The following is a 57,671-nucleotide window of genomic DNA, read 5'->3' as shown; positions in this document are numbered from 1 at the left end:
TAACGTGCGTTATGGGACAACGGAAAGAGAGAAGAAGATTCTTTATACAGCGATTTCTCGTGGGATGAAACAGGTGTTTCTGCCTTATGTTGGAGAGCTTTCTGAGTTGTTGAAGACTAAGTAATCTCTTTTTAATCTTCACGTACAAAGAAATTAACATAACAAAATTAATTCACTTTATTTAACAAATTCTTAAAAACATCAGGCTAAAAAACCGACTTTAGCCTGATGTTTTTTCCCTATTCAGCAGTAAACTTAATTCCAGTCCGATTTTCAATTTGATAGGAGTGAGTGCTTTTTGAAAAATTTCTTCGAAGAATCCGACTTTCTAAAATCTACGATCAAAAAGAACGTAACGATTCAAAGAAAACCGCAAGTCAATACGATTTGGCATTGGGTATTGCTGATTCTCTTTGGCCTGTTGGCTTACGGCTCTATGACACAGCAGTTTCTTTTGATAGCGATTTTTATAGCTATCGCAGCAATTGTCAAAGGCCCATTAATGCTCTTATGGGGAGCTATTTACTCGTTTCTGATTGCTTTTTTCCCTCCACTTGGGATTGCTTTGTCGATTCTTTTTTTCTTGATAAACCTTGGAACCATAGCAAAAAGTTGGCGAATTTCATTAACTAGTGCTTACTTTTATCTCGTCCCTTTAGTCGGCAGTATTATTAGAGCTGTCATAAAAAATGAACCCACCTATGTTGTTTTGATTTTTGTTGCTCTCAGTATATTGGGCTTATATTTCTTACTTAATTGGTTGTACAAAAACAACAGTTTGAGCCGAACGTTGGCTTGGTCGATCGTTAGTGTGCCTTATGCGCTATTGATCATGCTTTTACCGACTCGTTTCCGTAGACTTAAATCAAATAAAAAGTTGAAGTTCTGACAACAAGCTGCGGTTGGGTCAGAAGTGTTTACCCCCGAGAAATAAGAAAGGGTTGCTTCTGATCCCACCGTTTATTCGGATTTAGAGCCCGAAACAAAATGATTGAAAGGAGTACGACCATGAATAAAAAACTGTGGCGATAGCTGGATAAAATCAAGCCATCATTATTTAAATAGCAACAATGTTTCCATCGGTGAATTGGCTCAAATGGTCGGATATACTGATCCATCTTATTTTAACCGTGCTTTTAAAAAATATACTGGATTTACACCTAATGCTTTTCGTATATCAAAAAAAGAGTAACAAAAGGATATCATTATTGATCCTCTTTTACTCTAGAATTTTCTATAGTTTCCAACTCAATCCAATATCGCTGGATCATGTTTCCTTCAATGAGATACTCATCAGACAATATACCACCGTTATTCTGAATCGTTTTTTTAGATCCTAGATTCGTCTTATCACAGGTCAGCATTACTTTAGAGAAACCACGTTTTTGAAAAATAAGTAGCGTTTGCCCGAGTAGCCAATTGGCATAGCCTTTTCCTCTTTCAGAAGGGACAATACCATAACCAATGTTCCCGCCAATTTGGATAAGCTTATCGGTTAATGCATATCTCAATTGGACAGCACCAATCAATTTTTCTTCAACTTCAAGAAATAATGTATCTGCTGGAACAAAATCATTATTCCTGACTTTTTTATCTTCTTGTAGCTTGTTTAGCCATTCTGGAAAAGCCAATCCATTTAAATTAGCCGATGTTGGAGTTATTTTAGCTCTCCTAAAGAACGCCACTCTTTTACAAACGCTTGATAGTTTTGCTCATCTGCTCTAGTTAATTCTCTTAACATCATTAGTCTCACCACTTTTCTTTAGTATTGTTGTTTGGAGGGAATCACGCCTCGTACTCCGCCTTTTGGATTTGTCATATCATCGATGTACCTAGGAATTAAATGTATATGACAGTGCATAATGCTTTGACCAGCATTTACGCCACAATTTGTTCCAATATTAAAGCCATCCGGTCGATATTTCTCTTCAAGCAGTTTTTCCCCCACCTGAAGTAATTCCTCAATCGCTTGTTTTTCTGCAGTGGATAAGTCAAAATAATCGGTTCTATGGCTTTTCGGTATGATCAATAGGTGCCCTGGGTTAACAGGAAATCTATCATAAAAAGCGCCAGCCAATTCATTTTCTACAACGAAGTCAGTTATTTTACAAAATACGCACATCGTAATCCTCCTTTACCATAAGAATTCTTATTAACAATTATAGCCTAATCTAGACTGTCAGAACATACGCAAAAAACAATGTTCTCTGCCTTAGTTACAGAAAACATTGTTTTTCATCATTTTTTAAACTGTACTAGCTTTCAACGCTTTATCCAAAGCATCGTTGAGCTTTTTCATTTGTTTGTCATTAAGATATTCTTTCGCCTCTTCACGAGCTTCTTTGGCTTTTTCTTCAGTTACAGCTTCTGGGTTTGCTTCAATTTGCTTGATCATCTCATCTAATTGAGCATCCATCAATTCTTGAATTTCTGGATCATCCTTTAAGTCACTATAGTCGATTGAATCATCATCTAAATCATAATCCTCTGTATCTGCTCCAGTGATATTTTCTAAAATATCCTCTAACTCATCTTGACTAATGATTTCTTTTTTACTTGGCATTTTAATGTTTCCATTATTTTTTTTCGGTGTTGTTGAAATTGTCATAACGATGTTCATTTTAGCATCATCTTCATCCGTTGCAGCTAATGCCATTTCCATATCAACAGCTTTCGTCTTTTCGTTGATGCTGACTTTCATATCCATCTTGTCTAAATCATTTTTTAACGACTTGATGGCATCTTTCATCTCTTTTTCATTATCTGACTTTTTGTACTCTTTGTCTTCTTTCGCCACTTCATCGATTTTTTCCATGATCTTGATAATTTCTTTTTTAGTAAACGTATGTGTTACAACATCTTTGTCTTTTGTAAATGATTTTTTGTCAAACCTTTCAATCAATTTTTTGACTTCTCTACCCATTTTAGAATTTTCAGCATTCGTAAACGTGTTTTTCTTCAAAGTATTTGCTTTCTTATCCAGCTCACCTGAAGTAAGTGTGTCGCCTGCTTGAGCTATATCGATATATTTACCCTTTAGTTCTTTCAAATCGCTTTTACTAAGTTCAAGTGGATAACCAAATGAATTGGCTAAATCCAATAACCCTGAGACAAAGCTAGTGGACATATAGTAGTTGTCTTTACTGCCGACAAACTGAAAGGGTAATTTTTCCCCAAATAGATTCGCAGTGATTTCCATTTCTATGGTATCTTCTTTATCATCAATCGCGTAATTTCCTTCAATGCTCATGTCTTTTAATTGACTGGCCATCATTTTTACATACGCGCCGCCTTCGTCACCATCATAAGATAAGTCTTTAATTTTCATCTCAAAGCTTGCCGCATTGTAGTCTTTACTTTTAGAGCTGAACAGCTCATTTGTAAACTCTTTTCTTGGATCTGCGCCACATGCTGCTAATAAAAAAATCGCAACTCCTGCAATGATCCCCATCATATACTTTTTCATTCTCATTTTACATTCTCCTTGTGTGTTACTCTATTTTTTTTATGTCTCTAAACAATAGTACAATAAAATCATCATTTTTGATATATTTGTTTATAATATTTCTCGAATTATTGGTTATTTCAACTTTTTTATACTAAAAAGGGTGTGAAGCTAAAGTGAATTTCACTTTAGCTTCACACCTTAAATCCGAATAAATAGTGAGATCGGACATACCTTCTTTTGAACGCTTGACGCTCACTAAGCTTATGCTAAGCAATAATTGCTCCATTTGGCATTTCTTTTGGTGCATCGATAATTTGTAGTTTGCCCTCTGGAGATTCAGCAGAAAGAATCATTCCTTGGCTGATTTGTCCACGCATTTTTCTTGGTTTCAAGTTTGCTACGATAACAACTTTTTTACCGATTAACGCACTTGGATCTGGATAATATTCTGCAACGCCTGAAAGAATTTGACGATCTTGCTCGTCTCCTGCATCTAAGCGGAATTGGAGTAATTTATCCGCCCCTTTGACCTTTTTACAATCAATAACTTCTGCTACTTTTAATTCTACTTTATCGAAATCTTCATACTTGATTTCTTTTTCTTTCGTCGAAACAAGGCCCGTTTCTTCTGGGTCCCATTTGATTTCCTCTGTTGTTGTTTGAGCATTTTGAGTCATTTTCTTTTGAATATAAAGTACTTCTGCCTCAATCTCTAAACGAGGGAAAATAGGCGTTCCTTTCGCAACGACTTTGACCTCTGTTGGAAACTCACCAAAGTGGATTTCTTCCATATTCATCGTCTCAGGATCCAACCCTAGTTGTTCAAAGATTTTGGTTGGTGTCTCAGTCATCACAGGTTGTAACAGAATCGCTACGATACGTAGACTTTCCGCTAAGTGGACCATTACACTATCTAACTCATTTTTCTTCTCTTCATCTTTGGCTAAAACCCAAGGTTGTGTTTCGTCAATATATTTATTCGCACGAGAAACCAAGGTCCAAACTTCGGCGATTGCCGTGTTGAATTCCATTTTCTCCATTGCTTCATGATATTTACCAATCACATTTGCAGCTGTTGTGGACAACTCGCTATCAAATGGTGTGACTTTTGAGGCATATGTTGGAACTTGTCCATCACAGTATTTATTGATCATCGCAATCGTACGATTTAATAAATTCCCTAAGTCATTCGCCAAATCATAATTTAAACGAGAAACGAAATCTTCTGGTGTGAAGACACCGTCACTACCAAATGGAATCGCCCGCAATAAGTAATAACGTAGCGCATCTAAGCCATAACGATCCACTAAAATTTCTGGGTAAACGACATTGCCTTTAGATTTAGACATTTTACCGTCTTTCATCAATAACCAGCCATGACCGAAAATTTTCTTCGGTAATGGTAAGTCTAAAGCCATCAGCATGATCGGCCAATAAATCGTATGGAAACGAACGATTTCTTTTCCAACCATATGAACATCTGCCGGCCAATACTTTTTAAATAAGCTATCATCATCTGAACCATAGCCTAAAGCGGTGATATAGTTTGATAAAGCGTCGATCCATACGTAAACCACATGTTTTGGATCATTCGACAATGGAATCCCCCATGAGAATGTTGTACGTGACACAGCCAAATCTTCTAAGCCTGGTTTGATGAAGTTATTGATCATTTCGTTTTTGCGTGATTCTGGTTGAATGAATTCTGGATGTTCATTGTAATAATCTAATAAACGATCCGCGTATTTACTCATACGGAAGAAATAAGATTCTTCTTTCACTAACTCCACTTCATGACCACTTGGTGCTTTCCCACCAATTACTTTGCCTTCGTCATCACGGTAGACTTCTGCTAATTGTGTTTCAGTAAAGTATTCTTCATCTGAAACAGAATACCAACCTTCATACTCACCTAAGTAGATATCCCCTTGTTCTAATAAACGATCAAAGATTTGCTGAACTGCTTTTTTATGGTAATCATCCGTTGTACGGATGAATTTATCGTAACTGATATCCAGCGTTTTCCATAATTTTTGAACATCTGCTGCCATTTTATCCACATATTCTTTTGGTGTAACGCCTAATTCTGACGCTTTATTTTCAATTTTTTGTCCGTGCTCATCCACACCTGTTAAGTAAAATACGTCAAAGCCCATCAAACGTTTGTAACGGGCCATCGCATCACAGGCAATCGTTGTATAAGAATTGCCGATATGTAGTTGTCCGCTTGGATAATAAATCGGGGTGGTAATATAAAATGTTTCTTTTTCTGACATGTAGAAACATCCTCCTTCTAGCATTCTCTTGAATTTACTCCTAAATAGTATACCACACTTGGCTTTATTGAACTAGAAATCCTGATATTTTCTCTAGATAAAAAAGAGGTTGTACCAAAGGTCGCTTAGGTTCGAGCAATTGGAGTAAAAAGATGATGGGACAGAAGGCATTGCTTCTGCTCCCATCATTTATTACGTTTTAGGGTGCGGAAAAAAACTGCTTTTTAGTTTTGTCTTGCACTCTTTTAGCTATTTTTAGATCACTCTCTAATAACGCCATCTTGAACAGCGGCTTCAGCAACTTCGCGTATGATGACATCCACCAATTCTTGATTAAAAGGAGAGGGAATAATATACTCACTCGTAAGCTCAGATTCTGGAATGATTTCTGCAATGGCTTTTGCAGCAGCTAATTTCATATTTTCAGTGATTTTCGTTGCACCTGCGACAAACGCGCCTTTAAACAACCCTGGAAACGCTAGGACATTATTGATTTGATTGGGGTGATCTGAACGACCCGTTCCAACAACCGCCGCACCTGCATCGATTGCCTCTTGATAATCGATCTCTGATTCTGGATTCGCCATTGGAAATACAATAGCTCCTGGATTCATTGAAGCGACCATTTCTTTTGAGACTAATTTAGACGCAGAGACACCGATAAAAACATCCGCTCCTACCATCGCTTCTCCTAAAGAGCCGCTAAAGTTTGCAGGATTCGTGATTTCAACAATTTCTTTTTCTAAAAAATTCAGCGGTCTATCCATCGTTCTAGATAATGCACCATCGATATTGAATGCAATGATCTTCTTCACGCCAAAATGATGCAACATCTTGATGATCGCACTGCCGGCTGCACCAGTTCCAGATACAACGACGTTGATGTCAGCAACTTTTTTATCGACAATTTTCAGCGCATTGATCAAGGCTGCAATGGTTACAATAGCTGTTCCATGCTGATCATCATGAAATACAGGAATATCTAGCTCTTCCATTAGTGTACGCTCGATTTCTACACAGCGCGGAGCAGAGATATCTTCTAAATTGATACCGCCAAATGTTGGAGCCATTGCCTTGATAATACGAATGATCTCTTTGGGATCTTTCGTATCTAAGCAAATCGGGATTGCGTCGATTCCAGCAAATTCTTTAAACAGCAATGCTTTTCCTTCCATAACTGGCAATGCTGCTTTCGGACCAATATCGCCTAAACCAAGAACGGCTGTGCCATCGGTTACGACTGCTACAGTATTGCCTTTCCATGTATAATCATAAACTTTATTTGGATTTTCATGGATTTTTCTACATGGTTCAGCGACACCTGGAGTGTAAGCTAATGATAAATCCTTTTTTGTTTTTACTGCTGCTTTTGAATGAATGTCGATTTTTCCACGCCATTGTTCGTGCGCTTTTAATGCTTCTTCATAAATATCTGTCATGTTTTTCTTTCCTTTCCAATACTGCTCTGTTATTTGCCTAACATTCGTTCTGGTTTGACCCAGCTTTCGTATTCTGCTTCTGTCACTAGACCTGAAGTCAACGCAGCTTCTTTAAGCGTTGTATTTTCTACAAAAGCTTTTTTAGCGATTTTGGCTCCGTTATCATAACCGATATGCGGATTTAAGGCTGTCACAAGCATCAATGATTGTTCTACATACTGATTCATTTTTTCCTGATCTGCCTTGATGCCAACTAAACAGTTTTGATCAAACGAGCGCAATCCATCAGCCAATAATTCAATACTCTGGATCAAATTAAACGCCATTACCGGCATGTAGACATTCAATTCAAAATTCCCTTGTGAAGCACCGATTCCGATCGTCGTGTCATTTCCCATGACCTGAATGGCAATCATGGTCAACGCTTCACATTGCGTTGGGTTGATTTTCCCAGGCATGATCGAACTGCCTGGCTCATTAGCTGGAATCGTGATCTCTCCCAATCCACTTCGAGGACCACTTGCCATCCAACGAATATCATTGGCCATCTTCATGACATTGCCAGCTAACGCTTTTAAGGCACCAGAAGTAAAAACAACAGCGTCTTTGCTAGCCAATCCATGAAATTTATTTGGATCTTCTAAAAATTGATTATTGGTCTCCTTATTTAAGCAGGTAAAAAAAGAGTCGATATATTCTTTAGACGCATTCAATCCAGTTCCGACAGCTGTACCGCCAAGCGCCAATTGTTTGAGCTCATTCAACGTCAGCTCTAGCATCTGATAATTGTGCTCAAGACCTGAGCGCCAGCCACTGATTTCTTGTGCAAAAGTCACTGGTGTTGCATCTTGCAAATGTGTCCGGCCGATTTTTATGATTTTTTCATTCTCAGCTTCAAGCTTTTTCAGCGTTTGGATCATTTGCTTCATCACAGGGAATAACTGCTGTTCGATCAATTGTACACCTGCTATATGGATCGCTGTTGGAAAAACGTCATTTGAACTTTGAGACATATTGACATGATCATTGGGATGAACCGTCACACCCATTTTAGCCGCTAAATGAGCGATGACTTCGTTAACGTTCATATTCGTTTGAGTCCCACTACCAGTCTGCCACAAAGATAACGGAAACTGGCCATCTACCTCGCCTTTAATAATCTTATCTGCCGCTTGTTGAATAGCTTGACTGATTGTAGTATCTAGCTTTCCAATTGTTTCATTGGCTCTAGCTGCATTCTTTTTTACCAATGCTAAAGCTTGGATAAGAGCTATCGGCATTTTTTCTATACCAATATTAAAATTTTGGCGACTACGCTCAGTTTGTGCTCCCCAAAGTGCCGTTTCAGGAACTTGAATTTCTCCCATAGAATCCCGTTCAATACGATAGGACATGCTTTTGATCCTCTCCTTTTTTCACCATTTACTATCACTATACTGTAAACGAATCACGATTTACAGTAAAATTCCTTTATTCAAGAAAAAGACAGAAAAAATCAGCAACCTTTCGATCACTGATTTCTACGTTTAGTTTTTCATTTTACCTTCATTACTATGTTTGTAGCCATAAGCAAAGTAAATAACAAAGCCTAAAACTAATGCTATTGCGAAAGCTTTCCAAGTTGCCGCTTGTAGTTGTAGCATCAAGCCAATACTAACGATCACTAATAAAATCGGGACAAACGGGACAAAAGGAATTTTAAATTCCCCCGGTTTAGGATCGCCCGCTACTTTTCTTAAACGAATAATCCCGATCGCCATAACGATCAAATACATCAACGTCACGATATTCGTCAACTCAGCTAACAGTTCCATTGGTACGAACCCTGCAAAAATCATGGTGCAAAGGCCTGCCACGTATGTCGCATTTTTCGGCGTGCGATTTTTTTCATCGATCTTGCTCATAAATTTAGGTAACAAACCATCTTTACTGATAGCATAAATGATTCTAGCCAGACTGTACATCATCGAAATCGTTACGGTCAAAAGCGTTAAAATCGCCCCAACAGAAATCACACCCGCCACACCATCACGCTGCACAAAACGCATCGCAAAGGCTACTGGATCTTTCACACCAAGTGCATCAAACGGTACGATTCCAGTTAAAATCAAAGTAACGATCACGTATAAAACAGTGGCAATAATGATCGAACCAATAATACCTTTTGGAATATCTTTTTGCGGATTTTTCACTTCTTCCGCTGTCATACTCACGGCGTCAAATCCCAAAAAGGCAAAGAAAACAACCGCAGCACCACTTACTACACCAGAAAAACCAAAAGGCATAAATGGCTGCCATTTATCTGGTTTCACATAAAAAATACCAACCACTAAAAAGAGTGCAATGATTCCAAATTTAACAAATACCATCACATTATTCAAGCGCAAAGCCGTTTTGGTCTCTAACGATACCCAAAAAGTAACTGCTAAAAGTACCAGCATTGCAATCAAATCAACATAGGTCCCATTTGCTGGATTATAAGCACCACTTAAGGCTTTAGGTAGATCCACACCAAGGCTATTTAAAAAACCATGAACATAACCTGACCAGCCTGACGCGACAGATGAAACTGCTAGAAAGAACTCACAAATCACTAACCAGCCCGTCATCCAGGCAACAAGTTCGCCAAACACAACATACATATAGGCGTACGGTCCACCAATCGCTGGAATTCTTGATGCAAATTCTGCATAACATAACCCAGCTAAAATAATCGCTCCGGCCGCAACTAAAAATGAAAGCGACAATGCAGGTCCTGCATATTGTTCAGCCGCAACGCCAGTCACGACAAAAATTCCTGTCCCAACAATTGCTCCGATCCCTAGCATGATCAAATCCATTGTTTTTAAATCCTTTTTCATAGAACTTGGCTCACTTGAGACCGCAGTCAGCTCTTTTTTCCGAAACATCGACATTACTTTTCCTCCAATAAATCCATCCATTTTCTAGTATAATAATTGCAAATAACCTCATAAAAATAAGCGTAAATATGACATTTACGCTTTCATATACCCTAAAAGAATACCACCTAAAATAACGAATAAGCAACCAATAATGACATATCTCATTTCTTTTTTAGACTTGTGCTCCCCAAGTAGATAGATTCCGCCTAAGGTTGAGATAATAATCCCCATTTGAGACAATGAAAAGCTGATTGCCAAACCAAGTTGACGCATCGTCAACAACATACAGATATTCCCTAAGCCCCATAAAAGACCACAACTCATATTCCGCCAAACATAGCGATCCAGCTTGACCTTTTTAAAGGCAAAGAAGCTGGCACCGATCAACATCCCCATACTTTGCGGTAAAATGATCCCCATCGGATCAAGTCCTGCCGCATTGATAATAATCGTATATGCACCATAACCGATCGTTGAAAAAATCAATGCCCGCAAGCCTTTATTAAAATCCAACATCGAATTCGTTGTTTTTACCCCACTATCATCATCTTGCCTAGCCGTTAAATAAGCACCTAATACCAATAAGCCCAGTGCAATAAAGCCTAAAAGAAAATCTCGACTACCCTTCCATTCATGAAAAAAGACCGCTCCGGCAATCGTATTGACGATCAACTGCATCCCAGTTGAAACAGGTAAACCAACCGATACACCCAAATACTTCATCCCGTGAAATTGCTGATTTTGTCCAACACTCCAGAATAGACCAGATAAAATACCGATCACAATCATTTGTACAGTGATCACCGGCTGAATAACGAAAAAGACAATCGTTGAAAAGAACAACGCACCAATCGTCATCCCAAGCGTCTGCTGATTGGCACTACCACCGATTTTACCGCTGACAAGACCAATACTGCCCCAAGCAAACATTGGGATCAACGCTACTAATATCTCCATAATATGCTCCTATCAAGTGTGATGTGTTAAGTCTAACAATAAAAACGTTTGCTATACAACTATAAGATAGAAAAAAGTTCAATAGAATTTCTCTCATTTTCCGGAAAAAGTAGCAAAAAGCCCTGAGAAATCAGCCACTACTTCTCAGAGCTTTTCTATTATCTTCTCTCATTAAAATAACTTAAAAACGGAAACAACAGCTTCATCGTTGTCCCTTCACCTTCAACAGATTCCATCATCAGTTGATGTCCTAGTTTATCAGCAAGACTTTTCGCTAAGTATAATCCCAAGCCTGTTGAATGCTGCTCACTCGTCCGGCCATTTTCGCCCGTAAATCCTTTGTCAAAAATACGATGCTGATCTTCTTTTGGGATACCAATGCCAGTATCTTTCAAAAATAACCAAGCACCTTCTTTCGTTCTTGAAAAAGTAACTGTGAGCTCACCGCCAGCAGGCGTATACTTGATTGCATTACTGACTAATTGCTTAAAAATAAACGCTACCCATTTAGCATCTGTTAAAACCATTTGATCATTTCCTTCAATCGAAAAATGCAGGTTCTTTTGAATAAAATAATTCCCCTGCGTTCGAATCACTGATTGAACGATCTCTTTCAATGAGTATTCCTGAATCAAATAATCTCTGGAAAAACTATCTAGTCTAGCATAATAAAGGACTTGCTCTACATACTCATCAATTTTGCTCAATTCATTTTCAACTAGATAATATTTCTTTTCAGGAATATCATCTTCAATCGATTGTAAGATCAAATTGACTGCCGCCAGCGGTACTTTGATTTCATGGACCCAAGAATCGATGTAATCTTTTTGATCCTGTTGATTGTTGATTGCCTGCTGCATGACTTGCTGGTGCTCCACTAACAAGCCATTAATATAGTCTTGAGCCAGTTTTTCTTCTGCTTTTGATGCTTCACCTAGATAGTGTTGTAAAGACGGCGGATGTTCTGAAATATCTAAAGAACGCCACCAGCTTTTTTTCAATGAATAATCGATGGTTAAAAATAAAAGTAAAAACAACCCTTGTAATAAGACCAAATACCCAATAATCGATGGATTCACTACCATATCTGGAGAAAGCCACAAAATAAAACAAGTCACTCCAATAAAAAATAACCAGCCGATCAATAACAACCAATGATCTTTTAAATACTTACCAATTGTCATTTTCTGCTCCTATTCTATGGCACGATATAGCCTTGTCCCACTTTGGTCTCAATATATCCTTCAAGACCGGCTTGTTCAATTTTTTTTCTTAAACGATTGATGTTGACGGTCAATGTATTGTCATCCACAAAGCGTTCATCTTCCCATAAAGCGCGCAACAATTTTTCTCGTGTTAAAATCTTGCCGTGTTTCTTGATCAAAATATAGAGCAGTCGATATTCATTTTTGCTTAAATCGATCACTTCACCATTGATTTCCATACTGCCATTATCCACATTTAGGGTAATACCATTATGGGACATGATCTCACTGCCAACTTCTGAGTAGTTATATGAACGACGTAAGAGTGCATTGATTTTTGCTATCAGTACATCGATTTGAAATGGTTTTGTGACAAAATCATCAGCCCCCATATTCATCGCCATGATCATATCCATATTTGTATTTCGACTGGAAATAAAAATAATCGGAATTTTAGAAATCTCACGGATTTTCTGACACCAATAATACCCGTCAAATACTGGAAGATTGATATCTAGCAATACCAATTGTGGATCTTCTCTTTGGAAATCTTCTAAAACATGATTGAAATCAGTTGTTCCAAATGTATCAAATTGCCATTTTTGCAGCTCTTCGCTGATTAGTTCACGAATTGTTGTCTCATCTTCTATGATCATGATTTTTGCCATTTTTTGACCTCCTGTTGTTTCCTTCTATTGTACCTTATCAGAAAATCTACGTCATTCATATAGGACTTTTAGCCGAAATCTTATAAAAAAAGAATGAAGCAAAACTAGAAATAGTTTCACCTCATTCTAAAATCTAATAGCTTTTCATTCATTTCTACTCGAAATTAAATACACTCGCCCAATCAAAATCACCTGAAGATTCAATATTTTTAGGCCATTTTTCACACCATACAGGAACTGTGGGTGCCTCCACTCGATCCATACTTGGTGTATAAGGTTTTAAATCCAAAATGGGACTGCCATCTTCTGCATCTAAATACCCCACTTGGATCAGTCCCTGTTCTTCATCGATCGCTAAAATTTCTACTACCGAAAAGGCGATTGGATTGGGGCGGATCGGTCCTCTGATTGCAAATGTTCCCATGGTTTTGGGTGATTCTTTATACGGTTGCTCTGTCTCTAATATTTCACGCATTTCAGGTGAATCAAGCTGATCAAACCAATAGAGCACATTTAGATGACTAAACCCTTGTAGGCCTTTCAGCCCCACTTTATACTCTGAGAATAATTGAACAAAAAATCCTTCCTCATTACTGATTGACTGACCGATTGCTTTTACACTGTATTTTTGCATATTTATCCCTCCTGTATACACAGAATAGACCCTCACATGGTGTGAGAGTCAAGGATAATTTTTTTTATAGGGATTTGTATTTCAGTTAGATAGTTTTCAGGATTTTCTTCTTCATATGGACCACGATGGGAAATTTGCTTTGTCGGCTCTAGCATCTCATATTCATCATGTTCATCCAACCACTTAGCAAAATAAGCATATGCTTCTTTTAGTTTCTGATAAGGTCCAGAGACAAATATTGATGCTACCAAAGGAATTGGCTCTGTTTGGTAGCAGTTCAATGGCTTAGAAACAGCAATTAATTGCTTTACTTTTAAACAAACTTCCAAATCCACATTTTCTTCTTGATATCCTTCATCATGAAAAATAGTGAAATTAGTCGGCGTGCTGCTCACCAATTCAAGTGCTAACGGCTTTAAGTATGCTCCTAACTCATGCCATAATGCTCCTTCTTGAAAATAATCAGGTATTATTTTACGCAAACTAATTACTTTCTCACTAGGCGTACTCGTAAAAGTAACTGGATAATAAACTGGCTGCGGATACTCTATTTGTTTGATCGTTTGCCGAATTTTTTCCAATCGCTTTTTTTCAGTTGCTATCTCAGATTCTATTTGCACGTATTTTTTATCCAAACATTCTCGAAAATACCCAGTGTCTTCATTTTCATGAACCAACTCTTTTATTTCCGCCAAAGAAAATTTAAGATCCCTTAATAAAACGATTTTCTGCAGAACAGACAGTTGTTTGACATGATACAATCGATAGCCCGTTTGCTGATCGACTTTTGCTGGTTTTAACAATCCTTGATCATCATAATAACGAAGCATCCGAATCGACACTTGTGATAATTTTGAAAACTCTCCAATTCTAAACATACTTCCCCCAAAAACAATTCATTTAAGCTTGCGATTTCACTATTCTAAAACTGCAACCCCACTATCGGCTATCGCTTTTCCAATAAACAAAAAAACACCGTCTAAAAGTAATATTGTCATATTTACACCAAAAAAAATCGATAATTTTTCGATTCCTTGGATTTTTTCTTTTGTTCTAAGAATCAAATATAAAATAAAATTACTGCCATAGGTAAAAACCGTCAGCACTATAATCAGTTCTATCAGCATTTTTTACTCCTCATTAATCCATTCATTTTTGTATCCACTTTCATTTTACGCCAATAAATGCTTTTTTTAAAGTAGGGATGATCAATCACTGATCAAAAAAGATTACTTTCACAAAATAAAGTGCAGCTTTACCCTATCGTCCCTTACTATTTTCCTGATGATTTCTATCGGATAATGTGAACGATTACTTTATTTCACTCTTTTAGGCAGATATGATTTTTGCGAATCTTCCTATTGATCGAATAAATAAAGTAAGTTTTTTCCAACACTTTATTGACCCTAAAAGGGTTTTCCTATAAAATGGAACATAGATAGAAACGAATAGGATAAAAAAAAGCACTTCACAATTTAGCTACCAACTAAATCATGAAGCCCTGAACAGTCAGTGAACACCTGACCAATCAAGTTGCTTAAGCCAATATTTATACATTGACATCTTCCATTTTACTCAATTTTGACGGAAATTTCTAGAGGTTTATACTAGTTTTTTCTGACTTGAAGATGTTTATGCTTATTTATTGAACTTACAATGGCGTTGGATGTGTGTCCAACGCCATTTTTTGTTTATTCGTTTCTATCTTAAGAGGTACATGCTTACATTTTTAAATCATAATATATAACTGTCAACCAACCATTGACTATATAAAACGCTGATCCCAACCAGCCTTTTACCCATTCTCCTGGATGATTTAATTTGTAAGCATGCCTTTTTCAAAATAATAGTCAAGTACTACTCCCAAGTATTCTTTAAGAAAACACAATGATTAAAAACAACATAACCTTTTTCGATACTTCCTTTTATACGAATTCATTGTTTGTATTTTCTTTATTGATGACTATTAGGACTGGAGATAAGCAATCAGGCTTATTTCCAGTCTATTTTTATTTAACCTCTTCATTTGCTTGATCAAAATACAGCTTTTTTAATTTCTCAACATCAGGTTTAGCCGTCAAATCAATAAAAAAAGGTGCTTGCCACCTTTGAGTAGCTGACGCTGTACGATTTAATTCGTCAAGCCAAGTAGGATAAACGCGCAAGGCCATCTTTCCGACTACTTTTTCATGACTTAAGATTCCTTTTTTTATTAGAAGTTCTTTAGGAAAGATAAATTGCCCTTTTTTTTCTTGATCGAACACAGTAATCACTAATTTGTCTGGTGCTGTTCGTCCATCATACGGCTGATTTTTATTTTGATCGTCTTTCTCCCAAAAAACAACAAAATACCCCGCTTTTTTCGGTGTTCGTTTTGCTTTTCTGCTTCTAAATGTTTGTTTCCCTATTGAAAACGTTACACCCTCATATTCTTTGTTTTGTTCCTCAATTTGCACCTTTTCCAATGGTGACTGACTGATTCCTGCAAGAACCTTTATCAAATAATTTAATGATTCCACTAGCATGTTCCTTTCAGTTCAACTCATTACGAACGACTAACAAATACTTTTAAGCAGCACTCGGTAGTCATTGGTCTGAGCTTTACTCCACTTATTCTACCCTTTTTTATGAAATTTTATTATATCATGGTCGTTCATGCTAAAAAAGCGTTCGGACATTTCTCAAACGCTTTTTATAACTATTCTTTTTACATGCTCTTGATTTAACTCCGCTTTATTTCTATTCTTCATACTCCTCTTCTTCATCAAATTCAGGAAGCTCAATTTTTTCTACAGCATTCTTACCTATCCCGCATAGATAATCTGCTAACGCATCGATTTCTTCTATTGGCGACACCGCAGCTTCGATTACCATAGCCAGGTTTAAACCAGATAACACGCGTAATTTCGGCCGTTCACTCATTTGCATCATGCCTACATTACAAGGTGTACCGCCTTTTAGATCCGCTAAGATCAACACTGGTACGTCTCCTAAAACATCAAGTATTTGTGTTAATTTTTCTACTGTACCAGACATACCGTCTGTATCCGTCATCGAAACAACTTGAGCTGATATCAAGTCTCCAACAATCATTTTGGCTGATCGTAGTGTTTCAGCCGCCATATTACCATGGCTCATCAAAATCAATTTAGGCTTCATTTTAACTCCTCCACTCAAACTACTTATTCTGTTTCTATTCTTTTGTTAGTTCACCAAGAACGTCTGAGATACGTCGATTATGGCGCTTCAACAGTTCTTGCGCTTCAGTTAAATCGATTTGCCCTTTGATCATGACGATTGCTTCAGCTACATGATTTTGTGCCTTTTCCAAATATTTTTGTGCGGTGGTCAAATCAACGCCAGTTGCATCATGAATAATATGAACGGAGCGTTGAACTAGTTTCTCATTTGTTGGTTGGACATTCACCATTAGATTTTGATAGACATTTCCTACTTTGACCATGATTCCGGTTGAAAACATATTTAAAACCATTTTTTGAGCAGTACCTGCTTTCATACGAGTTGAACCAGTGATTACTTCTGGTCCAACAACGGGTGCAATACCGATTGCGGCGATTCTATTCATTTCACTGGCTTCATTACAAGTCACAGCAATCGTCAAAGCATTGACTTTTTTAGCATATTCTATTGCACCAATAGCATAAGGTGTTCTACCACTAGCAGCAACCGCAATAACCACATCCTCAGACGTCAGCTCATGTTTTTTTAAATCCGCTTCAGCTAATACTTTTGAATCTTCTGCTCCTTCAACTGCTTGAAACATCGCTTCTTTTCCACCAGCAATTAGACCGAATGCCTTATCTGGCGAAACACTATATGTTGGCGTTAACTCAATCGCATCAAGGGTTCCCAAGCGACCCGATGTTCCTGCACCACAATAAATCAGTCGGCCGCCTTTTTGGTAACGTGCTGCTGCTTGGTCAATTGCTTCAGCCAATTCAGGTAAAACTTTTTCCACTGCTAAGGCGACTTTTTGATCCTCCTGATTGATCAGTTTTACCATCTCGATCGTTGATAATTGATCGATATTCATACTTGCTGCATTCCGTGATTCAGTGGTCAATTCATCCAGCTTCATCCTTCATCCCTACTTTTCTTTCAATTTCTCTACAAGTTTTCTTGTGTCCATCATATTTTTTTCGATCGTTGTCTCTAAATCATCTTGAATCGAGCCTAAATAGAGGACATCGCCTACTGCCATCGTTGAAGCAATGGATGCCACGGCCCCAACTCTTAGTAAATGTTCATTCGCTGGAACAAGCAGAACTTCATCGCTCACTTTTACGATTCGCTCACTTTCATTTCTAGTGATAAAAATAATTTTACTTTTATTTTGCCGAGCAATCTCACAGGCAATCAAGACTTCTTTTGACAGCCCGCTATATGAAATAGCAATCAGAACATCCTCAGGTTTAGAATAATTTAGAAATTCAAATTGCATATGCACATCATAGTTGAACACAGCCTTTTTTCCTGCCCGATTGAATTTATGATACAAATCATAAGCTGTTAATGATGAAGAGCCTATTCCGATCAAGTAAACAGTTTCTGCTTGTTTGATTGCATCGATCGATCGTTTCAGTGCTTGTTTGTCGATCAAATCAAATAAATCTTCAATTGTTGTATTTAGCAAAGATTCGACCTTTGCACAGAGTGTTTCGATAGAATCAGTTGCCGCGACAATCGGATCGATTGCTTTTGGCGTGTGTTCAGCGCCTTGTTTTGTGGCGATTGCAAGCTTTAGTTCTTCCCAACTATCAAATGTCAGTGATTTAGAAAAACGCGTCACTGAAGCAGGGGAGGTCCCGCTATTGGATGCGATCTCATTGGCGGTCAATGAAAGAACCAATGTTGGATCTTTTAATATATAATCTGCGATCTTTCGGTTGACCTTAGAAAAATCCTTGTATTTTTGTCGTATGATTTTGATAGCATCCATATAGCTTCAGCTCCTGCTTTTTATTTAATAAAATTTAAAATCGTTTCATCAGATTCAGATGGAATCATTTGTGCCGTAATTTTTATGCCTTGTCCGTCCAAACGCCTAATTGTTTGGATATCCGTTTCAGTTACTGCCACCGACTTCTTGATAGGCTTGCTTCCTTCTTTTTGCGAGATATTCCCTACATTAAATGCTTTTAATGGAACCCCGCCATCAATCAAATCAGCCATATCTTGAATATCTTTGGTAATCAAAAAGACCCTTTCATCATCGTAATTACCAGCTAAGATTTTTTCAATTGCTTTTCGTTTTGATAAAATAGATAGTTTTACGCCAGCAGGTTTTGCCATTTTTAGTGCGCCGATCTGCAGTTGATCTTTAACTGCTAAATCGTTGACCACCATGATTCTTTGAGCTCCTAGAGTATTTGTCCAAACAGTTGCCACTTGTCCATGGATCAAGCGTTCATCCACACGTGCATTTTCTATTGTCATCCTTATCATCCTTTTCTTTTAAAATAGATTTCCGATCCAAGATGTGATTCCTTGTAAATTACCTAAAACCATTCCGAGTAAAATCAAGACAAAAATCAAACGGGTCGAATTCATTTTTTTCTTTCCTAATAACCAATAAGACATCATAACGATCGACAACGGAATCAAGGCTGGTAAAATTTTATCCAGCATCTCTTGAATAGACAAAGTGACTTCTCCCATTTTATAGGTCAACTCTAGTTTATAAGTTATCACAGAAGGAATCAATCCTCCAACAACAGTTAATCCGAGAATTGCTGCTGCTTGTGTCAAAAGTTTCATCTTATCAGCAAATTCTGTGGCAATTTTTTTCCCTTGGTTGTACCCGATCCAAGTAAATTTATAACGTACCCATAAAACTGCTGCTCCAGCAATGATCGGAATCGCTAACCCAAAAGCTTGTCCACCTTGGGCCATATAAGCAGCGATCGAAAAAACAATTGCTCGATAGATCGCAATGAAAAGTGTATCCCCTACGCCAGCAAACGGACCCATCAAACCTGTTTTTAAGCCTGTGATCGCCTGATCATCTTCGATCCCGATTTTCTCTTCTAATGCCATATCTGCTCCGATGATCAAATGCGACATGGCTGGTGTTGTATTGAAAAAGCCCATTTGTGTTTTAAGTGCTTTTTTCATTTTTTCAGGATCGTTGCCATATAAGCGTTTCAACGCTGGCATAATCACATAGGCATACCCAATACCTTGCATTTTTTCATAATTCCAACCCCATTGTAAGCTGAAGAGATTTCTCAAATATACTTTATTAATATCTTTTTTGGTTAATTTGTTAGTCATCGATTTCTACCTCCTCATCGTCTTCATAAACAACTGTGCCAGCTGGTGTTGCACTCCCTTTATTGTTTTGATTCATCACATAAATCGCCGCTAACGCTAGACCAACTAGTGCTACACCTAATACAGAGAAAAAGGCCGCCCCATACGCAAGTAATACAAAACCAATAATAAAATACGGCCAGTAGGTTTTGATGGGTAAGTAGCGCATCAAAATAGCGATCCCCATTGCTGGCAAAATTGCACCTGCTGCTTTTAGACCATTCATGACCCACATTGGAATCCATTCATTGATCACCGTTACAACTTGTTCACCAAAGGCTAATCCAATGAAAACTGGGATCACACGAGACAAGGTCCAAGGAAAAATACCTAGCACATTACAACGTTCCACGCCTTTATAATTTCCCTCAGCTGCATATTTATCTGCTTTATGTTGGAAAAAAGTATTCGTCATGCGTCCTAGAATATCTAATTGTGTCAACAGTAATCCTATTGGTACTGCAACCCCGATCCCATACTCAGCACCTTTACCTGAAATAATCGCATAGGCTGTTCCCATTACCGCGCCAGAAAGAAAATCCGGCACCGTTGCTCCGCCATAAGTCGCCACACCAAGTGTCATCAATTGTAAAGTTGCCCCAATCATCAAACCTGTTTGAACATCTCCTAAGACCAAACCAGTAAATGTTGCAGCAAATAACGGTGTATATGGACCAATTTGGATAGAAATTTGGTCTAATACACCTATTACAGTGTAAATACATAAAATCAGAATAATGCCGATAGAAATTTCCATTTTGCTTCCTCCTTCAATTAAAAGCTTCACTAACCCAAAAAAGAATGCGCTTTCTTCCTGTGCACAAATCATATCATTTATGAAACTTAATTTCAAGTTAAATATATTTTAAAAATAAAAGAAATTAAATTTCTTTCCGAGCGTAAAAAAATATGGAGGTCAAGACATAACTTTATGCGTCATGTCTTGACCTCCACGTTTTTAGTAGTAGTCCTTTACGAACTTATCGATTTCTCGCAATTGCGTTGATTCAATATGTTGTCTCTTAATGAAATAAAAACTTCTTTGGTACTCTTGACCTAAAGAATGCCAGTTTACGTTTTTAGGTAATGCTTTCTTCGATATGATCGATTGACCTATTCCTTCTTCCAAACATCTGACGATCATTTCATTATTTTTGATGATCATCTTCTGAGGATTCAAGTTATGTGCCAAAAAGTAACGTTCCGTATAATGAAATACACCAGAGTTTTCTTCTCGAACTAACCACAGATTCTGAGAAAAATCACCTGCATGAACTAATTCATCCGACAAAATCTCTTGCCGAATAATTAAATCGGTTATTAGCGGTTTTTCGATAAAACCAAAATGCGCTTGATGTTTTTCGATTTTATCCAACACTTGTTCAGAATTATCCATATCTAGAATAAACGCTACTTCTGGAAATTGCCGCATCAGTTGCTTCATCAATTCTGGCAGATAATAAACAGCAAACGTATTTGAAGCAACGATTCTGCAGGTCTCTTTAGGCATTGCTTGTATGCGCAAAGCTTGTAGCGTATCTTCCCAGTCATCTGATAAGTTAAGCAAATGATTATACAAAATATCTGCTTGTTTGGTCGTGATGACCTCTTGCCGTCCATTACGAACAAATAACTGGATGGCTAGCTCTTCTTCCAACTGTTTGATTTGGTTAGAAACTGCTGGCTGTGAAATAAATAATCGTTCAGCTGCTTTTGAAAAATTCTTCGTTTCGTATACACTACGAAACGTTTTCAGTAATCTAAACATAGAGACCCCTTCCATTCGTTTTAGTTATAGATATTATTCTAACTATTTATTTCTCAAATGCAAATTATTTCGTTATACTAGGTTTATAGATAAACAAGGAAAGAAGATGAATGATTTAGTGAAAAACAAAGATACCAAACACTCTTACTTAACAAAATCGATGGTGATTTTGCCTGGGCTGCTCACCGCTTTTATTGTCGCTATCATCAGTAAAATAGCAGCAATCTGGTTGCCGACTTTAGGCGCTGCAACGATCGCTATCTTACTAGGTATTTTATTAGGTAATACTATTTTAAAAAATCCTATTCTGGAAAAAGGCACAAAAATAGCTGAGAGCAAACTATTAGAATTTTCAGTTGTGCTCTTAGGCGCGACCGTTACCTTTCAAACTATTGCACAAATCGGACTCAAAGGCGGGATTTTTGTTCTTTTACAAATGAGCTTAACCATTCTAGCTTCCTATGTACTTGGCAAAAAAATGCAGTTTTCAGATAATATGTCTTTATTGATGGCTGGTGGGAATGCCGTTTGTGGTTCTTCTGCAATTGCTTCGATTGCTCCAGCTATTCACGCAAAAGAAGAAGAAAAAGGCCAGATCATCACATTAGTCAATTTATTAGGGACTATTTTAATGCTGCTATTGCCAATCGTCGGCTCTATTATTTATGGAAGTGATATTCTTACAAAAAGTGCTTTGATCGGCGGAACCCTGCAATCTGTTGGACAGGTTGTAGCAAGCGCAAGTATGATCAATGGACAAGTTGTCGAGCTGGCTATGTTGTTTAAAATCATGCGAATTATGTTGTTGGTCGTTGTTGTTTATCTTTTCAGTCAGTTTAAACAACAGATATCGACCACCCCTACACAAGCTGAAGCAACTACTAAGAAAACAGGTTCGGCCTTGCCATGGTACGTTGTTGGTTTCGTTTTATTTTGTATTCTTAACAGCCTGATCCATTTACCCCAAGCATTAAGTCAAACTGCCCACTTCTTTAGCGGCTGGTTTGAAATCACTGCTTTGGCTGCGATTGGTTTACGTTTAGACTTTCAGAAATTCTTTAAAGAAGGCAAACGCTTTTTGATTTATGGCTTATCCGTCGGTCTCATTCAAGTTCTCTTGGCCATCGGACTGATTGCTTTGTTATCTATTTAATTTTACTAAAAAGGATGACTTAAAAGCATGTATTCATATAAAAATCCCGAAACAAAACTAAAAGACAGTTTTGTTTCGGGATCTAAATACGAATAAACGGTTGGATCAGAAGCAACTCCTTCTGACCCAACCTCTTTTATATCATTGTTTTTCTTTTTCATCTAAGTGGGGTTTAAAACCTGCATAAGATTTATTGCCGCTTAGGTTTAATACAAATAGTACAATAACGAGTGATAAAATCGATACAGATAATAACAAGGTTTGTACAGCATCACCATGAAGAACCATCAATTGTCTTAAGATAGCCGTAATACAAATCAGAATCAAATACCTGATCGGAATATGATGACCTTCTTGAATATAGCGGATCACCATCATAATAAACTCAAATAACATAAAAAATGCCACTACTTCTTGCATTACGATCGATAAGTTTTTAGGTGTCATTGGTTTTGTGATAAATGTGCTGATATCAAATAATTGCCGTATCATAAAAATCAAAATCAGTAGGGCAAGTACGCCTAAAACAATATCTAAAACCCAATTGACATATTTTTTCATTATCCCAAATCTTTGCTCTTCTTTCATCGTTGTCCTCCTTTTGTTTCTAGGGCTAGCGATATGCTAGATAAAAAAAAATTTAATTACAGTAATCTACTTTAAGACGACCACAACACTTTCTTTATAAGAATAATATAACATTTTTTTTAGATGATGTAAAAATCTAAATCTGAAAGAACGCCCTCTCTATGCCAAACGCTTAGGAATTTTTTTAACAAACCTAAAATAAACAAGCTTTTTTACCTAAAAAAAGTAAATAGCACATATTGATTTCAATACATTTCTAATATAGAATAAATTTGTACATATTTTTATTTCAAAGAATGAAAAGGATTTCATGGATGTCTTCTCTTTTATAAAAAAATGAACACAAGGAGGAATACTATGAATTTGTTTTAATAATAGCATTAGAGCAAAAAAAATACCCACTCAAACCGAGTGAGTATAAACGTTGATAAATCAACAAAAATTTAATTATTTAGCTAAAGCACCTTTAGCTTGGTCATATGATATAGCATGTGTCACTTACTAAGAACACGAATTAAAAATCAAGAATTGCTTAGCAAATATAATCATACTCACTTCAATTGATATCAACAAATTTCATATTAATCTGGGTCATTTTCTGGGTCAATCTACAAACTCATCATATAAAAATCTGGGTCAATAATGTGGGACCTATAGGATGAGCATTTAAATATCTAAACAAAAATAGAAACTATTAAGCTAATAGCTGTTTTATCCTTTACCATCAACTGAATTTTTAACTGTCAAATTACTTCACACATCTAAAACCTAAATTATTTGCAGCAGACATTCCAGTATTTCCATTCCGGCAGAAAGCCGATATCTTTTACAATAGGACGCGTGGCACAAAAAGGACCCTCCGCGTGTGGCATAAGTTTTATCTTTAGTTATTTGATGGTGTGACCAGTAATAAGCACTGTCCTTTTCCTTAAATTCTGTTAAATCAATTCGTGCAGGGTTACTACACCATTCCCAAACGTTACCGATAGGTTGATACATTCCATATGCATTAGCTTCATACCATTTGGCGGGCGCCGTGTTGGTAAAACCATCTGCCAATGTATTTGTTCTCGGAAAATCACCTTGCCAAATGTTACATTGGTAAGTACCATCTTTTAAAAATTCTTCTCCCCAGTAATATTTTTCAAACTCAGTTCCCCCTTTAGCAGCAATTTCCCACTCTGCCTCAGTAGGTAGTCGTTTGCCAGCCCATTGACAATAAGCAACAGCGTCATTTCGAGAGACTTGAACTACTGGATGATCCCACCTGGCTTCAATTGAAGAATCTGCTCCTTCGGGATGAGACCAATCAGCCCCAGCTACTGCGTACCACCAGCCCATATTAGGAACTAATTCACTTTTCATTTTTGTCTCTTCACTCAAAAAATAATGAAAAACAAAGGACCAACCAAACTTCTCTGCTTCGGTAATATAGCCAGTTTCCTTAATGAATGAAGCAAATTCTTTATTGGTTACCGTTGTTTCATCAATCATAAATGCAGGGTGTTGGATAGTTATTTTCGGACCTTCATTATCTGTAGGAAATCCATCTGGTTGATCTGTCCCAATTTGAAACGTTCCTTCTGGAATAGCAATCATCCCGTTCCCTTCTTTCTATAATATTTGATAAGCATTATAAAGATTTATAAATAGCACAAGAAGAATGACACTCTGAAAAACAATAGTAACCTTTTCTGGTGATAAAACATTACTGAGTTTTGCCCCCAGTAATCCCCCAATAACTGCTGCTGGAATCACAAACCACAATATTGTTAAATCATACCGACTAAATCCTGTCGTAAGAGCAACTGTAAGCAATTTGGCAAACTGTGAAAAGAAAATTGTACATATAGAATAAACAGTTGCATCCTTAATAGGTAATGAGAACAGTAGCATAAGTAACGAAACATTTATTGGACCACCACCAATACCTAATAAACTAGCTAAGAATCCTAGGATTAAACCACAGCTAAAATACCAAATAACATGTGTAAATTGAAAATTTTTCCAGTTATATTTTGTATACATGAAAGCAAAAATCAAGGTAATTATTGTTAGTGTAATTTGAATCAATTGCACGGTATTATTATTTCCAAACCAGTTCAAAAAAGCCTCAAATGCTAGATTTCCAAAAATCCCACCTAACACTGCTCCAACAGATACCCAACTGACAATTTTCCAATTAAACTTGCGACCACTAGTCAATTGACGCGTAGTAGAAACGACGGACATCGTAAAAACCGCAGTGGCAGAATAAAAGGATATTGCTGCCACATCATGCGCACCAATGAAGTCAAAAATAGGCTTAATGATTACGCCACCGCCCATTCCAGAAACTGCTCCAACAGTATTGGCTAAGACAATTACAATAAAGTAAAGAATTCCTATCACATATTCACCTCCCGCAACAAAATCAATATTTCTTCTATTTTTGGTATAAATTCTTGAAGGAGTTTCTGATAGCCACAATAACCGTATTCGTCAATGTATACCGCGTCCTTCATTCTTTTACATCCACCGCCGCACATTTGCTGAAAAGGACAACTTTGACACTTTTCTGGAGTCACTGGTCGTTCACAAATAAATTTATGGGAAACATCCTGTTCAAACAATTCTCGTAAAGTATTCTCTTGAATATAGCCAATTCTATACTCATCTAAAACATAAAAATCACAAGGATACACACTGCCATCTGCTTCAATGACGTATTGAACTTGGCAATTTCCCAGAATGCCACAAGCAGTTACTTGCTGCCTAACTAACAAATTAATCAAATCATCAAATAACTTGATACTTATATATCGTCCTGTCCGTAATTCATCCAGCCAAAGTTTAAAAATTCTTTGATAAAACTTGGCAAAACCTCTTGGTGTCAAAGGATAGCTGCTTTCTCCTCTTGCATCCAGGTCTTCTAAACAAGGAATAAACTGGACATAATCAATTCGTTGCTCCTTTAAGAAATGAAAGATTTTTTCTCCTTCATCTGCTAACGGACTCATTAATACACATAAAATATTGTAGTCAATAGCATAATGATCAAAGAGTTTTTTGGTTTCTAAAACGAGATGAAAAGTGCCTTTCCCTCTTGAATCTATACGATTCAGGTCGTGAAACAACGGATGACCATCAATGGACAATCCTACAAGAAAATTATGTTTTTTTAGAAATTTACACCACTGATCATTAATAATGACGCCATTAGTTTGAATCGCGTAGTTTACATGTACTTGTTTGTTTTGTTGAGCTACAAAATCAGTAATGTGCTCAAAATAACTTAACCCTGCCATAGTCGGTTCACCGCCTTGAAAAGCTAGAGTTAATTCATCACCATCTTCTAAATCGAGGTAAATATTTTCTAGCATTGCTGTCGCAATCTCATGTTTCATTTTTCCATACGAACGAACCTCTCTGAGTGAGCTAACATTGGCATAAAAACAATACTTACAGCGAAGGTTACACAGCGAAGATGCCGGTTTGATTAAAACCGATAAATGTTTCATTCCATCACCTTTTTTCTGAACTCCTTACTTATTAGCTTTTTATCGAAAAAGGAACGAAGCCTTAGAAATTTTTACCAAAGATTGGCTAATTTCTTCTCTATTTTTCGAGACCTAATCGTTCATATTCACTATCTGGCACTTCAATTCGATCCATAATTTCCACTAATTTTCGAATCATTTTGTTTTCGATTTTTTTATCTTTAATTGGGTGTTCTTGCTTAGGATCATTTATTAAATCAAATAACAAATGTCCAATAGAATATGAATCAATATATGTTGATACTGGTACTTCGGTATAAGGATATTGGTTTGTAAAGCGATTTCCTGGCTTAAGTGCTAATTGATCTAAAACATCTTTTTTTAGAAAACCTCGAATCATGGAATAATTTAAAGTCTGGATAGTAATTGGACCATTATCAGGGTAAACAGATGCTCGCATATACACATAACGTCCATCATAAATATTCACATGTCCGCCATTCGTACCAAAAATAATTTCTGGATGAAGCAGTATTTCTTCATTTTTTAATGCAGGTAGTAAAGATTTCCCATCCATGTCTAGCTCATTCTCAATTCCAAAATAATCAAGTAAAGTGGCTGGAATATCAATTGTTTGACTCAAAGTTTGACAATGATTGCCCACTTTACTATCTGGGGTACTAATGAAAAATGGAAGGTGGATAATTTCTTCATACATAGGTGCTACATTTTTTCCTAACCAATCATGTTCACCTAACAAAAAACCATGATCGGTATTAATTATGATTAATGTGTCCTCCCACATATTATTTTCATCTAAGTAATCCAATAGTTTTCCTAGATGTTTATCACACATACTTATTAATGACGCATATTCTTTTTGTAGTCCCGTTAAGTCATTTTCAGTAATATCTTCCGTAATTCGTCCATATTTAGGCCAGAAATAAGGTTGATCTGTCGGTTGCTCTTGATAAAGTTCTCGATACTTTTCTGGAACGAAAAAAGGTTCATGAGGATCAAAACATTCAATTTGTAAGAACCAATCATCTTCTGTTCGGTATGCTTCCAAAAACTCTAGTCCTGCTTGAATTGTTTGTATGCTAGACATTGTTTCTTCAGTGCGTTGCTTGGTTCGATTTGCAAAATGTTGATCGACAGAAATTCCTGTCTTATTTAAAGAGTTCTGTTGAGGATGGTTCTCTCCTGCTTTTCTGGGAATCCAACGATCTCCTTCTTGCCCACGGAATCCTTCCCAAGTTGAATAACGATTATGATAGGTCGCCCCACCATCTTCAAAATAATGAGAATGATCTGTCACTAAATGACAATAAATCCCATTATTTTGCATAACTTCAAAGATAGAGTGATCAAAAGGTTCCAATTGCCCCCACATACGATGCATAAAATTATAGCGTCCTGTATGCAACTCACGACGGGCTGGCATACAAGGCATGCTACCTCCATAGAATTGATCAAAAGTTGTTGTTTGTTCCCTCAATCTTTGAAAATTTGGAGTTTTCATCCATTCATTTCCGTAATTAGATAAATATTCTCGTGACAAAGTATCGAACATAATCATTATTGCTCTCATGATCTCACTCCTTTATTTGATAATAATCAATTCTTTTTCTTCGACTTTTTCTAACACATCCAAATATTCTTTCGTATTTGTAACAACAATTGGTGTATCAATAGAATAGCCTGCTTCTTGAATTGTTTTTCCATCAAACTCCAACAATAGTTGTCCCTTCTTGATCGTATCTTCTTGTTTTACCTTAGATACAAAATATTTTCCCTCTAAATTCACGGTATCCATTCCAATGTGGATCAATATCTCAATCCCATCTACTGATTTCAAGCCAATTGCATGATTTGTTGGAAACAATGTTTCAACCGTACCGTCAAAAGGAGCATATACTTTTCCCTCGTTTGGTCGAACAGCAAGCCCTTTTCCTAATAATCCTGTAGAAAATGCTGCATCATCGATTGCTGATAACGGAAGAACTTCGCCAGCAATAGGTAATGGAACCACTACTTCTGTCATCAAATCATTTTTCTTAGACTCTACTTTATTTTTTTCATTGTCTTTTCTACTCTGTGCTTCTCGGTCTTCTTTAGGATCATATAGGAAAGTTAGAGTTAAGATGAACGACAGTACAAAAGCAACTACAATTGCAATAACATAGCCATAAAATCCATTTCCTATCCCACTTTCAGGACTAATATAATTTGGTAAGCTAAAAATCCCCATTCCTCCCATAATGAAAGATTTGGTTCCGAAGATACCCATTATTAATCCACCAACAGAAGCTGAAATCAAAGTAGCAATGAATGGTTTTTTCGTGGTAAAGTAACTCCATACAGTGATGGCTCAGAAACACCAAACAAACTAGAAATAAAAGCCGGAATACCAATTGCTCGAACAGAGACATTACGAGATTTGATAATTACTGCTAAGACAGCTCCAGCAGTTGCAAACGGCGTTGCTTGTCCTAAAACCATCACAGGATCATAACCTAGTACACTGATATTATTGATTGCAATCGGAATAATCCCCCAATGTAAACCAAACATTACTAAAACTTGCCAAATAGCTCCTACAGCAATTCCTGCTACAATTGGACTAAAATTATAAATTGTTAAAACGAACTCACCTAGCAAATCTCCAGCCCAAGTTGCTATAGGTCCAATAATAATAAAAGTTAAAGGAACCATAATTATTACTGTTAGAAAGGGAACTAAGAAACTTTTTAGTATGCTAGGAATAATGCGAGCTAAGGATTTTTCAAGTTTACTACCAAAAAAAGTTGAAATAACGATTGGAATAACGCTTGAACCATAACTCATCAAAATAACTGGAATTCCTAGAAAAGTAATATAGATCGGCGACTCAAAAATTGTTCCTGAAAACAATGTATATAAGGGCTCTGCATTAGTTGTTAGACCAGCAATAGTCGGATAAACTAATGCTGCCCCCAAAGCCATCCCGACAAATTGATTCAGTCCAAATTTTTTGGCTGCTGTGTATCCTAAAAAGATAGGGAAAAAATAAAAGAAACAATCTCCTGCAGCTTGTAAGATGGCATAGGTCCCAGAAGTATTTGTAATCCAACCTAATGATACAAATAGAACATTCAGTCCTTTAATCATCCCTGTAGCAGCTAACAGACCCAAGACAGGTGTGAAAATTCCTGAAATAATGTCAATAAAGCTATCCAATAATCCTTTCTTTTCCTTAACTACTTCTGTTTCTGTTGACAACCCTGAAAGTTCAATAAATTCCTTGTAAACATCTGGAACGTGATTACCAATAACAACTTGGTACTGTCCCCCACTTTGAACTACGGTCACAACTCCAGGTAGTTCTTTTAATTCTTCTGTATTTGCTTTTTCTTCATCTTTCAAGTTGAAACGTAAACGAGTAACACAATGAGTCAGTCCATTGATATTCTCTTTTCCACCAACATCTTTTAAAATTTCTTTTACTAATTTTTCGTAGGCCATTTTTTTCTTCCTTTCTATTTTTAACTAAAAAAGGCAAGACAAACAAAAACCTTCAACTAAGAAAGCTTCTGTCAGTCTTGCCTGCTTTACCAGTAACAACCCTAATCGTTCTCTATTAATTTTTGAATATGCAAGGTTAAATATAACTGCTCATCATCATTTAAAGTTGATTCTAAATATTCTTCAACTAGCTTCATTGTACGAAATGCTTGATTGTATTGCTCTTTTACATGTGCTAACAACGGATTCGGCTTCGATTTATCTTCTGATCCATTCAAACGTTGAAAGAAAAAACGTAGATGAGTAACGAAGCGATCGTAAGCTAATGAATTTTCGTTAATTGTTAACTTGTTTGATAAACGAATAATTGCAATAATATCTCGGATTTTTTTAGCAATGATTCTGGCATCGATCATTTGATCTCCGTTTTCATTTATCTGAGCATTGATCAGGTGCATTGCAATATTGCCTGCTTCTTCATCCGCTAATGTTACTTTCATTTTTTTTTCGATTAGGTACAGTGCTTGTTTTCCTATTTCAAACTCTTTGGGATAACTTTTTTTAATTTCCCAAGACAGACGGTTATGAAGAGAAATTCCTTGTTTATAAAGCTTAATTAAATTGAATAGATGATCTGTCAAAGACATATAGAGCATTTCACTCAACTCGTAGTCTAATTTCTCCTTTGCCAATTGAATAATATCATCTGTCAATGAAAAGTACTCAATTGGTATAGAAGAAATTAATTTTTCAAATCGTTGATACGAATTCTTTTCTTTCAAGACAAAGATTTTTTCTATTTTACTTTCATCAGCTTCTAAACCAGGCTTCATTTGAAATCCTAATCCCGTTCCAATCCATATAGAATCTTTTCCATCTTTTCCGACCAAAACTGCATTGTTATTGAGTATCTTTTTGATCTTCAAGACTTGTTTCACCTCCTTAATTACAAGAAAAAGCTAAAAACAGGCATACCTTAATACGGGTATAAGAATTACACCTGTAATAAGGTATAGCCTGCTTTACCAGTAACTACCCATTCAATTAATGTAAGTATAATTGATTCTAAATCATATTGCAAGCGTTTTTCTTTTCGATAATATTTATATTCCACAAAAAAAAATAACTTTAATAACCATTTTCTCAGAAATTATTAAAGTTTTGAAATCAAAGAGAGTGGGACAATTGTCCTCTCTCTTTTCATAACAGACAAAAAAATCCCCACTCAAATGAGTAGGGATAAACGTTGCTATATCAAGGTTTGTAAAACTATTTATTTAACGCTGTTTTAGCTTGGTCAGTTGAGATGTAGTGTGTCATTATTAATAATATGATTTAAAAATCGCGTTCTAACAAGAAAAATAACTATACTCACTTCAACTAATATCAATAAATTTCATATTAAACTGGGTCATTTTCTGGGTCAATCTATGAATTCATCAAATAAATATCTGGGTCAAAAAATTGTGGGGCATATAGGAAAGAAAAGTCTTTGATGTTACGGATGATTTTTATTAATTCACAAACTTAATTAATACTTCAAAATATGATTGTGGTTCTTGAATCATTGGGTTGTAACCACTTCTATCAAACTTCACTATCTCGATGTCATTTTCTTTCGCTATTTCATCCCACTTATTTGTTGGAACCACTAAGTAATCGTAATCACTTAATAGTAAGATAACTATTTTTTCCCAGTTGCGGAAGAGAAATTCTGTATCGAACAAGGCAAAAGCTACATCTCATAAACATACTCAATTAAATTGATAGTCATAAAAACTATGGGCTTACAAGCGAATATATATATGACTGAAACGGTTATTTGTATCTGCTTCATTGTCACTTGCTAACTTAGCATTCTCTTCATAGTAGTTATTGATAAATACTATCTTTCTCTATAAGATCAGTTATACTACCAGTAATCAACTCATTATCCAATGCCTTGTTACTAATAACACGTAGATGCTTAGTATACCTCTTATTATTAGATTGAACCCCATTTACTTCAATAGTATTCCCATCCTTTGTGAAGAATTTTATAGGAATATTTTTTTGTTTTATTTTTTCATATATCTTATCAATCTGTTCTTTTCCATAAGTTGACACAGGATTTCCAGTTGCTAATATCAAATCAGTGCAGTTAAAGTCTAATTTTTCTAATTTGGCAATAATTGCATCCGTATTGATTTCTATAATATCTTTATTAGGTTTTTCTTCAATAACCTTTTTCACTGCACCACTGTCTGTTTCATAAACTGGCAAAGTGTTATATAAATATACTCTTCTATACTTATCTTTAGCATAATTTAATACTCTATTAATAGTCCTATCCGATTTTTTTGATGTCGCTTTACTGGGGTTCATTAATATTATCATTAAGTCTTTTTTCAACTTCTCTTGAATGATCATTATCATTGAAAATCTGTAATTATAATAATTTTTAGAGTCTTTAATATCGCTATCAATTTTCAAAATTTCCTCATTTTCAAAATCAAACCATTTAGGGTAATCCATTTCATTATTTTTGTTACTCACTTTATCAACTCCTAACAAATTAGGTTTCACTAAATTCGATTAAAAAAAATAATAAACTTTTTACCTATTATGCTTTCTACATTGTATCAAAAAACTACCACACATGCCACTATTATTAGTACGCTTCTTCCAGACACAAACACAATCCATCACAGAGCCCCTATAATCCAATACGTCTATCAGTCCACCATCTTTTGTATTAAATTACATTTTAAGAGATGGAGTTTACTAGCCTATAATACTCCTTTTGATTTTCAATCATATCGACATGTGTTCCATTTTCAACTACCATTCCATCTTGGATTATACATATATAATCACAATTACGAATCAATTCCATTCTATGAGCAATAATTATTACGGTTTTTTCAGCAAGCCACGGTTGAATATTTTTCCAAATTTTATCTTGAGAAATATTATCTAATGCTGAAGTTGATTCATCTAAAATAATTATTGGAGTATTTTTCATTATTGCTCTAGCAATTGCAATTCTCTGTTTTTGTCCTCCTGATAGTTTCCTTCCATTTTCACCAATATCTGTACCTTTTGCAATTTCCTTCAGTTCCAATGCTTCTAATAAATCAATAGGGATATCAGATAAATTTGAATCCCAAAGAATATTCATTTTTACGGAATCATCAATTATCAACGATTCTTGGCTAACAATACAAATTTGCTTCCTCAAACAATCTAATTCCCATTCTTCAATCTTTATATTATCAATTTCTATTGATCCTTTTTCTGGCTTCCACAATTTATACATAAGATATGTTAGTGTAGACTTTCCACATCCACTTTCTCCTGCAATTCCCACAACAGTTCCCTTAGATACCTTTAAAGTAAAATTCTCTAAAATTTTACTTTCATTATACGAAAAAGTTACATTATTAAAGAATATGTCTCCATAAATTTTATCTTGATAAGATTCTTTCGATTCATCATATTTTTGTTTGTCTAGTTCTTCAAAAATTCGGTCTAATGAAATTGTTGTTTGCTTCAATGAAATGATCGCTTTTAATAAATAGTTAATCGAACCGATAAACAATCCCATGTATTGAGTAAACGAAATTAAATCACCCAAAGAAGTGTTATAATTGATAATAAACCAACCACCTAAAACGTAAATGGTTATTACAGAAAGATGTGTTGATAATGCAGATACTAAATCTGATTTTGATAATTTTTTGTTAATTGATTTTGCCATATCAATGAACCTATCCTGATATTTCGATATTTTTCGCAAAAAATATTGTGCAGAATTTGATAGAATAACCTCTCGTATTTTAGATATATATTGTTCTTGTACATTAGATTGATTACCTGCATTTTTTCTAATTAGCTTTGTTTCCTTTTCAATTTTAATAGAGTAGCTTTTTTGGACAAAAATCACAACCACTTCAATTGATAAAATAATTAAGAACAAAGCTACATTTATTTTCACAAGAAATACTACAGCCCCAAGAGCAGTTAATAAATTTATAACACACTTAAACCATACTTCAATTCCGAAATTTTCAATTCTAAATATATCATTATTAATAATATATATAAATTCTCCTGTTTGATTTTTAGATAGTTGGTCGCCATTTGCATTCGATATATTTATTAACAATCTCTCTTTAATTTTTTTTGATCCTTCAAGTTTTATAGCATTAAAAAAATTATACAAAACATAGTCGACTACCTCGCTAAAAATATACAACAGCAAATAAATGCAACCTAATGTCCAAACAACTTGAAAGTTTTGTTTTATAATCCCATTATCTATTATTTCCCCTAAGTATTTTGGGGCTAAAAAGGTAGTAAGTAGAGATAGAACCATTAAAATAAATGATGAGAATATTTTTACACTTTTATTTTCACAACATATTCTTAAATACTTAATTACATTTTTATTCATAGGCTTCACCCACCTTTAAAGATATTGATTTACCAGAGCCAATAAACTACTAAAAGAATAGAAATCTTTTCTAGAAATTTCAGAATAGTCTCTGATTGACAATTCAAAATAGCTTTCTAGCTGCAATAATAAATCAAAGCATTGATCATATCTCAATCCATTTTCCTGAGAAAATAAGCTATGATAATACAATGATTTTTCATCCGTTAATCTCAAATAATCTAGTAAGATTTTTACAATGGGATATGCTATTTCTTGATTACCTTGTTTTTTTTCAAAAATTTCAAACTCAGGAAATCTGTAACTATGTCTATGATGGTACTTTGTCCACCACTTTTTACTAGCACCTTTTTTTAATATTTCATATATTTGCTTTATATCATGTGTATCATTTTTCTCAATAACTTTAGAAACCATTCCTGTAAATTTTGCTGCTGCATAACTATTACTTTTTCCAAACATACAATAATTTCCATCTAATGTTGCATGAAAAAAAGGTTCTGAATCAACAACAACTTGAACACCTTTATATGGATTAAACCAATACGAAGAGTCGCTTTCCAAGATATGCCCCCTAACACCTATACAACTTTTAAAATAAGCAGGGTAACTTTTTTGATTCGAATTTGACTGTGAGGAAATTATTATCTTTCCTTCACTTCTTAACTTTTGACATATTTTTTCTAAATCTGACGATTTAAATTTATCAATGATTGATAAGCTTAGATTTACAATGTCTACATCTAGGTCCCTAGCAACCATGAGCGCTTTTTCTAAAACCAATAATGAAGTTTGACCACTACTATCAAAGATCCTAATTGGATAAATCTCAACATTTTGATTTTCTTTTGTTATTACTGAAACTACATTAGTACCATGACCTTCTATATCTTTATATTTTCCTTCTATTACTTCCAAATCTGGTTGAATTGTACATCCCCAACTGATTTTCTCATTTAAAAAACTATGGGAAGAATCCACACCAGAATCAATAATTGCAATTTTTAATTTTCTTACCATGTGCTTTCCTCCAAAAAAAAGAATTAACAACCGTAACTATACAGTTGCTAATTCCTTTAGACTAATGGGTTTTAGACGCGTAATATCTAGGTTTGTCCCATTGAACACAGTCGTTAAGACAATCTCCTTGACCTTCATACTTGTAACTGTGTCCTGCTGCTGTACAGTTTTTTTGAGCTTGCACTTTTACTAAAGTTTTATCCTCAATTTTTTTGAATTTTAACATATACCTCACCTCCTTAATTTTTTTACTATTTATATTAGTATTCACTAATAACAAAGATAAATAATTAAACAATGCCATTTAATTGATAGAATAAACTGGTGATCCGACATTGAATGGCTGCTGGTTGTAGATAATTTCCAGTAACTAGCTTATTAATAATTTTACATCGTGATCCTTCACAATAATTTATCAAACTGCACCCACTACATGTTGGATTTTCTTTATCTGCAGTTTCTAATATTTCGGATAATTTTAATTCATTAATTCCAGTATTTATATCACCTACCTCAAAATTATCCTCATTACCTGCCATTAAACATGGATATATTTTCCCATCACAAAAGATATGCTTGCTAGAAATACCTCCACTACAGTTTCCCGTACAGGGAGATAATTTTTCACAGAGACTAACACTTTTAGTAGGATTTTTTTCAAGATACGCCTTAATTAATTTAATTTGTTCTTCTAGAATCTCCAAATGAATTTCATCCCACTCTGTATCAAAATCATCTTCTATAGGAACAATCGTTTGAAACCCTTGCTCACATAGGAAAATTACATTGGATGCTAAACAGTCTGTAGTTTTAGAATTAAATGTCATTCTCAATCTTAAATTTGGGAACTTTTGATTAAGAATTAAAGCATTATTCAGAACTACATCAAAAGATTTATTTCCATTTTTAAATGGACGCAGATAATTTTGAGTCTCCTCATTCCCATCAATACTTATAGTGATTTCAAATGAGTTATCCAACATAAAATTTAATATGCTTGCAGAAAGAACTGTTCCATTTGTTGTGACAGAGTAGATAACTTCTGTTGCTGGATTAATATCTGTATTGATTTTTTTCACCAAATATTCTATAATCTTCATGTTTAGTAAAGGTTCCCCTCCATGAAAGTTAATTAATAAACTTTCATCGTCATCATAATCACTAAGAATATATTTGACCACTTGATCAGCTGTTACATTATTCATATACACTCTAGGTTTGTCATTTCCTTCATAACAATATTTACATTGCAAATTACAATCTGCTGTTACCCATATTGAATATCCCATATTTTTAGTTCCTTTCAACTTATATATTAATTATAGCCAACTATTCTTTCCAAATAATGTCAGAAATCTATCACTATCATCATTTTTTATGCCTGTATTCAGAAAAATTCTGATTACTATTTTCATAATAATCAGAACCTTGTTTAATTTTTAGTTATTACTTCGTAGTCTTACACTGATAGATTCTTTCTTCTTTCTAAAAAATAGAATTGGAATAAGAATACCTATTGCCCCAATAATCACTATCATTCCAGCAAGAGCCTTCCAAGGGATAGTAAACTGCATATAGCTTTCTTCTTTAAAAAGATTAAACAACAAGTAGGATATGGGAATCCCAATAATTAAAGTCACCCCAACTGAAAGTACGAGATATTCTATGCTTTCTAACATCACCATTTTTCTTATTTGTTTTCTGGTCATACCAATACTTTCTAAAATTGAAAATTCCTTATTCCGTTCCACAATTCCCGCTGTTATAACATTTACAAAATTAATCATAGCTATTAAAGCAAATAGAGTAATCAAAGCATTAGATATCATCGAAATTTCTTTAATACTATTTTTCATTTCATCTCGAATATCTATTTTACTAACGATACCTATTCTATTATCTTTTTTTACCATAGCCTTTATTTGTTCATTTACATCTCCAGCATTTTCAGAATCAAAATTCAAACGGATTTTTTCATAGATATAGGAGATACCCATTTGATTCACTACATCTTCATATAAATAGATATTGGGTGCTATCCCTGCTTTATCTGAAAGACTCTGATTTGTAACAGCCGCTATTTCAACATTTAAATTTTTTCCGGATACTTCACAATTCAACTCTTTATTTACAAACTCGGATGTTTCATCGATATCTGTATTTAGTATCCCTATCCTCCCCTCATAAAAGTCAGCTTCGTCTACCTTACTAGTTAGCTTTTCTTGAATCTTTTTAAAATCCTCTTTACCAATTCCAACAACAAAGCCGTAAAATTGGTTTGGATCATTTTTTATATTTTCTTCTCCTTCACTTGCTGAAATTCTCATATACTTTTTATAGTACTTATCCAGATAATTATAATATTTTTTGTGCTCATACTTAATTACCATTGGTGTAAAAGAAATTTTACTAATGTTTTTTATTTCAGACTGAGAAAATATTTTATTCATAATTTCATCTGTAAAAACCTGTTTTGGCTGTTCATCTTCTCCTGATCCAGTTTGGTTTTCTAAAATAAGATCATCTTCCATATGAGCATTTACAAAATCTTCATCATTTCTGCTATAAATTAAGGTGTTAATCGTAATAAAAGTAGTAAACGCTAAAAATAACGATGTAATAACTAAGAAGGCTCTCCTTTTGTCTCTAAAAATGTTTTTATTTGACATTGACAATAAACTAGTTCCTTTTAACCGTTTATGTCTCTGTTTATTTTTTTGAAAGCTCATGCCTTTAGCTTCAACTACCGTACGTTTCATCGCTATTTTTATAGGAAAACTCAATGAAACATATGTTGTTACGGAAACAAATAGACAGGAACAAATTAATGTTGCCCCATTAAAACCGATTTCACTCACGCTAAAAGAGTCAACTCCACCAGGGATAACGAAATGATTAAAAGTCATACCTAAAATTACACCGATTGGTACACCAATGATTAACAAGAAGAATAACTGATACATAAACATTTTTTTGATTTGAGCATATGTCATACCAATTGCCCTATACAATCCAAAGACGTTGATATCCTTTACAAGTGAAATGTACATGACATTAAATATGACTAAATACGTCGCTAATAATACTAATACTATTAACAATAAACATCCTATTAAGATAATTAAAGTAGATTTAGCCAGTTCATTATCGTATAAAAAAACTTGATTACTTGACACATCTAACTTTTTTTTCAACATTTCAACTTTTTCGTTTCTGATAAATAACGAACTAAAACTTACATATGCTTTACTTGATTCTTCTTTACTATCATTATAACCACTTTTTTTYATTTTTTTTCAAAAAGGGTTTGGACACAAGAACCGATGGTGTACTATTTCCATTTAGTTCAGTCATATCTTTATAAATACCTGATAGAATGAACTCGTTCTCCTCAATACCATTCTTATCAATATATTTCATTGAAATTTTCATACCTAATCTAACATCTTTTATTGCTGCATCGCTAAGTGCGGCACTTGACATCATAATTTCGTTAATTTCTTTCGGATATCTTCCTTCCCACTCAACTAAAGCTGGGATTGTTTGTTTTTGCCAATTAATTGGGTCTTTCCACTTCAAAATAATTTTAACCGTCGTTTTGTCATCAATGGAAATACCAGTTCCACATGCTATTTGTTGCCCAGTAAATTTAATGTTAGACTGATTTTCTAAAATGTTAAGTTGTTTTTCTGTTGGAGAAGTGAGAACTGCTTGATAATCCATACCATCTACACTTAATTTTTGTTTTTGAATAGCAGAACTATAATTAGTACTAGCATTTATTAGAATTATCAATATCATTTGACATAAGATGATTGATGCTAACAGTAGTATATTTCTTTTTATATTTTTCTTAAAATCTTTTATAGCAAGTTTTCTCATTATCCTTTTATTTCTAGTTTCAAACATAAGATTACTCCTCACTCTCTTAAACTTCCATCTTCTATTCGAAGAACTCTATCAGCCATTTGAGCAATTGTTTCATCATGAGTAATCATCATAATTGTTTGCTTATATTTTTTTCCAGTCATTTTTAATAGGCCTAGAACATCTTGACTTGTTTTTGAGTCTAAGTTCCCTGTTGGTTCATCTGCTAAAATAATGGCTGGTTTCGTAGCAATTGCGCGTGCTATCGCTACTCTTTGTTGCTGTCCTCCAGATAATTGACTCGGATAGAATTCAAGTTTATCCTGTATGCCAATTTGTCTAGTAATTTGATCAATAAATTCGCAATCGATTTTTTTTCCATCCAGTTGAATAGGTAATACAATATTTTCATAAACATTCAACAACGGTAATAAATTGAAATCTTGAAAAATAAAACCGATATTTCTTCTTCTAAAAATAGTTAACTCTTCTTCATTCATATCTTTAAAATTTACATCATCGACAAAAACATCTCCACTTGAAGGATAATCTAATCCTCCAATTAAATTTAAAAGAGTTGATTTTCCACTACCTGAAGTGCCTACTATTGATACAAATTCACTAGATTGAATAGTTAAATTAATGTTTCTCAAAGCATTTACCTTCAAAATTCCATTATCATACTTTTTAAATACATCTACTACTTTTACCGAGTTCATATTTCCCACTCCTATCTAAAACAATTATATTAAATAATTCTTTCGAGCTTATGTTAGAATTCTATCAAAATTGACATAAAGAGGAATAATAAGTCCCAAAAATCGAACTCATTATTCCTCCTTTGGTAAAAATAATTTAACCTTTGTTCCGTTATCAATTTTAGACTCAATTATCATATACCCTTCTTGCTTTTCAATAATTTCTCTGGCTAAACTCAAACCTATACCAACACCTTGAATGTGTTTTACTTTTTGACTTCGGTAAAACCTTTGAAAAATGTGTGCCATATCTATTTCATCAATACCAATCCCAGTATCTGAAACGATAATACAAACAAATAAATCTTGTACTTCTACTTCTACTAGAACACTTCCTTCGACAGTGTATTTCACACTGTTTTCAATGATATTTGATAAAGCTTCTTGAGTCCATTTGAGATCTGCAAATATTGATGTAGATGTATTTTTTAACTGATCATAGATTAAATCTAAATTTTTATTATCAGATGCTACTCTATATTGCTCTAAACACGGCACAATTATATCGTTAATCATGTAAACTTCTTTTCTACATTGTATAATCCCATTTTCTAATCTTGAAAGATGTAGTAAATTCTGTATCAGCCATTGCAATTTCTCAGCTTGATTAGTAATAGTTTGAACGTATTTTTTTTCTTTTAGCTCTTTTTCTAATAACAATTCACTATATAAAATAATATTAGCAATCGGGGTTTTAGTTTGATGTGAAATATCTGAAATTAATTTTTCGATCTGTTTTTTGATTGTTCATTCTCAACACGCTTTAACTCTTCGATTTTTGTATACTTAATCAATCTGTTCTTTAACGAAGAAAATTCAGTTTCTGTTTCTATTTCTAATTGGCTAAGATTTGGAGTAGACAGTAACTCATGTAAATCTCCTAATAAATTATATACACTTCTTGAAAAAAAATAATAAGATACTAGTTGAATAGCTACTAAAATAAATAATTCTAAAAAGATAATTGCTTTTGTAGTTTCATAATAGATGCTTATTCCTAGTGTTAAAACTATGCCAACATTCAACAAAATGAGAAACTTTTTTTTCATACTCATTCAAAATTCTCCCATTTATAGCCAATGCCATAAATGCTCTTAATATTTTTTGAGCCAGAATCCATTTCCAATTTTTTTCGAAGCCGTTTAATTACAACCGCCAAAGCGTTCTCTTCAACATAATCTCCATCTATTCCCCAGACAAACTCAATTATCTTTTCTTTTTGCACTATTTGCCCTCTATTACTAACTAATACTTTTAATAATTTTTGCTCTGCATTACTTAAAAATACAGCCTGTCCTTTGCAAGTATAATTCATTGTCTCAAAATCAAAACAATAATTTTGATCACTATAATTTTCATCAGTAATAGGAGTATGGTATCTTTTAATTACCGTTTCCACTCTTGCTCTGAGCACCATTAAATTAAAGGGTTTTATGATATAGTCATCTCCTCCTAATTCTAATCCACGAATAACATCTATATCAGTATCATTTGCACTAATAAAAATAACTGGACTATTACTTGAACGAAGTTTGACTATTTTACAAAATTCAATACCATTTCCATCTGGTAAGTTGATATCAAGTAGTATCAAATCGAATGTTTGATTAATTTGTTTTTTTGCTTCTGTCAGAGAATACGCTTGAAAAATCTCAGTTGTATCATTTTCTAGAACAAACTTTATTCCTTCATTTAAGTCTATATCATCTTCCACAACAAGAATTTTTCTAACCAACAAATAATCACCTCTTTTTTAAGAATTCCAAACCCGTTTCATTAACACTGGTTTAATTCGCCGACAATTATCATCCAAAGCTTCTTTTGACTTAAAATCATCTATAGAAGCTGGGCATGTCCAACAAAAAAGTTTCACTTCACACTCAGAACAATTTTCTGAATTCTTAGGATCTATTTTATCTAATGTTAAGGATATTTTTCTACTTCCATTTTCGGTTAAATCTGTCAATTTGTCAATTTTAAAAATATTTCCCATTTTGAGTTCACTACGAATATAACTAGGGCAGGGATAAACGTTCCCTTGATAATCTATGAATATTTCCTTTTTCCCTGCGGTACAAGAACAAATAGACAAAGGCTTATCCGAGTGCTCAACCATATAATCAGAGGGAATATACGTTTCAAATTCTGTTTTATCTGTAAATAATTGCTTATTTTCTTCTCCTCTTCCAGTTGGCGAGAAGAGCCGACAAATAGGGTTTGTTTCCAATTTTTCATTTAACTGGTAAAATGGTTCTAATAAATGTTCGGTTTTATCTGAGAAAATCATAGATAAATTAATGACAGTAGCGTTATAATTTTTCAATATTTCAATACTTCTAATCACTTTTTTGAAAACTCCTCGTCCTCTTACTACCGAACACGTTTCTTCATCTATTCCATCTATACTTATCTCAAATTGATCTACCATTTAACGAGTTGACTAGCATTTTTGGAATTTATAAACGTACCATTCGTGGATAAAATAATCGTTCCGTTATATCTACTCCGTAAATAAGAAAGAATCAAGAAAAAATCTTTTCTAAGCATTGGTTCTCCACCACTAAGCATAATTCTTTTAGGTTTCCATTCAATTATCTTATTTAACATTTCTTTCATTTGCTCTAAAGACAAATCAGATTCTTCTTTCATATTATTTGACGCATTCATACAGCAGTGGGCACAGTGTAAATTACATCGATGGGTTGTTTCTATCGATACCGTTTCATTAACAACTCCATACTTCTCGCCTGAACGACTAATTAAATTCATTTTTTCAAGTTCTTCAATTGTATTTTTTATAAATTGAAAATCTTCTAAGGATTGAAAAAATTTGATTCTAAATCATCTACTAAATCTGCTTCGAGTAACTGCTTTAGAATATCAAATGTTTCTTTCGATATTCTTATCCACTGATCATTTACAGTATTAGCCAATAATACATATCCGTTTGCTTTACTAGATACAATTTCAACATGGTTGCCTATTTCTTTTTTCATAAATAAAATTCCTCCATTTAACATAAGAATATCAAAAAAAGTTGACACAATTCTTTCGGAATCCTGTCAAAGTTGACATTTTTTTAATGTTTTATATTTAGAAACTAGTAAAAGAAGATAATATTTTTTATCAAATAAAAAAAGCAGATGACCATACAATCATCTGCTAAATTTTATTTCCCTATTTCAATCAATTGAATTTTATCTGCTTTAAAATACATCGGATTTCCAATCATAGAAGGCTCCAAATTCACAAATTTGCATTTCACACTCTCTCGTTTCAAAATTTCTTTGTTCGTAATCGGATTGTCTAAACTATTCACTGTCACTTGAGTCGCTTTCTTTCTGTAATTGCTTTCTGTAATTGCTTTCTGTAATTGCTTTCTGTAATTGCCTTCTGTGATCGTCACTGAGTATTTATATCCAACGATTTCATCCGTATTGAATTTTCTTGGTTGCCCATCTTGTCCCATAATTGTTTTTCCTTGATCATTTGTTCGTTCTTCTGTCGCAAACTTTGGTGTCACCTCATCTAATTCAAAAATAGTGCCAATTGCTGTAAAATCAAAGTCTCTCATATTCAACATTTTTGCCATGTATAATCATTTCCTTTCATATTTGCTATAATTAGTTTAGTTTATTTTGGTGATCGTTCCATCTTTTTGATGGAGCGATTTTTTGTTTTGTTCTGAATCAATGGGATTAAGTCCATTCGTTGATGCTGTGTGACAAAATCAATTAACTTCTCAGCCAATTCTGGAGACCAAACATAATGTTCTTTTTTGCCTATAAGTTTTGGTTGGATAGGTAATCCATGATTAATCAAAAAGTAAATGGCTTGTATCACCGCGAATCCTCTCTGATATTGATATCAGTTTAAGCTAGAGTCAAACGATGATTCCTCTCAATAAAAAAATATACTAAAAAAAATGGTACTACTGCATACATGTTAAAAAAATATTTAGGAATAGATCTATTAACTGGTAAACAAAAAGAAACCACTCGTCGTGGCTTCAAAACAATAAAGGAAGCAAAAATTGCGCTCTCACGCTTAGAAGTTGAAATACAAGAAAATGGAATACAATCAAAACCTAAAAAAAGAAAATACAAAAAGGAAGATGAAGAGGAAACAGCTGACATCTTTGCAGCTTTTATGGAGCAAGGTAAATCTCTGGGTCAAAATCTGGGTCAAAAAAAATCCCCACTCAAATGAGTAGGGATAAACGTTGCTATATCAAGGTTTGTAAGACTATTTATTTAACGCTGTTTTAGCTTGGTCAGCTAATGCAGTAAATGCTGCTGCATCGTTAACAGCTAATTCTGCTAGCATTTTGCGGTTGATATCAATCTCTGCCAATTTCAAACCGTGCATTAATTTAGAATAGCTCAAGCCATTCATACGAGCTGCTGCGTTGATACGTGCAATCCATAATTTACGGAAATCACGTTTCTTTTGACGACGATCTCTGTATGCATAACTGTATGATTTCATTACTTGTTCTTGTGCTGTTTTAAATAATGTATGTTTTGATCCATAATAGCCTTTCGCTAACTTAAGAATCTTTTTACGACGTTTACGGCTACTACGCCACCTTTAACACGTGCCATGGTTAATTCCTCCTAAATATCTATTGTCTCTATGAGTTATTTTAATTGCTAAGTTATTGCATGAATTATTTCATTCTCAAATTCAGCAAGCTTTGTTACTAAACGCTTAAGGAAATCATCCTAAAAGCTTTTTTACTTCATTCTTGCTAATTGTTGACGAATACGTTTGAAATCGCCTGATGAAACCATGCTTGCTTTACGCAATTGACGGCGTTGTTTTTTTGTTTTGCCGTGGAAACGGTGACTTGTAAACGCACGGAATCTTTTTAACCCGCCGTTACCAGTACGTTTGAAACGTTTTGCTGATCCGCGGTGTGTTTTTTGTTTTGGCATGACTAATTTTCCTCCTACATTTTCATTTCGTATACAGTTCAACTAAATTAGTTGAAAAAGTTGAACTAGCATCCTCAAAAATTTTCATTAACTAGTTATCAGCTTGTTAGCTTAATTTTCATTCTTCGGTGCCAGCGTTAGAAACATGCTGCGTCCGTCCATTTTCGCTTTTTGTTCCACTGTAGCGATATCTGCAGTTTCTTCTGCTAAGCGATCAAGAACTTTCTGACCAATTTCTTTGTGGGTAATGGCACGGCCTTTGAAACGGATCGAAGCTTTCACTTTGTCGCCTTTTTCTAAGAATTTACGTGCATTACGAAGTTTTGTATTGAAGTCATTTACGTCAATTGTTGGACTTAAACGAACTTCTTTTACGTTGATCACTTTTTGTTTCTTACGAGCTTCACGCTCTTTCTTTTGCGTCTCGAAACGGAATTTCCCGTAATCCATAATTCGCGCAACAGGAGGTTTCGCAGTAGGTGCTACTAAAACTAAATCTAGGTTAGCTGTTTCAGCGATCTGCAATGCTTCCACTTTTGTTTTTACACCTAATTGTTCACCGTCTTGTCCGATCAAACGTAACTCGCGTGCACGAATGCCGTCGTTCACCATCATATCCTTTGCTATGGTCATTCACCTCCAAGTTTTTTAAGAGAAAATCATTGCTGAAACCTTTTCTTCAAAGTCTGCTATTGTAAAAAATACAATAAAAAACAGGCTCTGTATACAGACCCCGCGAATGATTCAGACTTATATCAATTGACATAAGGAATCCTATATCCAGCCCAGTGACACTGTCAGCTAAGGCGAGAAGCGGGTGCTTCTGCTTTCATTTCTCAACTTTAATAGTATATGATATTAATTCATTTTTGTCAACACTTTTTTTAATCAAGACAAGGCCGAGACAAAAGCGTTTATTCGCGTTTAGAGCGCAAATCGGAACTAACCTTTAGTTTTGTCTCATGCTCGTCTTGATTGCTTATTGTTCTAATAACTCTGCGATCTTCACTAACACACCATTTTCATCGTTAGATAAGATGATTTCTTTAGCAGCTACCTTGACATTAGGTTGCCCATTACTCATGACATAACTAAATCCAGCATGTTTTAGCATCTCTATATCATTACCGCTGTCTCCAAACGCGGCTATTTCATGATTTTTGATTCCCCATAATTCTTGTAGTTTCATCAATCCATGCGCTTTGTGGATGCCCGGAATGATCAAATCTACATCGCCATGCCCACTTGATACTGGGATGACTTTATCACCTAATGCTTCATGCAACTGCTCCAGTACTTCTGCTACTTGCTCAACAGGAAAACTCAAGGCGAACTTGAACAAAGTATCGTCTTTTACATCGAATAAACTTGGTACTTTTTTCAAACGATGATAATATTTACTGCCATGTTCAATAAATGAAGTAGGCTCATCCTCAGCAACATACGCGCTGTTTTTCCCACAAAGAATGATATGCCCATGCTCAAAGTTCGCTAAAATAGTCAGAACATCTTGCACGACTTCTGGATCGATCTCACCTGTAAAAACTTCTTGGCCTTCACTAACCACATACGCACCATTTTCAGCCACAAAGGATAATTCCGTCTCGATTTCTGGAAAAAAAGATTTAAGTTGGTAATACTGATTACCACTTGCTACAACAAACCGAACATTTTTCTGCTTCATTTTTTTGTACAAGTCATCGAATCTTTCTCGGTCATACTCTTGCTGGCTATTTAAAAACGTGCCGTCCATATCTACTGCAATCATTTTTACTGTCATTTTCTCGCTTCCTTTCAATCAATCAATTAATTCAAAATGCTTTAAGGCAAAACGAATACCATCATCCATATGAGACTTTGTAATAAAATCTGCTTGGCTCTTTACATGATCTCCTGCGTTATCCATAGCTATGGCTGTTTCTACCGCTTCAAACATCCCTAGATCGTTATTGCCATCGCCAAAGGCATAGGTTGGTAACCCAACTAAATCCAATGCTTTTATGACTTCTTGAATACCAGCTTTTTTTGATTGTCCGTTTAATACGATGGCCAACGAGTAAGGACTGTCTCTGAAAAAAGTCAACTTATCGGAGAATTCTGTTATATACAGCGGATCTTTGCTTTCGTCCTCTGAAAAAAGATACAGCATGTAGATCTCATTTTCTTGGTGGAAGTCTTTTGAAATTTGGGGCAATGGTGCATTATCTAATTGATACAATTTTTCCATACTGGCGTTTGTATAGCGCGTAGCATAGTCATTTTCTGTGTAACAAGCGAGCGAATGACCTTGTACTTTAGAAAACGCCATCAATTCTTGAATCAATTTTAAGGGGATCGGGTGCTTTGAAACCACTTGATTTTCAACCACATTAAATTGACCATTCAAACTTACATAAGAATCGATTGCAGTTCCAGTAGTGATTTGTCTGATTTCTTTTGGTGAACGTCCGCTTGCAATCAGTGGTAGAATCTTATTTTGCTTCAACGCCATAATTGCTTGATGGTTTTCTTTGGAAATTTTTGAGTCTGTCCCTAATAATGTACCGTCTAAATCAAAAAACACAAGTGCTTTATACTCTCTCATTGATCATCCTCCTTTTGGATCAGTTTACTTAATATTATTGTACTATATATTTCATCAAAGACGGCAAAAAACTTCATTCTATTTACCCAAGAAGATTACTTACTTGAATAAGTAGAACAAAGTTTGATTTTTTATCAACTAATAATTAGTGAACTATTTCTATTAACTAGAAATTTCCTAGAAAAAGACAAATGATCGACTAAACGCTATATCTATCTTATATGCCCTAGGCTAACCCTGTAGTCCCTACAGTTTTTTTTACTTAGTCATTGACAGTTGCTTCTTTTAATCCCTGTGTCAGTACCTGAATACTGGCCGCTGTTTCTGGATCTTGCCTGCCCTTTTTTTCGTTTATCTCATGAAAAAATAGTTTACTTATCCGGGTATTATCTGAATGTTCAGAACATTTGTGGCACACGGAAACCTTAATCAATCTTTTGTTATACCACGATGCTTTATATTCTAACTTTGAAACAAACAAGGCCCAAGAAACATCCGTAACGCCTCGATGTAGTTTATTATTTCTATAAAAATCTGCTTGATGAATATCTTCTATACAAATCAAGTCATACTTTCTAACGATTTCTGTCGTGATTTTATTTAGAAAATCAATTCGTTGATTCATCAACTTTTCCCGCATTTTTACAACTTTCACTTTTTGTTTCTGGTAGTTTTTTTGCTGAGAAAGATCTGTTCCTTTTATTTTTGCAATTTCTTTACGTCGCCTCAGTTTTCTTTCTTCTCTCGTGATCCGCCGTTCAAATTCCTTTGTATATTTATCATTGTCAAAACGTCTGCCATTTGATAATACAGCAAATTCAGAAGCGCCTAATGTGATCCCGATTGCAAAATGCGTCTTCTCAACTGCCGGAATTTCTTCTTCACACAAGATTGAAACGAAATACTTATTGCTGGGAGTCAAAGAAATTGTCGCTGACTTTATTTTCCCTATTACTGGACGATGCATCTTCATTTTCATCAACGATTTTAGCTTAGGCACTTTTAAATACTTCTCATCAATGATTTTAATTGTACCATTTTGATTATTCGTTGTGTAGGAGCAAACAGCGTTTTTCTTTTGCTTTAGCTTAGGAAAACCAACTGCTTTTTCTCTATGAAATTTTTTGAACGCTCGATCCAAGTAAACCTGTGCATTTGCCAATGCTAAACTATCCACTTCCTTTAAACAAGGATACTCTTTTTTATATTGAGCTGGTGTTGGCATTTTTACTTTTAAATCTGGATTTTCTTTCAGTTCTTTATACAGCTGAATTCTCTCCTGTAATAAAAGGTTATACACAAGCCGTACACAAGAAAAAGTTTTTTTAATGAACTCCTCTTGCAATGAAGTAGGGTAAAGTCTGTATTTATACGCCTTTAATACCTTCATTATTTGACCACCTTGACAAGTAAGTTATGAACTCTTTCAAAGAAGAAATAGTTCTACTAGTCATTTCATTTTTTTCATCCCATTTTTTAAAAATTCTAGCTAAGAAAAAATAGTCTTTTTCCTAGCTAGGATTTAGTTTGCAAAACGACTATGCGTGATTCGCTCTGGCTTTTTTCTCTTCGATTTTTTTACGGTACCCTTCAACTTCGTCTTCAGAACAATAAACATAATGTTCAGGAGTGATTTCTCTTAGTTTACGTTCTTTATTGTCTTCAGGTTGTGGTTTATAAACGATACGTTTACGTGTCCGTTCATAATCTGGATCAGGCAATGGGATAGCTGATAGTAAACTTTCAGTATACGGATGCACACCAAAGTTATACACATCATCACTTGAACCCATTTCCAATAATCTACCGCTATGCATTACACCGATACGGTCACTTATATGTTTTACCATTGATAAATCATGGGCAATAAACAAATAAGTCAGACCAGCATCTTTTTGTAAGTCTTGCAATAAGTTAACTACTTGCGCTTGAATCGATACATCCAACGCTGAAATCGGCTCATCACAGATGATGAAACGAGGATCAACAGCTAAGGCTCTGGCGATTCCGATCCGTTGACGTTGTCCACCTGAAAATTCATGCGGATAACGTGTACCATGGCTCGGATCAAGTCCAACGACTTTTAGTAATTCGTTGACCTTAGCTTCACGTTCAGCAGCATCTTTCGCTAAATGGTTAATGTCAATCCCTTCAGCAATGATATCGTTGACTTTCATTCTTGGGTTCAATGAAGCATAAGGATCTTGGAAGATCATTTGTACTTCACGACGGAATGCTTGCATTCCTGATTTTGAACGAATTTTACTGATATCGTCACCATTGAAAATGATTTCTCCACCAGTCGGATCGTATAAACGGATCACACTACGTCCAGTTGTTGATTTACCACTACCAGATTCTCCTACTAGTCCAAATGTTTCACCTTCGTAGATATGAAAACTGATGTCGTCAACTGCTCTAACTTCGTCAGGGCGCCCAACGTTAAAGTATTGTTTTAGTCCTTTAACATCTAAAAGTACTTTTCTTTTTTCACTCATTATTTAACGCCTCCTGCAGTCGTATTATGGCGTTCAGCATAAATTGCCCAACGTCTTACAATTTCAGCTGGAGGGGTGATTTTTGGCGCTTGTGGCGCTAATAACCACGTTGCAGCTTTATGAGTTGGTGATACTTCAAAATACGGTGGTGCTTCTTCTGCGTCGATCTTCATTGCAAACTCATTACGCGGATAGAAAGCATCGCCTTTTGGCGGATCTAACAAATCTGGAGGTGAACCTGGAATCGCATATAGCTTATCTTCCGTTCCTTCCATTGTTGGCATAGAACCAAGTAATCCCCATGTATATGGATGTTGTGGATTGTAGAAAATCTCTTCTGATGTTCCCACTTCCACTAAACGTCCGCCATACATAACAGCTACACGATCAGCCACATTGGCTACCACTCCTAAATCATGGGTGATAAAAATAATCGATGTGCTGATTTTTTGTTGTAAATCTTTTAATAGCTCTAAAATTTGCGCTTGGATCGTAACATCCAAGGCTGTTGTCGGCTCATCTGCAATTAGAACTTCTGGGTAACAAATCAAAGCGATCGCAATAACGATCCGTTGACGTTGTCCACCTGAAAATTGGTGAGGATAGTTTTTCAAACGTTTTTCAGCGTTTGGAATCCCTACTAATTTTAATAATTCTAATGCTTGATCTAAGCCTTCTTTTTTAGAAACTTTATTGTGTTTGATCAACGATTCCGCAACTTGTTTGCCGATCGGCATCGTTGGGTCCAATGAGGTCATTGGATCTTGGAAAATCATTGCAATTTCTTTCCCACGAATGGTTTGCATTTGTTTTTCCGTTTTGTGTACGATATCTTCACCTTTAAACAGAATTTCTCCATTATCGATGTTTGCATTGCTGCTCAATAATCGCATGATACTTCTAGTAGTAACTGATTTACCACTACCAGATTCTCCTACGATTGCAAGAGTTTCCCCTTTGAACAGCTCAAAGCTAACACCACGAATAGCATTTACTTTTCCAGCAAACGTATCAAAAGAAATCTGTAAGTCTTTTACTTCTAATACTTTTTCCATAGTCATTCACTCTACTCTTTCATCTTAGGATCGAAGGCATCACGTAGTCCGTCAGCTAACAAGTTGAAACAAATCATTACGACTGACAAAGTTACGGCAGGAATCCACATCAAATATGGAAGGAAACGGAACGTTTTATATCCTTCATTTAATAATGTTCCAAGAGAAGCGGTCGGCGGTCTTAATCCTAAACCGATGAAACTTAGAAACGCTTCGAAGAAAATTGCCGATGGAATACTGAACATCATTTGAACGATGATCACACTTGAGATATTCGGCAAAATATGTTTTACGGCGATCTTCAAACGAGATTCACCTAATGTTTGGGCGGCTAAAACGAACTCTTGATCTTTTAATTTCAAGGTCTGAGCCCGAACGATCCTGGCCATCGAAATCCAGTTGGTAATAACCATCGCTAACACGATTGATAAAATACCTGGATCAAAAACAGTCAGCATCAAGATCATCACAACAAGGTTAGGAATTCCTGAAAGAACTTCTAAGATACGTTGCATCACTGTATCCACACGTCCGCCTAATAGTCCTGAAATCAAACCGTATGTTACACCGATCGTAATATCAAGTAAGGCTGCGATAAATGCGATCAATAATGAGATACGTGTTCCCATGAATAAACGGCTCAATACATCACGGCCTAATCCGTCTGTTCCTAGGAAGAAGTTTACATTATCAGGAACATTGGCTTGTGCGTATTTATCAACAACTTTTCCAGCGACTGTGGCTGTTCCATTGAAGCCATTGATACTGTCTAAAATCGGAATACGCGGTGGTAAATTGATATAAGCTACATTTTGTTGGGTTGGGTCATGAGGTGAAACCCAAATAGTAATAATTGAAATAAAGATGATGATCCCTAAAAGAATCAAGGAAATCACAGCTGCTTTATTTTTTTTCAAACGACGCCAAGAATCTTGTAAGAAGCTTAATGACGGTGTCGCAATTCGTTCACGTTCCTTTGTTGTTGATGTATCCAAAGGCTGGAAGTCATTTGCAGGTATCTTTTTGATTTTTTCTGGGACATTGTTTAAGTCAACTGTTTCCATTAACCTTTGGCACCTCCTGAAACACGAATTCTTGGATCGATCAATCCATAAAGTAAATCAACGATCAAGATTACAAATACTAATAAAGCAGAATATAGAATAGTTACTGCCATAATTGTTGGGTAGTCATTGGTCATGATCGATTTTACAAATTGCTCCCCAATACCTGGGATAGCAAAAATATTTTCAACAACTAAAGATCCAGTCATCAAACCAACAGCTAATGGACCAAGTAATGTAATCAAAGGAATCAAACTATTTCTAAGTCCATGTCTTACGGCCACTTGCCAGCGACTCAAGCCTTTGGCACGCGCCAACTCTACATAGTCACTATGTAAAACTTCGACCATCTCGGTTCGTATAAACCTGGCGGAATCGGCCATTGGACTCATTGCTAACGCGATCGTTGGTAAAATCGTATAAGCAAACCCATTCCACATTGCGATTGGTAATACTTTTAATTTCATAGCAAAGATATATTGCAGTAATACCGCAAAAACAAAGTTAGGAATCGAACGCCCTAAGATTGCCATTAAAGTTGCTAATGTATCCACCCATGTATTTTGGCGCATCGCTGCAATGATCCCTAGTAAAATCCCTACTAGCGTACCAAAGATGATTGCCTGCGCACCTAATTGTACTGAAGGTCCGATACGGCCTGCTAAAAGTTTTGCTACTGGTTGGTTTTTAAATTGGAAAGAAATTCCAAAATCGCCCACTAGCAGATTTTTTAAGTAAATTCCATATTGAACGATCACCGGTTTATCTAAACCTGATTGCTTGTTCAACATAGCGATTGTTTCTGGACTAAGTTTTTCTTGGTTGGTATAAGGAGTACCTGGTAATAATTGCATTAAGAAAAACGTAATCGTTGCGATCAGCCACAATGTGATGATCATAAAGAAGACCCGTTTAAGAAAATATTTTCCAAAACTGTTCAAGAATGACACCTCCGAGATTATTTTGACTTCATCAGTTTTTTTCGATAAAGTAAGGATAGAAAATTAAGTAAGGATGAGCATATGAAAAATTTTAAATGGCCCTTGATTACTTCAGCGGTCTCAAGCATCGGTATTTTTACTTACCTAATAATAAAACAGTCACTGACTATCCGTTCTGTATCTGATACCTTCTTCATTGTTTCACTCTTCTTTTTAATTATCGGCTTGGCCTTATGGATCATGTCCTCAGGATTTTTTGATAATTTCCAACGTTTTATGAAAATGCATATTCGCTTTAGAAAGAAAAATGAACCAAAAGAATTCATCCCATTTTCAGAGATTGGTAAAGCACATCAGCTTTACTGGCTTGAAACTGGAGGTATTTTACTGATTGTCTCTATTGTTTCTTTATTATTTTACTTTTTATGAGCAAAGATAGCAAGAGAGAGAAATATAAAGTTCTCTGTTAACTTGCTCAAACGCTGAATAAATGGCGAAACAGAAGCAGCTCCTTTAGAAACAAGTTGAAATTCACGAAATTTGGAAACCCAATTTTCGTGAATTTCTTTTTATTCCCATAACCATTCGGTTCCTGGAGGTGTATGCTTCTGTATCAATCATTTTTATGATTAGGACTAGTTCAGATTATTCTGAAATGTATGTCCATTTATAATCGTATTGTGCGCCTGCTGGATGGAAAGCAACATCTTTAACTTTTTCAGCACGTAAGTGAGCTTCTGCTTTTTGGTAAAGTGGAATCACACCCATGTCACCCATGATTATTTTCTCTGCATCAACTAAATTATCCCAACGTTTTTCAGGATCATTGGCATTGGTTGTTGAAGCAGCTTTTAATGCTTTGTCATAGTCAGCATTGCTGTAGTGTCCACGGTTATATGGAACCCCTGTCTGGAATAGATCTAAGAAGCTACTTGGATCTACATAGTCAGCTCCCCAGCCGCCGATAACTGCTTTAAAGTCACCTTTGTTAGAACGGTCTAAACGGACAGCAAATGGTACTGGACTTACTGTTACTTTTGTTCCTTCTAAGCTATCTTGAATCGCACCTTGGATATATTCTACTGTTTTCTTAGATGAATCAGCATCAGAAGATAAGATATCAATATCTAATGTTTTGATACCCAACTCTTTCTTCGCTTTTTCCCAATATTCTTTTGCTTTGTCTTTATCATAAGAAATTTTATCCTCAGCAGCTTCTGTAAAGTCTTCTTTTCCATCTGGAGATTTAGACATATCAGCTGGAACTAAGCCTTTAGGTTCTACAGAACCGTCACCTAGGATCTGCTCAACCAATGATTTACGATCGATTGAATAAGAGATAGCTTTTCTTAAGTTTTCATTTCTAAATGGTGAATTGTCATCGATTTGATTTAATTCCATATATTGAGTCGATGCTGTTTTTAAAATTACAAGCTGTGGATCGTTAGCTGCTTGTTGTGCTAATTCACCAGTTAATTGAACATCATCTACTTGTCCGTCTTGGAATAGATTATATGAAGTTGGTGCTTCTTTTACAACATTCACCTGTACTTCATCCAATTTTACAGCATCTGCATCCCAATATTCTTTATTTTTCTTGTATGACCATTTTGTATCTGTTCCAGGTCCATCAAATCCGTCTAATACGAATGGTCCATTATAAACTGAATTTTCACTGTTTGCAGCATAATCTTTACCATATTTTTCCACAATATCTTTTCTTTGAGGGAAGAACGATGGGAATGCTAGTAGATAATCAAAATAAGGAGTAGCCTTTTCTAAAGTAATCTCTAATTCATAATCGCCTACTGCTTTGATTCCTAATTCTTCTTTATCTTTTTTACCTGCAGCGACATCTGCACCATTTTTTACAGATTCATACAAGTAAGCATATTCTGAAGCTGTCGCAGGGTCAACCGTTCGTTGCCATCCATAGACATAGTCTTCTGCTTTTACTGGTTTGCCATCAGTCCATTTAGCTTTTTCGTTTAACTTAATTTTATAAGTAATTCCGTCTTCGCTGACTTCTGCTTTTTCAGCAGCGCCCGCAGGTTCAGCTTCATTATCTAAATTCAAACGATAGATTCCTTCATACACATTGTTTAAGGCAATAAAACTGATTTGATCTGTTGCTACTGATAAATCAGCACTTGGCATTTCTTGTAATTCATTAACACGGAAAATTTGTTCTCCGCTAGGCTTTCCGTCAGCTGATTTCGAGCTGCCTGAATCGTCTGTTTTTCCGCCGCCATTACCACATGCTGCTAGTGTTAAACTAAATAAAGTGATGAATCCAAAAGCAAATGACTTCTTTAACTTCATTTTTTTTTCCTCCCTAAAATGCCCTAAGTATTTTCTGAAAAATCAGAATTTAATAATTATTTATTGTACTGAGGTATAGTTTACAATTTTTAAATTAAAAAATCAAGAATAATCTTATTTTTTCTTAATACTTCCATCATTAAATTATATCTTCATTAGAAGCTGTTTCTTAGAAATGACTATAAACAGTTGGACAAGCTCGTTTAGCCAAGGCTAAAAAATAGAAAGAAATGAGGGTGGTGTTTTTGCTCCCAATCCTATTTATTTTTTTTCAGTCATGACTAGACCGTAAAACTAGATTAGTTAAAAAGCGATTGTCTTCTTATAAAAGAGTATGTTAGATTAGTATAAGAAGAAATAGACTCTAACCTCAGCACTTTTAAACATGGAACGATCTCGTATCCGCTGGTTGAAAGGTCGTTCACGTATTTCTTATCAATTATAAGGAGTGATTAGATGCATCGTTCAGCATTTTTCAAAGAATTAACTACGTTTCATAAACCTCAAAAAGCACCTTTTCGTTTGATTGGTGCTGGTATCTGTATGGCTGTACCCCTATTCATTGGTTATTTTTCAAACAACTTACTGATTGGCAGCTTCGGCTCACTTGGGATCTTTACTTTTCTCTATTACCAAACTCTTCCATTAAAGGAGCTGCTGATCCGCCTAAGTTCAGTTGGTGGTTTTTTACTTTTTGGTAATTTAGTCGGTGTCTTGAGTACACATATTCCTTGGACTATTCCTATCGTTATAGCGTTGGTTGCTTTTTTCGCCAGAATTATATTTAGGTTATACAGAATTGCTAAGCCGGGGGCTTTTTTTATTGTCATGGTAACCGCCATGGGCAGCGGGACTAAGATTCCTTTGGATAGAGTGCCCATCATGATGAGTTATGTTTTACTGGGCATATTGACGTCTCTTTTAGTAGCAGTCGGCTTATACTTCATTGAAGGAGAAACGGCCGCACCAGAAAAAAAGGTTTCCTTACAAGAGCGACTTTATACAGATCCAGCGGCACTTCTAGATGCATTGCACTACGCTGCAATTTTATTTTTAGCAACCTACATCAGCCAATCTTTACATCTGACAAATGCTTATTGGATGATCGTTTCGTGTGCGGCGGTTTTACAAGGGGATAATTTACGAGCCGTCATGCACCGGAATATTCAGAGGATCTTAGGTACAATGATCGGATTGTTGATTGCAGCTTTGTTGTTGAGCATTTCATTTAGTTCTTTAGAAACAATTTTTCTCATTTGTTTTTTCTTTGTGACTGTCGAATTTTTCATCAAAAGAAATTATGCGATCGCAAACTTTTTTACCACACCTATGTCTTTATTACTCGCTAACTTAGCTCGTCATCAATATTTAGTGAGTTTGTTGAATTATCGTTTGATTGGGATTGTTTTGGGCAGTCTTTTAGGGCTTTTAGGGGCTTATGTTTTAACGACCTGTTTAAAATTTTATAATCGTGCGTATCAATTAAATGAAAATTTGGATAAAGAAACAGAATAGTTCTATCACATTTATTGGAGGGTTTATTTATGAAAATCAAGCAGCCGATTGCCCCATTGTTACCTAAACTGACTGAAACAGATTTTATTTCTTTAGATGATGAAGTAATCATTGAGGGTCTATTTGTAAAAGAACAAGATTTAAGTTATCAAGATGTCCGTAATTTAGTTTTTAGAGAATGTCAGTTTGAAAAATTGACGATGAATCGGAATCATTTGGAGCGTTTTGAATGTAGCAATGTTATTTTTGATCATTGTGATCTTTCAAATACAGAATGGATCGGCGCAAGCTTTCATCAAGTCCATTTTCGCCAATGTAAA

General features: G+C 35.1%; 60 protein-coding genes and 4 pseudogenes (2 of these 64 cut by a window edge). 8 read left to right on the top strand and 56 right to left on the bottom strand.

Translation table 11 applies throughout. The features are described 5' to 3' along the window. From V192_RS0115730 to V192_RS22655, 3 genes are all read left to right on the top strand, one after another. Nucleotides 1-124, top strand: the 3' portion of a protein-coding gene (locus tag V192_RS0115730) for a HelD family protein (RefSeq protein ID WP_029948298.1). It extends 2,051 nt beyond the left edge of the window; 124 of the gene's 2,175 nt are visible here — the last part of the coding sequence; its start codon lies off the left edge, out of view; the stop codon is at nucleotides 122-124. Nucleotides 125-298: 174 nt separating this feature from the next. Further along, complete coding sequence (locus V192_RS0115725) at nucleotides 299-889, top strand: hypothetical protein (RefSeq protein WP_025873279.1); 591 nt, start codon at nucleotides 299-301, stop codon at nucleotides 887-889. A gap of 123 nt (nucleotides 890-1,012) precedes the next feature. Beyond that, the gene (locus V192_RS22655) at nucleotides 1,013-1,192 is read left to right on the top strand and encodes an AraC family transcriptional regulator (RefSeq protein ID WP_082266053.1); all 180 of its coding nucleotides are present in this window, start codon (nucleotides 1,013-1,015) and stop codon (nucleotides 1,190-1,192) included. Nucleotides 1,193-1,205: 13 nt separating this feature from the next. Here the strand turns inward: V192_RS22655 and V192_RS0115720 are convergent, their stop codons facing one another. From V192_RS0115720 to V192_RS0115620, 21 genes are all read right to left on the bottom strand, one after another. Continuing rightward, complete coding sequence (locus V192_RS0115720) at nucleotides 1,206-1,685, bottom strand: GNAT family N-acetyltransferase (RefSeq protein ID WP_082266052.1); 480 nt, start codon at nucleotides 1,683-1,685, stop codon at nucleotides 1,206-1,208. 77 nt (nucleotides 1,686-1,762) lie between these two features. Then, nucleotides 1,763-2,122: an HIT family protein gene (locus tag V192_RS0115715; RefSeq protein WP_029948296.1), complete on the bottom strand. Its 360-nt coding sequence runs from the start codon at nucleotides 2,120-2,122 to the stop codon at nucleotides 1,763-1,765. 123 nt (nucleotides 2,123-2,245) lie between these two features. Beyond that, on the bottom strand, nucleotides 2,246-3,472 hold the full coding sequence (locus V192_RS0115710) for a hypothetical protein (RefSeq protein WP_025873277.1): 1,227 nt from the start codon (nucleotides 3,470-3,472) through the stop codon (nucleotides 2,246-2,248). A gap of 242 nt (nucleotides 3,473-3,714) precedes the next feature. Next, nucleotides 3,715-5,724, bottom strand: coding sequence for a methionine--tRNA ligase (gene metG, locus V192_RS0115705; RefSeq protein ID WP_025873276.1), 2,010 nt, complete (start codon nucleotides 5,722-5,724; stop codon nucleotides 3,715-3,717). Nucleotides 5,725-5,984: 260 nt separating this feature from the next. Beyond that, a complete protein-coding gene (locus tag V192_RS0115700; protein WP_025873275.1) occupies nucleotides 5,985-7,163 on the bottom strand; it encodes an NAD(P)-dependent malic enzyme in 1,179 nt (392 codons plus the stop codon). A gap of 29 nt (nucleotides 7,164-7,192) precedes the next feature. Beyond that, nucleotides 7,193-8,557, bottom strand: a complete 1,365-nt coding sequence (fumC, locus tag V192_RS0115695) for a class II fumarate hydratase (RefSeq protein WP_025873274.1) — start codon at nucleotides 8,555-8,557, stop codon at nucleotides 7,193-7,195. Between the two features lie 132 nt (nucleotides 8,558-8,689). Beyond that, nucleotides 8,690-10,078 (bottom strand): amino acid permease, encoded by a 1,389-nt coding sequence (locus V192_RS0115690; RefSeq protein WP_025873273.1) that lies wholly within the window; start codon nucleotides 10,076-10,078, stop codon nucleotides 8,690-8,692. Nucleotides 10,079-10,159: 81 nt separating this feature from the next. Further along, the gene (locus tag V192_RS0115685; RefSeq protein ID WP_025873272.1) at nucleotides 10,160-11,023 is read right to left on the bottom strand and encodes a GRP family sugar transporter; all 864 of its coding nucleotides are present in this window, start codon (nucleotides 11,021-11,023) and stop codon (nucleotides 10,160-10,162) included. Between the two features lie 158 nt (nucleotides 11,024-11,181). Further along, nucleotides 11,182-12,207, bottom strand: a complete 1,026-nt coding sequence (gene sapS / locus V192_RS0115680; protein ID WP_025873271.1) for a two-component system sensor histidine kinase SapS — start codon at nucleotides 12,205-12,207, stop codon at nucleotides 11,182-11,184. 14 nt (nucleotides 12,208-12,221) lie between these two features. Further along, nucleotides 12,222-12,896 carry a two-component system response regulator SapR gene (sapR, locus tag V192_RS0115675; protein WP_025873270.1) on the bottom strand — a complete coding sequence of 225 codons (675 nt, stop codon included), beginning with the start codon at nucleotides 12,894-12,896 and terminating at the stop codon, nucleotides 12,222-12,224. Nucleotides 12,897-13,050: 154 nt separating this feature from the next. Continuing rightward, on the bottom strand, nucleotides 13,051-13,530 hold the full coding sequence (tsaA, locus tag V192_RS0115670) for a tRNA (N6-threonylcarbamoyladenosine(37)-N6)-methyltransferase TrmO (RefSeq protein WP_025873269.1): 480 nt from the start codon (nucleotides 13,528-13,530) through the stop codon (nucleotides 13,051-13,053). Between the two features lie 32 nt (nucleotides 13,531-13,562). Continuing rightward, nucleotides 13,563-14,408 carry a MerR family transcriptional regulator gene (locus tag V192_RS0115665; RefSeq protein WP_025873268.1) on the bottom strand — a complete coding sequence of 282 codons (846 nt, stop codon included), beginning with the start codon at nucleotides 14,406-14,408 and terminating at the stop codon, nucleotides 13,563-13,565. A 39-nt stretch (nucleotides 14,409-14,447) separates the two neighbouring features. Next, a complete protein-coding gene (locus V192_RS0115660) occupies nucleotides 14,448-14,657 on the bottom strand; it encodes a hypothetical protein (protein ID WP_025873267.1) in 210 nt (69 codons plus the stop codon). Between the two features lie 882 nt (nucleotides 14,658-15,539). After that, nucleotides 15,540-16,049: a MepB family protein gene (locus V192_RS0115655; RefSeq protein WP_025873266.1), complete on the bottom strand. Its 510-nt coding sequence runs from the start codon at nucleotides 16,047-16,049 to the stop codon at nucleotides 15,540-15,542. A gap of 220 nt (nucleotides 16,050-16,269) precedes the next feature. Continuing rightward, nucleotides 16,270-16,689, bottom strand: a complete 420-nt coding sequence (locus tag V192_RS0115650; protein WP_025873265.1) for a PTS sugar transporter subunit IIA — start codon at nucleotides 16,687-16,689, stop codon at nucleotides 16,270-16,272. Nucleotides 16,690-16,723: 34 nt separating this feature from the next. Continuing rightward, a complete protein-coding gene (murQ, locus tag V192_RS0115645) occupies nucleotides 16,724-17,629 on the bottom strand; it encodes an N-acetylmuramic acid 6-phosphate etherase (protein ID WP_025873264.1) in 906 nt (301 codons plus the stop codon). 9 nt (nucleotides 17,630-17,638) lie between these two features. Further along, the gene (locus tag V192_RS0115640) at nucleotides 17,639-18,490 is read right to left on the bottom strand and encodes a MurR/RpiR family transcriptional regulator (RefSeq protein WP_025873263.1); all 852 of its coding nucleotides are present in this window, start codon (nucleotides 18,488-18,490) and stop codon (nucleotides 17,639-17,641) included. Nucleotides 18,491-18,510: 20 nt separating this feature from the next. Continuing rightward, a complete protein-coding gene (locus tag V192_RS0115635) occupies nucleotides 18,511-18,987 on the bottom strand; it encodes a PTS sugar transporter subunit IIB (RefSeq protein WP_025873262.1) in 477 nt (158 codons plus the stop codon). Nucleotides 18,988-19,005: 18 nt separating this feature from the next. After that, nucleotides 19,006-19,824 carry a PTS system mannose/fructose/sorbose family transporter subunit IID gene (locus V192_RS0115630; protein WP_025873261.1) on the bottom strand — a complete coding sequence of 273 codons (819 nt, stop codon included), beginning with the start codon at nucleotides 19,822-19,824 and terminating at the stop codon, nucleotides 19,006-19,008. Beyond that, nucleotides 19,817-20,620, bottom strand: coding sequence for a PTS mannose/fructose/sorbose/N-acetylgalactosamine transporter subunit IIC (locus V192_RS0115625; RefSeq protein ID WP_025873260.1), 804 nt, complete (start codon nucleotides 20,618-20,620; stop codon nucleotides 19,817-19,819). The genes V192_RS0115630 and V192_RS0115625 overlap by 8 nt, the downstream gene beginning before the upstream one ends. Before the next feature lie 201 nt (nucleotides 20,621-20,821). Further along, entirely contained in the window at nucleotides 20,822-21,631 is an 810-nt protein-coding gene (locus V192_RS0115620) for a LysR family transcriptional regulator (protein ID WP_029948294.1), read from the bottom strand. Nucleotides 21,632-21,737: 106 nt separating this feature from the next. Between V192_RS0115620 and V192_RS0115615 the strand changes: the two genes are divergently transcribed. Next, the gene (locus V192_RS0115615) at nucleotides 21,738-22,784 is read left to right on the top strand and encodes a YeiH family protein (protein WP_025873259.1); all 1,047 of its coding nucleotides are present in this window, start codon (nucleotides 21,738-21,740) and stop codon (nucleotides 22,782-22,784) included. A gap of 141 nt (nucleotides 22,785-22,925) precedes the next feature. Here V192_RS0115615 and psiE read toward each other — a convergent pair whose 3' ends face one another. From psiE to V192_RS0115505, 24 genes and pseudogenes are all read right to left on the bottom strand, one after another. After that, nucleotides 22,926-23,372 carry a phosphate-starvation-inducible protein PsiE gene (gene psiE / locus V192_RS0115605; RefSeq protein WP_025873258.1) on the bottom strand — a complete coding sequence of 149 codons (447 nt, stop codon included), beginning with the start codon at nucleotides 23,370-23,372 and terminating at the stop codon, nucleotides 22,926-22,928. 748 nt (nucleotides 23,373-24,120) lie between these two features. Beyond that, a pseudogene (locus V192_RS20455) lies at nucleotides 24,121-24,971 on the bottom strand (formylglycine-generating enzyme family protein). A 15-nt stretch (nucleotides 24,972-24,986) separates the two neighbouring features. Further along, on the bottom strand, nucleotides 24,987-25,763 hold the full coding sequence (locus V192_RS0115595; protein ID WP_025873257.1) for a sulfite exporter TauE/SafE family protein: 777 nt from the start codon (nucleotides 25,761-25,763) through the stop codon (nucleotides 24,987-24,989). Then, nucleotides 25,760-26,872, bottom strand: coding sequence for a radical SAM/SPASM domain-containing protein (locus V192_RS0115590; RefSeq protein ID WP_025873256.1), 1,113 nt, complete (start codon nucleotides 26,870-26,872; stop codon nucleotides 25,760-25,762). The genes V192_RS0115595 and V192_RS0115590 overlap by 4 nt, the downstream gene beginning before the upstream one ends. A gap of 97 nt (nucleotides 26,873-26,969) precedes the next feature. Beyond that, nucleotides 26,970-28,442 (bottom strand): sulfatase, encoded by a 1,473-nt coding sequence (locus V192_RS0115585; RefSeq protein WP_025873255.1) that lies wholly within the window; start codon nucleotides 28,440-28,442, stop codon nucleotides 26,970-26,972. Between the two features lie 12 nt (nucleotides 28,443-28,454). After that, nucleotides 28,455-30,355: pseudogene (locus V192_RS20450) on the bottom strand (beta-glucoside-specific PTS transporter subunit IIABC). Nucleotides 30,356-30,456: 101 nt separating this feature from the next. Further along, complete coding sequence (locus V192_RS0115575) at nucleotides 30,457-31,281, bottom strand: PRD domain-containing protein (protein ID WP_025873254.1); 825 nt, start codon at nucleotides 31,279-31,281, stop codon at nucleotides 30,457-30,459. A 588-nt stretch (nucleotides 31,282-31,869) separates the two neighbouring features. Then, nucleotides 31,870-32,082, bottom strand: a complete 213-nt coding sequence (locus V192_RS20445; protein ID WP_025873253.1) for a hypothetical protein — start codon at nucleotides 32,080-32,082, stop codon at nucleotides 31,870-31,872. Nucleotides 32,083-32,227: 145 nt separating this feature from the next. Next, nucleotides 32,228-32,890 carry a DUF1643 domain-containing protein gene (locus tag V192_RS0115565; RefSeq protein ID WP_025873252.1) on the bottom strand — a complete coding sequence of 221 codons (663 nt, stop codon included), beginning with the start codon at nucleotides 32,888-32,890 and terminating at the stop codon, nucleotides 32,228-32,230. 211 nt (nucleotides 32,891-33,101) lie between these two features. Beyond that, nucleotides 33,102-34,790, bottom strand: coding sequence for an ABC transporter ATP-binding protein (locus tag V192_RS0115560; protein WP_025873251.1), 1,689 nt, complete (start codon nucleotides 34,788-34,790; stop codon nucleotides 33,102-33,104). Between the two features lie 15 nt (nucleotides 34,791-34,805). Further along, nucleotides 34,806-35,810 (bottom strand): S8 family serine peptidase, encoded by a 1,005-nt coding sequence (locus V192_RS0115555; RefSeq protein ID WP_025873250.1) that lies wholly within the window; start codon nucleotides 35,808-35,810, stop codon nucleotides 34,806-34,808. A gap of 61 nt (nucleotides 35,811-35,871) precedes the next feature. Further along, complete coding sequence (locus tag V192_RS21570; protein WP_158001109.1) at nucleotides 35,872-36,036, bottom strand: hypothetical protein; 165 nt, start codon at nucleotides 36,034-36,036, stop codon at nucleotides 35,872-35,874. A 64-nt stretch (nucleotides 36,037-36,100) separates the two neighbouring features. Next, entirely contained in the window at nucleotides 36,101-37,099 is a 999-nt protein-coding gene (locus V192_RS0115545) for a radical SAM/SPASM domain-containing protein (protein ID WP_025873249.1), read from the bottom strand. Between the two features lie 150 nt (nucleotides 37,100-37,249). Continuing rightward, nucleotides 37,250-39,007 (bottom strand): ABC transporter permease, encoded by a 1,758-nt coding sequence (locus tag V192_RS0115540; RefSeq protein ID WP_025873248.1) that lies wholly within the window; start codon nucleotides 39,005-39,007, stop codon nucleotides 37,250-37,252. Nucleotides 39,008-39,080: 73 nt separating this feature from the next. Next, nucleotides 39,081-39,719, bottom strand: a complete 639-nt coding sequence (locus V192_RS0115535; RefSeq protein WP_025873247.1) for a hypothetical protein — start codon at nucleotides 39,717-39,719, stop codon at nucleotides 39,081-39,083. Nucleotides 39,720-39,730: 11 nt separating this feature from the next. After that, nucleotides 39,731-40,396: an ABC transporter ATP-binding protein gene (locus tag V192_RS0115530; RefSeq protein ID WP_029948293.1), complete on the bottom strand. Its 666-nt coding sequence runs from the start codon at nucleotides 40,394-40,396 to the stop codon at nucleotides 39,731-39,733. Between the two features lie 111 nt (nucleotides 40,397-40,507). Further along, on the bottom strand, nucleotides 40,508-41,110 hold the full coding sequence (locus V192_RS20440; protein ID WP_239644718.1) for a sensor histidine kinase: 603 nt from the start codon (nucleotides 41,108-41,110) through the stop codon (nucleotides 40,508-40,510). A gap of 44 nt (nucleotides 41,111-41,154) precedes the next feature. Further along, complete coding sequence (locus tag V192_RS20995) at nucleotides 41,155-41,490, bottom strand: hypothetical protein (protein WP_051581965.1); 336 nt, start codon at nucleotides 41,488-41,490, stop codon at nucleotides 41,155-41,157. Then, nucleotides 41,487-42,170 carry a response regulator transcription factor gene (locus V192_RS0115520; protein ID WP_029948292.1) on the bottom strand — a complete coding sequence of 228 codons (684 nt, stop codon included), beginning with the start codon at nucleotides 42,168-42,170 and terminating at the stop codon, nucleotides 41,487-41,489. Before V192_RS0115520 ends, V192_RS20995 begins: the two co-directional genes overlap by 4 nt. Before the next feature lie 18 nt (nucleotides 42,171-42,188). Beyond that, nucleotides 42,189-42,863: an SPASM domain-containing protein gene (locus V192_RS20435; RefSeq protein WP_082266050.1), complete on the bottom strand. Its 675-nt coding sequence runs from the start codon at nucleotides 42,861-42,863 to the stop codon at nucleotides 42,189-42,191. After that, the gene (locus tag V192_RS20430; protein WP_035011505.1) at nucleotides 42,857-43,204 is read right to left on the bottom strand and encodes a radical SAM protein; all 348 of its coding nucleotides are present in this window, start codon (nucleotides 43,202-43,204) and stop codon (nucleotides 42,857-42,859) included. Before V192_RS20430 ends, V192_RS20435 begins: the two co-directional genes overlap by 7 nt. Nucleotides 43,205-43,248: 44 nt before the next feature. Next, complete coding sequence (locus tag V192_RS20425; RefSeq protein WP_035011503.1) at nucleotides 43,249-43,431, bottom strand: hypothetical protein; 183 nt, start codon at nucleotides 43,429-43,431, stop codon at nucleotides 43,249-43,251. Nucleotides 43,432-43,604: 173 nt separating this feature from the next. Beyond that, nucleotides 43,605-44,027, bottom strand: coding sequence for a hypothetical protein (locus V192_RS0115510; RefSeq protein WP_025873245.1), 423 nt, complete (start codon nucleotides 44,025-44,027; stop codon nucleotides 43,605-43,607). Nucleotides 44,028-44,068: 41 nt separating this feature from the next. Continuing rightward, on the bottom strand, nucleotides 44,069-44,278 hold the full coding sequence (locus V192_RS0115505; protein ID WP_025873244.1) for a hypothetical protein: 210 nt from the start codon (nucleotides 44,276-44,278) through the stop codon (nucleotides 44,069-44,071). Nucleotides 44,279-44,377: 99 nt separating this feature from the next. On the opposite strand from V192_RS0115505, the pseudogene V192_RS22430 reads away from it, so the two are divergent. After that, nucleotides 44,378-44,536: pseudogene (locus V192_RS22430) on the top strand (Arm DNA-binding domain-containing protein); the annotation flags it as partial. Between the two features lie 144 nt (nucleotides 44,537-44,680). On the opposite strand, the pseudogene rplT reads toward V192_RS22430, so the two are convergent. The 10 genes and pseudogenes from rplT to opp1B all read right to left on the bottom strand — a co-directional run bounded on the left by rplT (nucleotide 44,681) and on the right by opp1B (nucleotide 53,514). Next, nucleotides 44,681-45,039 (bottom strand): annotated as a pseudogene (gene rplT, locus V192_RS20420) (50S ribosomal protein L20). 132 nt (nucleotides 45,040-45,171) lie between these two features. Next, nucleotides 45,172-45,372, bottom strand: coding sequence for a 50S ribosomal protein L35 (gene rpmI, locus V192_RS0115490; RefSeq protein ID WP_025873242.1), 201 nt, complete (start codon nucleotides 45,370-45,372; stop codon nucleotides 45,172-45,174). 111 nt (nucleotides 45,373-45,483) lie between these two features. Further along, the gene (infC, locus tag V192_RS0115485) at nucleotides 45,484-46,005 is read right to left on the bottom strand and encodes a translation initiation factor IF-3 (RefSeq protein ID WP_010763961.1); all 522 of its coding nucleotides are present in this window, start codon (nucleotides 46,003-46,005) and stop codon (nucleotides 45,484-45,486) included. A gap of 346 nt (nucleotides 46,006-46,351) precedes the next feature. Beyond that, the gene (locus tag V192_RS0115480; RefSeq protein WP_025873241.1) at nucleotides 46,352-47,152 is read right to left on the bottom strand and encodes a Cof-type HAD-IIB family hydrolase; all 801 of its coding nucleotides are present in this window, start codon (nucleotides 47,150-47,152) and stop codon (nucleotides 46,352-46,354) included. A gap of 18 nt (nucleotides 47,153-47,170) precedes the next feature. Next, a complete protein-coding gene (locus V192_RS0115475) occupies nucleotides 47,171-47,956 on the bottom strand; it encodes a Cof-type HAD-IIB family hydrolase (RefSeq protein WP_025873240.1) in 786 nt (261 codons plus the stop codon). Between the two features lie 262 nt (nucleotides 47,957-48,218). Next, nucleotides 48,219-49,346 (bottom strand): RNA-guided endonuclease TnpB family protein, encoded by a 1,128-nt coding sequence (locus tag V192_RS0115470; RefSeq protein WP_025873239.1) that lies wholly within the window; start codon nucleotides 49,344-49,346, stop codon nucleotides 48,219-48,221. 148 nt (nucleotides 49,347-49,494) lie between these two features. After that, the gene (locus V192_RS0115465; RefSeq protein ID WP_025873238.1) at nucleotides 49,495-50,454 is read right to left on the bottom strand and encodes an ABC transporter ATP-binding protein; all 960 of its coding nucleotides are present in this window, start codon (nucleotides 50,452-50,454) and stop codon (nucleotides 49,495-49,497) included. Then, on the bottom strand, nucleotides 50,454-51,515 hold the full coding sequence (gene opp1D, locus V192_RS0115460) for an oligopeptide ABC transporter ATP-binding protein Opp1D (protein ID WP_010771135.1): 1,062 nt from the start codon (nucleotides 51,513-51,515) through the stop codon (nucleotides 50,454-50,456). Before opp1D ends, V192_RS0115465 begins: the two co-directional genes overlap by 1 nt. Nucleotides 51,516-51,520: 5 nt before the next feature. Continuing rightward, nucleotides 51,521-52,573 (bottom strand): oligopeptide ABC transporter permease, encoded by a 1,053-nt coding sequence (gene opp3C, locus V192_RS0115455; RefSeq protein ID WP_025873237.1) that lies wholly within the window; start codon nucleotides 52,571-52,573, stop codon nucleotides 51,521-51,523. Next, on the bottom strand, nucleotides 52,573-53,514 hold the full coding sequence (gene opp1B / locus V192_RS0115450; protein WP_010771133.1) for an oligopeptide ABC transporter permease Opp1B: 942 nt from the start codon (nucleotides 53,512-53,514) through the stop codon (nucleotides 52,573-52,575). Before opp1B ends, opp3C begins: the two co-directional genes overlap by 1 nt. An 81-nt stretch (nucleotides 53,515-53,595) precedes the next feature. On the opposite strand from opp1B, the gene V192_RS0115445 reads away from it, so the two are divergent. Beyond that, nucleotides 53,596-53,943 carry a DUF3899 domain-containing protein gene (locus V192_RS0115445; protein WP_025873236.1) on the top strand — a complete coding sequence of 116 codons (348 nt, stop codon included), beginning with the start codon at nucleotides 53,596-53,598 and terminating at the stop codon, nucleotides 53,941-53,943. A gap of 216 nt (nucleotides 53,944-54,159) precedes the next feature. Here the strand turns inward: V192_RS0115445 and V192_RS0115440 are convergent, their stop codons facing one another. Further along, nucleotides 54,160-55,836, bottom strand: coding sequence for a peptide ABC transporter substrate-binding protein (locus V192_RS0115440; RefSeq protein ID WP_025873235.1), 1,677 nt, complete (start codon nucleotides 55,834-55,836; stop codon nucleotides 54,160-54,162). Between the two features lie 456 nt (nucleotides 55,837-56,292). On the opposite strand from V192_RS0115440, the gene V192_RS0115435 reads away from it, so the two are divergent. Together V192_RS0115435 and V192_RS0115430 are read left to right on the top strand one after the other, a co-directional pair. Beyond that, a complete protein-coding gene (locus V192_RS0115435) occupies nucleotides 56,293-57,351 on the top strand; it encodes an FUSC family protein (RefSeq protein ID WP_025873234.1) in 1,059 nt (352 codons plus the stop codon). A gap of 29 nt (nucleotides 57,352-57,380) precedes the next feature. Continuing rightward, nucleotides 57,381-57,671 carry the 5' end (the start) of a pentapeptide repeat-containing protein gene (locus tag V192_RS0115430; RefSeq protein WP_025873233.1) on the top strand. The gene runs 345 nt beyond the window's last position, so 291 of the gene's 636 nt are visible here — the first part of the coding sequence; it begins with the start codon at nucleotides 57,381-57,383; its stop codon lies beyond the right edge, outside the window.

This window comes from Enterococcus crotali, assembly GCF_000633635.1.
In the GTDB taxonomy this organism is placed as follows: domain Bacteria; phylum Bacillota; class Bacilli; order Lactobacillales; family Enterococcaceae; genus Enterococcus_L; species Enterococcus_L crotali.
The sequence above is the reverse complement of the archived record's forward strand: the minus strand, read 5'-3'. Positions and strand labels throughout refer to the sequence as shown.

Excerpts from the sequence above, each read along its gene's own strand:
- V192_RS0115690 (WP_025873273.1), bottom strand. The coding sequence starts at position 10,078 with ATGTCGATGTTTCGGAAAAAAGAGCTGACTGCGGTCTCAAGTGAGCCA.
- rpmI (WP_025873242.1), bottom strand. The coding sequence starts at position 45,372 with ATGCCAAAACAAAAAACACACCGCGGATCAGCAAAACGTTTCAAACGT.
- metG (WP_025873276.1), bottom strand. The coding sequence starts at position 5,724 with ATGTCAGAAAAAGAAACATTTTATATTACCACCCCGATTTATTATCCA.
- V192_RS0115630 (WP_025873261.1), bottom strand. The coding sequence starts at position 19,824 with ATGACTAACAAATTAACCAAAAAAGATATTAATAAAGTATATTTGAGA.
- V192_RS0115660 (WP_025873267.1), bottom strand. The coding sequence starts at position 14,657 with ATGCTGATAGAACTGATTATAGTGCTGACGGTTTTTACCTATGGCAGT.
- V192_RS0115480 (WP_025873241.1), bottom strand. The coding sequence starts at position 47,152 with ATGACAGTAAAAATGATTGCAGTAGATATGGACGGCACGTTTTTAAAT.
- V192_RS0115640 (WP_025873263.1), bottom strand. The coding sequence starts at position 18,490 with ATGGATGCTATCAAAATCATACGACAAAAATACAAGGATTTTTCTAAG.
- V192_RS0115445 (WP_025873236.1), top strand. The coding sequence starts at position 53,596 with ATGAAAAATTTTAAATGGCCCTTGATTACTTCAGCGGTCTCAAGCATC.
- sapS (WP_025873271.1), bottom strand. The coding sequence starts at position 12,207 with ATGACAATTGGTAAGTATTTAAAAGATCATTGGTTGTTATTGATCGGC.
- V192_RS0115435 (WP_025873234.1), top strand. The coding sequence starts at position 56,293 with ATGCATCGTTCAGCATTTTTCAAAGAATTAACTACGTTTCATAAACCT.
- V192_RS0115555 (WP_025873250.1), bottom strand. The coding sequence starts at position 35,810 with ATGGTAAGAAAATTAAAAATTGCAATTATTGATTCTGGTGTGGATTCT.
- V192_RS0115585 (WP_025873255.1), bottom strand. The coding sequence starts at position 28,442 with ATGAGAGCAATAATGATTATGTTCGATACTTTGTCACGAGAATATTTA.
- sapR (WP_025873270.1), bottom strand. The coding sequence starts at position 12,896 with ATGGCAAAAATCATGATCATAGAAGATGAGACAACAATTCGTGAACTA.
- opp1D (WP_010771135.1), bottom strand. The coding sequence starts at position 51,515 with ATGACTATGGAAAAAGTATTAGAAGTAAAAGACTTACAGATTTCTTTT.
- V192_RS0115510 (WP_025873245.1), bottom strand. The coding sequence starts at position 44,027 with ATGGCAAAAATGTTGAATATGAGAGACTTTGATTTTACAGCAATTGGC.
- V192_RS0115685 (WP_025873272.1), bottom strand. The coding sequence starts at position 11,023 with ATGGAGATATTAGTAGCGTTGATCCCAATGTTTGCTTGGGGCAGTATT.
- V192_RS20435 (WP_082266050.1), bottom strand. The coding sequence starts at position 42,863 with ATGGTAGATCAATTTGAGATAAGTATAGATGGAATAGATGAAGAAACG.
- infC (WP_010763961.1), bottom strand. The coding sequence starts at position 46,005 with ATGACCATAGCAAAGGATATGATGGTGAACGACGGCATTCGTGCACGC.
- opp3C (WP_025873237.1), bottom strand. The coding sequence starts at position 52,573 with ATGGAAACAGTTGACTTAAACAATGTCCCAGAAAAAATCAAAAAGATA.
- V192_RS0115665 (WP_025873268.1), bottom strand. The coding sequence starts at position 14,408 with ATGTTTAGAATTGGAGAGTTTTCAAAATTATCACAAGTGTCGATTCGG.
- fumC (WP_025873274.1), bottom strand. The coding sequence starts at position 8,557 with ATGTCCTATCGTATTGAACGGGATTCTATGGGAGAAATTCAAGTTCCT.
- V192_RS20425 (WP_035011503.1), bottom strand. The coding sequence starts at position 43,431 with ATGAAAAAAGAAATAGGCAACCATGTTGAAATTGTATCTAGTAAAGCA.
- V192_RS0115530 (WP_029948293.1), bottom strand. The coding sequence starts at position 40,396 with ATGAACTCGGTAAAAGTAGTAGATGTATTTAAAAAGTATGATAATGGA.
- tsaA (WP_025873269.1), bottom strand. The coding sequence starts at position 13,530 with ATGCAAAAATACAGTGTAAAAGCAATCGGTCAGTCAATCAGTAATGAG.
- V192_RS20430 (WP_035011505.1), bottom strand. The coding sequence starts at position 43,204 with ATGAATTTAATTAGTCGTTCAGGCGAGAAGTATGGAGTTGTTAATGAA.
- psiE (WP_025873258.1), bottom strand. The coding sequence starts at position 23,372 with ATGAAAGAAGAGCAAAGATTTGGGATAATGAAAAAATATGTCAATTGG.
- V192_RS0115560 (WP_025873251.1), bottom strand. The coding sequence starts at position 34,790 with ATGAATAAAAATGTAATTAAGTATTTAAGAATATGTTGTGAAAATAAA.
- V192_RS0115710 (WP_025873277.1), bottom strand. The coding sequence starts at position 3,472 with ATGAGAATGAAAAAGTATATGATGGGGATCATTGCAGGAGTTGCGATT.
- V192_RS0115545 (WP_025873249.1), bottom strand. The coding sequence starts at position 37,099 with ATGGGATATTCAATATGGGTAACAGCAGATTGTAATTTGCAATGTAAA.
- V192_RS0115625 (WP_025873260.1), bottom strand. The coding sequence starts at position 20,620 with ATGGAAATTTCTATCGGCATTATTCTGATTTTATGTATTTACACTGTA.
- V192_RS20995 (WP_051581965.1), bottom strand. The coding sequence starts at position 41,490 with ATGAGTATGAAAAAAAAGTTTCTCATTTTGTTGAATGTTGGCATAGTT.
- murQ (WP_025873264.1), bottom strand. The coding sequence starts at position 17,629 with ATGAAGCTGGATGAATTGACCACTGAATCACGGAATGCAGCAAGTATG.
- V192_RS0115440 (WP_025873235.1), bottom strand. The coding sequence starts at position 55,836 with ATGAAGTTAAAGAAGTCATTTGCTTTTGGATTCATCACTTTATTTAGT.
- V192_RS0115635 (WP_025873262.1), bottom strand. The coding sequence starts at position 18,987 with ATGACAATAGAAAATGCACGTGTGGATGAACGCTTGATCCATGGACAA.
- V192_RS0115615 (WP_025873259.1), top strand. The coding sequence starts at position 21,738 with ATGAATGATTTAGTGAAAAACAAAGATACCAAACACTCTTACTTAACA.
- V192_RS0115590 (WP_025873256.1), bottom strand. The coding sequence starts at position 26,872 with ATGAAACATTTATCGGTTTTAATCAAACCGGCATCTTCGCTGTGTAAC.
- V192_RS0115650 (WP_025873265.1), bottom strand. The coding sequence starts at position 16,689 with ATGAAGCCTAAATTGATTTTGATGAGCCATGGTAATATGGCGGCTGAA.
- V192_RS0115540 (WP_025873248.1), bottom strand. The coding sequence starts at position 39,007 with ATGTTGAAAAAAAAGTTAGATGTGTCAAGTAATCAAGTTTTTTTATAC.
- V192_RS0115465 (WP_025873238.1), bottom strand. The coding sequence starts at position 50,454 with ATGAGTGAAAAAAGAAAAGTACTTTTAGATGTTAAAGGACTAAAACAA.
- V192_RS0115700 (WP_025873275.1), bottom strand. The coding sequence starts at position 7,163 with ATGACAGATATTTATGAAGAAGCATTAAAAGCGCACGAACAATGGCGT.
- V192_RS0115620 (WP_029948294.1), bottom strand. The coding sequence starts at position 21,631 with ATGTTTAGATTACTGAAAACGTTTCGTAGTGTATACGAAACGAAGAAT.
- V192_RS0115475 (WP_025873240.1), bottom strand. The coding sequence starts at position 47,956 with ATGAGAGAGTATAAAGCACTTGTGTTTTTTGATTTAGACGGTACATTA.
- V192_RS21570 (WP_158001109.1), bottom strand. The coding sequence starts at position 36,036 with ATGTTAAAATTCAAAAAAATTGAGGATAAAACTTTAGTAAAAGTGCAA.
- V192_RS0115470 (WP_025873239.1), bottom strand. The coding sequence starts at position 49,346 with ATGAAGGTATTAAAGGCGTATAAATACAGACTTTACCCTACTTCATTG.
- V192_RS0115715 (WP_029948296.1), bottom strand. The coding sequence starts at position 2,122 with ATGTGCGTATTTTGTAAAATAACTGACTTCGTTGTAGAAAATGAATTG.